This is a genomic window from Cognatiluteimonas weifangensis, assembly GCF_003416885.1.
Lineage (GTDB): Bacteria > Pseudomonadota > Gammaproteobacteria > Xanthomonadales > Xanthomonadaceae > Cognatiluteimonas > Cognatiluteimonas weifangensis.
Genome location: NZ_QVPD01000006.1, coordinates 56662 through 113914 on the forward strand (window position 1 = coordinate 56662; position 57253 = coordinate 113914).

51 protein-coding genes and 1 pseudogene (2 of these 52 running past the window's edge) are annotated in these 57253 nt (G+C 67.0%); 24 read left to right on the forward strand and 28 right to left on the reverse strand.

Features of this window, described 5'->3' with window-relative positions:
• On the reverse strand, positions 1-564 hold the 5' portion of the coding sequence (lptF, locus tag D0Y53_RS07455) for an LPS export ABC transporter permease LptF (RefSeq protein ID WP_117202589.1). 531 nt of this gene lie to the left of the window's left edge; 564 of the gene's 1095 nt are visible here — the first part of the coding sequence; it begins with the start codon at positions 562-564; the stop codon falls past the left edge of the window.
• 187 nt (positions 565-751) lie between these two features.
• On the opposite strand from lptF, the gene D0Y53_RS07460 reads away from it, so the two are divergent.
• The 4 genes from D0Y53_RS07460 to D0Y53_RS07475 all read left to right on the forward strand — a co-directional run bounded on the left by D0Y53_RS07460 (position 752) and on the right by D0Y53_RS07475 (position 7427).
• Positions 752-2248 carry a leucyl aminopeptidase gene (locus D0Y53_RS07460; RefSeq protein ID WP_117202590.1) on the forward strand — a complete coding sequence of 499 codons (1497 nt, stop codon included), beginning with the start codon at positions 752-754 and terminating at the stop codon, positions 2246-2248.
• 3 nt (positions 2249-2251) lie between these two features.
• On the forward strand, positions 2252-2674 hold the full coding sequence (locus D0Y53_RS07465) for a DNA polymerase III subunit chi (RefSeq protein ID WP_117202591.1): 423 nt from the start codon (positions 2252-2254) through the stop codon (positions 2672-2674).
• Positions 2675-2788: 114 nt separating this feature from the next.
• Positions 2789-5773, forward strand: a complete 2985-nt coding sequence (locus D0Y53_RS07470; protein ID WP_117202592.1) for a valine--tRNA ligase — start codon at positions 2789-2791, stop codon at positions 5771-5773.
• 55 nt (positions 5774-5828) lie between these two features.
• Positions 5829-7427: an amidohydrolase gene (locus D0Y53_RS07475; protein ID WP_117202593.1), complete on the forward strand. Its 1599-nt coding sequence runs from the start codon at positions 5829-5831 to the stop codon at positions 7425-7427.
• 9 nt (positions 7428-7436) lie between these two features.
• Here D0Y53_RS07475 and rimI read toward each other — a convergent pair whose 3' ends face one another.
• From rimI to pssA, 3 genes are read right to left on the reverse strand one after another with little or no spacing between them, the layout of a single operon-like run.
• On the reverse strand, positions 7437-7925 hold the full coding sequence (rimI, locus tag D0Y53_RS07480; RefSeq protein WP_117202594.1) for a ribosomal protein S18-alanine N-acetyltransferase: 489 nt from the start codon (positions 7923-7925) through the stop codon (positions 7437-7439).
• Between the two features lie 10 nt (positions 7926-7935).
• Entirely contained in the window at positions 7936-8184 is a 249-nt protein-coding gene (locus D0Y53_RS13195; protein WP_267896055.1) for a hypothetical protein, read from the reverse strand.
• Positions 8185-8189: 5 nt separating this feature from the next.
• Positions 8190-8963, reverse strand: coding sequence for a CDP-diacylglycerol--serine O-phosphatidyltransferase (gene pssA, locus D0Y53_RS07490; protein WP_117202595.1), 774 nt, complete (start codon positions 8961-8963; stop codon positions 8190-8192).
• Between the two features lie 75 nt (positions 8964-9038).
• Here pssA and D0Y53_RS12850 point away from each other — a divergent pair, with 75 nt between their 5' ends.
• The 4 genes and pseudogenes from D0Y53_RS12850 to D0Y53_RS07510 all read left to right on the forward strand — a co-directional run.
• Positions 9039-9461: a DUF4124 domain-containing protein gene (locus D0Y53_RS12850; RefSeq protein ID WP_117202596.1), complete on the forward strand. Its 423-nt coding sequence runs from the start codon at positions 9039-9041 to the stop codon at positions 9459-9461.
• The gene (locus D0Y53_RS12855) at positions 9458-9751 is read left to right on the forward strand and encodes a DUF4124 domain-containing protein (RefSeq protein ID WP_158550606.1); all 294 of its coding nucleotides are present in this window, start codon (positions 9458-9460) and stop codon (positions 9749-9751) included. The genes D0Y53_RS12850 and D0Y53_RS12855 overlap by 4 nt, the downstream gene beginning before the upstream one ends.
• Positions 9752-9866: 115 nt before the next feature.
• Positions 9867-11591 (forward strand): proline--tRNA ligase, encoded by a 1725-nt coding sequence (locus D0Y53_RS07505; protein WP_117202597.1) that lies wholly within the window; start codon positions 9867-9869, stop codon positions 11589-11591.
• A gap of 148 nt (positions 11592-11739) precedes the next feature.
• Positions 11740-12096: pseudogene (locus tag D0Y53_RS07510) on the forward strand (H-NS histone family protein); the annotation flags it as partial.
• A gap of 148 nt (positions 12097-12244) precedes the next feature.
• On the opposite strand, the gene D0Y53_RS07515 reads toward D0Y53_RS07510, so the two are convergent.
• Positions 12245-13504 carry a threonine/serine exporter family protein gene (locus D0Y53_RS07515; RefSeq protein ID WP_386724667.1) on the reverse strand — a complete coding sequence of 420 codons (1260 nt, stop codon included), beginning with the start codon at positions 13502-13504 and terminating at the stop codon, positions 12245-12247.
• A 122-nt stretch (positions 13505-13626) separates the two neighbouring features.
• Here D0Y53_RS07515 and D0Y53_RS07520 point away from each other — a divergent pair, with 122 nt between their 5' ends.
• The 4 genes from D0Y53_RS07520 (at position 13627) to D0Y53_RS07535 (ending at position 17372) form a co-directional block, all read left to right on the forward strand.
• Positions 13627-14751 carry an ABC transporter permease gene (locus D0Y53_RS07520; protein WP_117202600.1) on the forward strand — a complete coding sequence of 375 codons (1125 nt, stop codon included), beginning with the start codon at positions 13627-13629 and terminating at the stop codon, positions 14749-14751.
• Positions 14752-14837: 86 nt separating this feature from the next.
• The gene (locus tag D0Y53_RS07525) at positions 14838-15665 is read left to right on the forward strand and encodes an ABC transporter ATP-binding protein (protein WP_117202601.1); all 828 of its coding nucleotides are present in this window, start codon (positions 14838-14840) and stop codon (positions 15663-15665) included.
• 112 nt (positions 15666-15777) lie between these two features.
• Complete coding sequence (locus tag D0Y53_RS07530; RefSeq protein ID WP_117202602.1) at positions 15778-16704, forward strand: MlaD family protein; 927 nt, start codon at positions 15778-15780, stop codon at positions 16702-16704.
• A 56-nt stretch (positions 16705-16760) separates the two neighbouring features.
• Positions 16761-17372, forward strand: a complete 612-nt coding sequence (locus D0Y53_RS07535) for an ABC-type transport auxiliary lipoprotein family protein (protein ID WP_386724659.1) — start codon at positions 16761-16763, stop codon at positions 17370-17372.
• Positions 17373-17528: 156 nt separating this feature from the next.
• Here D0Y53_RS07535 and D0Y53_RS07540 read toward each other — a convergent pair whose 3' ends face one another.
• Complete coding sequence (locus D0Y53_RS07540) at positions 17529-18119, reverse strand: alpha-ketoglutarate-dependent dioxygenase AlkB family protein (RefSeq protein WP_117202604.1); 591 nt, start codon at positions 18117-18119, stop codon at positions 17529-17531.
• 106 nt (positions 18120-18225) lie between these two features.
• On the opposite strand from D0Y53_RS07540, the gene D0Y53_RS07545 reads away from it, so the two are divergent.
• Positions 18226-19893 (forward strand): electron transfer flavoprotein-ubiquinone oxidoreductase, encoded by a 1668-nt coding sequence (locus D0Y53_RS07545; protein WP_117202676.1) that lies wholly within the window; start codon positions 18226-18228, stop codon positions 19891-19893.
• Positions 19894-20019: 126 nt separating this feature from the next.
• On the opposite strand, the gene D0Y53_RS07550 is transcribed toward D0Y53_RS07545, so the two are convergent.
• The 6 genes from D0Y53_RS07550 to D0Y53_RS07575 all read right to left on the reverse strand — a co-directional run bounded on the left by D0Y53_RS07550 (position 20020) and on the right by D0Y53_RS07575 (position 27551).
• A complete protein-coding gene (locus tag D0Y53_RS07550) occupies positions 20020-20652 on the reverse strand; it encodes a CoA transferase subunit B (protein WP_117202677.1) in 633 nt (210 codons plus the stop codon).
• Positions 20652-21383 (reverse strand): CoA transferase subunit A, encoded by a 732-nt coding sequence (locus D0Y53_RS07555; protein WP_199492025.1) that lies wholly within the window; start codon positions 21381-21383, stop codon positions 20652-20654. Before D0Y53_RS07555 ends, D0Y53_RS07550 begins: the two co-directional genes overlap by 1 nt.
• Before the next feature lie 78 nt (positions 21384-21461).
• Entirely contained in the window at positions 21462-23375 is a 1914-nt protein-coding gene (gene cysN, locus D0Y53_RS07560; RefSeq protein WP_117202606.1) for a sulfate adenylyltransferase subunit CysN, read from the reverse strand.
• Positions 23375-24286, reverse strand: coding sequence for a sulfate adenylyltransferase subunit CysD (gene cysD, locus D0Y53_RS07565; protein WP_117202607.1), 912 nt, complete (start codon positions 24284-24286; stop codon positions 23375-23377). The genes cysN and cysD overlap by 1 nt, the downstream gene beginning before the upstream one ends.
• A gap of 47 nt (positions 24287-24333) precedes the next feature.
• Entirely contained in the window at positions 24334-26112 is a 1779-nt protein-coding gene (locus D0Y53_RS07570) for an SLC13 family permease (protein WP_117202608.1), read from the reverse strand.
• A gap of 26 nt (positions 26113-26138) precedes the next feature.
• A complete protein-coding gene (locus tag D0Y53_RS07575) occupies positions 26139-27551 on the reverse strand; it encodes a mannose-1-phosphate guanylyltransferase/mannose-6-phosphate isomerase (protein WP_117202678.1) in 1413 nt (470 codons plus the stop codon).
• Positions 27552-27672: 121 nt separating this feature from the next.
• Here D0Y53_RS07575 and D0Y53_RS07580 point away from each other — a divergent pair, with 121 nt between their 5' ends.
• The 10 genes from D0Y53_RS07580 to D0Y53_RS12680 all read left to right on the forward strand — a co-directional run bounded on the left by D0Y53_RS07580 (position 27673) and on the right by D0Y53_RS12680 (position 35243).
• Entirely contained in the window at positions 27673-28425 is a 753-nt protein-coding gene (locus D0Y53_RS07580; protein WP_117202609.1) for an electron transfer flavoprotein subunit beta/FixA family protein, read from the forward strand.
• A complete protein-coding gene (locus D0Y53_RS07585; protein ID WP_117202610.1) occupies positions 28425-29363 on the forward strand; it encodes an electron transfer flavoprotein subunit alpha/FixB family protein in 939 nt (312 codons plus the stop codon). Before D0Y53_RS07580 ends, D0Y53_RS07585 begins: the two co-directional genes overlap by 1 nt.
• 34 nt (positions 29364-29397) lie before the next feature.
• Positions 29398-30099 carry a WbqC family protein gene (locus D0Y53_RS07590; protein WP_117202679.1) on the forward strand — a complete coding sequence of 234 codons (702 nt, stop codon included), beginning with the start codon at positions 29398-29400 and terminating at the stop codon, positions 30097-30099.
• The gene (locus D0Y53_RS07595; protein WP_117202611.1) at positions 30096-31028 is read left to right on the forward strand and encodes a glycosyltransferase family 2 protein; all 933 of its coding nucleotides are present in this window, start codon (positions 30096-30098) and stop codon (positions 31026-31028) included. Before D0Y53_RS07590 ends, D0Y53_RS07595 begins: the two co-directional genes overlap by 4 nt.
• Positions 31028-32107 (forward strand): sulfotransferase domain-containing protein, encoded by a 1080-nt coding sequence (locus D0Y53_RS07600; RefSeq protein ID WP_158550607.1) that lies wholly within the window; start codon positions 31028-31030, stop codon positions 32105-32107. Before D0Y53_RS07595 ends, D0Y53_RS07600 begins: the two co-directional genes overlap by 1 nt.
• Positions 32108-32136: 29 nt before the next feature.
• Positions 32137-32505, forward strand: coding sequence for a hypothetical protein (locus D0Y53_RS07605; protein WP_147319038.1), 369 nt, complete (start codon positions 32137-32139; stop codon positions 32503-32505).
• Positions 32502-33050: an acyltransferase gene (locus D0Y53_RS07610; protein WP_117202614.1), complete on the forward strand. Its 549-nt coding sequence runs from the start codon at positions 32502-32504 to the stop codon at positions 33048-33050. The genes D0Y53_RS07605 and D0Y53_RS07610 overlap by 4 nt, the downstream gene beginning before the upstream one ends.
• A complete protein-coding gene (locus tag D0Y53_RS07615) occupies positions 33040-33357 on the forward strand; it encodes a DMT family transporter (RefSeq protein ID WP_117202615.1) in 318 nt (105 codons plus the stop codon). Before D0Y53_RS07610 ends, D0Y53_RS07615 begins: the two co-directional genes overlap by 11 nt.
• Complete coding sequence (gene rffA / locus D0Y53_RS07620; protein ID WP_199492026.1) at positions 33354-34499, forward strand: dTDP-4-amino-4,6-dideoxygalactose transaminase; 1146 nt, start codon at positions 33354-33356, stop codon at positions 34497-34499. The genes D0Y53_RS07615 and rffA overlap by 4 nt, the downstream gene beginning before the upstream one ends.
• Positions 34500-34787: 288 nt before the next feature.
• Entirely contained in the window at positions 34788-35243 is a 456-nt protein-coding gene (locus D0Y53_RS12680) for a hypothetical protein (RefSeq protein ID WP_147319039.1), read from the forward strand.
• Positions 35244-35360: 117 nt separating this feature from the next.
• On the opposite strand, the gene D0Y53_RS07625 is transcribed toward D0Y53_RS12680, so the two are convergent.
• The 14 genes from D0Y53_RS07625 to D0Y53_RS07690 all read right to left on the reverse strand — a co-directional run bounded on the left by D0Y53_RS07625 (position 35361) and on the right by D0Y53_RS07690 (position 53619).
• Positions 35361-37640, reverse strand: coding sequence for a hypothetical protein (locus D0Y53_RS07625; RefSeq protein WP_117202616.1), 2280 nt, complete (start codon positions 37638-37640; stop codon positions 35361-35363).
• A 165-nt stretch (positions 37641-37805) separates the two neighbouring features.
• Positions 37806-38474 (reverse strand): FkbM family methyltransferase, encoded by a 669-nt coding sequence (locus tag D0Y53_RS07630; RefSeq protein WP_147319040.1) that lies wholly within the window; start codon positions 38472-38474, stop codon positions 37806-37808.
• A gap of 40 nt (positions 38475-38514) precedes the next feature.
• Positions 38515-40911: a glycosyltransferase gene (locus D0Y53_RS07635; protein ID WP_147319041.1), complete on the reverse strand. Its 2397-nt coding sequence runs from the start codon at positions 40909-40911 to the stop codon at positions 38515-38517.
• A 16-nt stretch (positions 40912-40927) separates the two neighbouring features.
• Entirely contained in the window at positions 40928-41953 is a 1026-nt protein-coding gene (locus D0Y53_RS07640; RefSeq protein WP_117202619.1) for a glycosyltransferase family 4 protein, read from the reverse strand.
• Between the two features lie 33 nt (positions 41954-41986).
• A complete protein-coding gene (locus D0Y53_RS07645; protein ID WP_117202620.1) occupies positions 41987-42958 on the reverse strand; it encodes a GDP-mannose 4,6-dehydratase in 972 nt (323 codons plus the stop codon).
• Positions 42955-43872 carry a GDP-mannose 4,6-dehydratase gene (locus D0Y53_RS07650; RefSeq protein ID WP_117202621.1) on the reverse strand — a complete coding sequence of 306 codons (918 nt, stop codon included), beginning with the start codon at positions 43870-43872 and terminating at the stop codon, positions 42955-42957. The genes D0Y53_RS07645 and D0Y53_RS07650 overlap by 4 nt, the downstream gene beginning before the upstream one ends.
• On the reverse strand, positions 43869-45716 hold the full coding sequence (locus D0Y53_RS07655) for a methyltransferase domain-containing protein (protein ID WP_147319042.1): 1848 nt from the start codon (positions 45714-45716) through the stop codon (positions 43869-43871). Before D0Y53_RS07655 ends, D0Y53_RS07650 begins: the two co-directional genes overlap by 4 nt.
• Positions 45717-45720: 4 nt before the next feature.
• Positions 45721-47163: a glycosyltransferase family 4 protein gene (locus tag D0Y53_RS07660; RefSeq protein ID WP_117202623.1), complete on the reverse strand. Its 1443-nt coding sequence runs from the start codon at positions 47161-47163 to the stop codon at positions 45721-45723.
• Positions 47160-48410, reverse strand: a complete 1251-nt coding sequence (locus tag D0Y53_RS07665) for an ABC transporter ATP-binding protein (protein WP_117202624.1) — start codon at positions 48408-48410, stop codon at positions 47160-47162. The genes D0Y53_RS07660 and D0Y53_RS07665 overlap by 4 nt, the downstream gene beginning before the upstream one ends.
• Positions 48407-49198 carry an ABC transporter permease gene (locus tag D0Y53_RS07670; protein WP_117202625.1) on the reverse strand — a complete coding sequence of 264 codons (792 nt, stop codon included), beginning with the start codon at positions 49196-49198 and terminating at the stop codon, positions 48407-48409. Before D0Y53_RS07670 ends, D0Y53_RS07665 begins: the two co-directional genes overlap by 4 nt.
• 3 nt (positions 49199-49201) lie before the next feature.
• Positions 49202-50392, reverse strand: coding sequence for a cystathionine gamma-synthase (locus D0Y53_RS07675; RefSeq protein ID WP_117202626.1), 1191 nt, complete (start codon positions 50390-50392; stop codon positions 49202-49204).
• A 59-nt stretch (positions 50393-50451) separates the two neighbouring features.
• Positions 50452-51822, reverse strand: coding sequence for a pyridoxal-phosphate dependent enzyme (locus D0Y53_RS07680; RefSeq protein ID WP_117202627.1), 1371 nt, complete (start codon positions 51820-51822; stop codon positions 50452-50454).
• 157 nt (positions 51823-51979) lie between these two features.
• The gene (locus D0Y53_RS07685) at positions 51980-52195 is read right to left on the reverse strand and encodes an HP1242/YdcH family protein (RefSeq protein ID WP_117202628.1); all 216 of its coding nucleotides are present in this window, start codon (positions 52193-52195) and stop codon (positions 51980-51982) included.
• A 464-nt stretch (positions 52196-52659) separates the two neighbouring features.
• On the reverse strand, positions 52660-53619 hold the full coding sequence (locus D0Y53_RS07690) for a hypothetical protein (protein ID WP_158550609.1): 960 nt from the start codon (positions 53617-53619) through the stop codon (positions 52660-52662).
• A 93-nt stretch (positions 53620-53712) separates the two neighbouring features.
• Between D0Y53_RS07690 and D0Y53_RS07695 the strand changes: the two genes are divergently transcribed.
• Positions 53713-54834 carry a PilT/PilU family type 4a pilus ATPase gene (locus D0Y53_RS07695; RefSeq protein ID WP_117202630.1) on the forward strand — a complete coding sequence of 374 codons (1122 nt, stop codon included), beginning with the start codon at positions 53713-53715 and terminating at the stop codon, positions 54832-54834.
• 862 nt (positions 54835-55696) lie between these two features.
• Here D0Y53_RS07695 and maiA read toward each other — a convergent pair.
• Both maiA and D0Y53_RS07705 read right to left on the reverse strand, forming a co-directional pair.
• Positions 55697-56362, reverse strand: coding sequence for a maleylacetoacetate isomerase (gene maiA / locus D0Y53_RS07700; protein WP_117202631.1), 666 nt, complete (start codon positions 56360-56362; stop codon positions 55697-55699).
• 109 nt (positions 56363-56471) lie between these two features.
• A protein-coding gene (locus D0Y53_RS07705; RefSeq protein WP_117202632.1) for a fumarylacetoacetate hydrolase family protein crosses the window boundary here: on the reverse strand, positions 56472-57253 show its 3' portion. The gene runs 208 nt beyond the window's last position; only the last 782 of its 990 coding nucleotides appear in the window; the start codon falls outside the window, past its right edge; it ends in the stop codon at positions 56472-56474.

Below are 57253 nucleotides of genomic sequence, written 5' to 3' on the forward strand. Positions count from 1 at the left end.
GGTCACGTCGAGGCGGTCGCCGCCCTGCTTGTAGACGAAGATCCGGCTCATGCGGGTGCCGTCGCTGGACATCGCGCCGACGTAGACCACGCCGCCGCCGCCGGGCAGCTCGGTGAAGCGCCCCGGTTCCAGCCCGGCGATCAGCAGGCTGCGGTTGCCCTCGGCGATCATCGCTGCCGAGGTCGCCTTGGCCCACGGCCCCAGCCACAGCGAGCACAACGCGATCGCGCCCACCACCGGCAGCACCAGCAGCAGCAGCGGCCGCAACAGCCGCCGCGGGCCGATCCCGATCGAGGTCAGGATCGGCATCTCGGCGTCGCGGTACAGCCGCCCGACCGCCAGCATCAGGCCCAGCATCAGCCCCAGCGGCAGGATCAGCGGCAGATAGCGGATCGTCTGCAGGCCCAGCTGCGACAGCATCATCGCCGCCGGCACCCGGCCGCTAGCGATCTGCCCGAGCACGTTGGCGAACAGGCCGCCGAGGCTGACCATCAGCAGCACCACCAGCGCCGCGAAGGTGGCCTGGGCGAATTCGCGCAGCAGATAGCGGTCAAGCAGTGGCATCGGGCTCCGGGCGCGGCTTCGGCATCGGGCAGGGTTGCATTAGACTTCCGGGTTCGTTCGACGACGGCGTCAGCCGCGATCCGGCCGGCCCGCACTGGCGCCGGCCGGCGTCGCCGCCGCGACCCGCAAGTCGCGGCGGCGGACGATTGTACGGAAAAGCCCCCGTCCCCCTGCCGGAATCTGTTGCATGACCCTCGAATTCAGCCTGAACCACGACGCTCCCGCCGACGTCCGCACCGACTGCATCGTGGTCGGCGCCTTCGCCGACGCCAGCCTGACGCCGGCCGCGCAGGCGCTCGACGCCGCCAGCGGCGGCCGGCTGCAGGCCCTGCTGGCGCGCGGCGACCTCAGCGGCAAGACCGGCAAGACCGCATTGCTGCACGACCTGCCGGGCGTGGCCGCGCCGCGGGTGCTGGTGGTCGGTCTCGGCGAGCCCGGCAAGTTCGGCGTGCCGCAGTACCTGAAAGCGATCGGCGACGCCGCGCGCGCGCTGAAGACCGGGCCGGTGGCCTCGGCGCTGCTCACCCTGGCGGAAACCGCGGTCCCCGGGCGCGACGCGGCCTGGAACATCCGCCAGGCGGTGATCGCCGCCGACCACGCCTGCTACCGCTACACCGCCACCCTGGGCGCCAAGAACAAGAAGCGCGAGGAAACCGGGCTGCGGACACTGGCGATCCACGCCGCGGCGGGTGCCGCGGCCGACGCGGCGCTGGCGCAGGGCCGGGCGATCGCCGCCGGCGTCGCCTTCGCCCGCGAGCTCGGCAACCTGCCGCCCAACGTCTGCAACCCGGCCTACGTCGCGCAGCAGGGCCGCGAGTTCGCCGCGCGCGCCGGCGGCAAGGTCTCCTGCGAGGTGCTCGACCGCACGCAGATGCAGGCGCTGGGCATGGGCTCGCTGCTGGCCGTGGCCCAGGGCTCGGCCAACGAGCCGCAGCTGGTGGTGATGAAGTACGACGGCGGCGCGCCCGGCGCCAAGCCCTACGTGCTGGTCGGCAAGGGCATCACCTTCGACACCGGCGGCATCAACCTCAAGACCCAGGGCGGGATCGAGGAGATGAAGTACGACATGTGCGGCGCGGCGTCGGTGCTGGGCGCGTTCGTCGCCGCGGTCGGCATGCAGCTGCCGCTCAATCTGGTGTGCGTCGCCGCGGCGGTGGAGAACATGCCCGACGGCGCCAGCTACCGCCCCAGCGACGTGCTCACCTCGATGTCGGGCAAGACCATCGAGGTCGGCAACACCGACGCGGAAGGGCGCCTGATCCTGTGCGACGCGCTGACCTACGCGCAGCGCTTCGAGCCGGCCGCGCTGCTCGACGTGGCGACCCTCACCGGCGCCTGCGTGGTGGCGCTGGGCAAGTACGCCACTGGCCTGATGGGCAAGCACGACGACCTGTGCGCCGAGCTCCTGGCCGCGGGCGAGACCACCTTCGACCGCGCCTGGCGGCTGCCGCTGTGGGACGAATACCAGGGCATGCTCGACTCGACCTTCGCCGACGTCTACAACATCGGCGGCCGCTGGGCCGGCGCGATCACCGCCGGCTGCTTCCTGTCGCGCTTCACCGAGGGCCAGCGCTGGGCGCACCTGGACATCGCCGGCGTCTCCAACGGCGACGGCAAGCTGGGCATGGCCACCGGGCGCCCGGTCGGCCTGCTGGCGCAGTGGCTGCTGGACCGCGCGGCCTAGGGCATGCCGCGCGCCGACTTCTACCTGATCGCCAAGCCGCGCTTCCGCGAGCAGCCGCTGCTGCTGGTGTGCGAGCTGGCGCGCAAGGCCCACCACGCGGGGATGCCGACGCTGGTGCTGGCGCGCGACGCGCAACAGGCCGAGGCGCTGGATGAACTGCTGTGGGAGTTCGATCCCGACGACTACGTCGGCCACCAGCTCGCCGGCGACGAGGACGACGACGCCACCCTGGTGCTGATCGCCGCGCCCGACACCGACACCCCGTTGCGGCCGCTGCTGATCAATTTGCGCGACGCCGCGGTCGAGGGCGCCTTCGAACGCGTGCTGGAAGTGGTGCCGGCCGACGATGCCGCCCGCGGGCCGCTGCGCGAGCGCTGGAAGCAGTACAAGGCGCGCGGTTTCGAAGTGACCAAGCACGACATGTGACGCGAGCGCCGCGGTGCCGGCGAAAGCCGGCGCCCGGCGGCTTCCGGCCGGCAACACCGCAATCGAAGACACCGGATTCCTGCCCGCGCAGGAACGACAGGACCCAAGACCGCCATGACCACCCTCGCCACCGGCTACGACCCCACCGCCTTCGAGGCGCGCCTGTACGCGCACTGGGAGGCCAGCGGCGTGTTCGCGCCGACCGGCAAGGGCGCGCCGTACACGATCCTGCTGCCGCCGCCCAACGTCACCGGCACCCTGCACATGGGCCATGCGTTCCAGCACACGCTGCAGGACGCGCTGATCCGTTACCACCGCATGCGCGGCTACGACACGCTGTGGCAGATGGGCACCGACCACGCCGGCATCGCCACCGAGATGGTGGTCTCGCGCAACCTCGCGCTGGAAGGCAACGGCGAGACCCGCGACTCGCTCGGCCGCGAGCGCTTCATCGGCAAGGTCTGGGAGTGGAAGCAGCACTCCGGCGACACCATCGAGCGGCAGATGCGCCGCCTGGGCACCTCCGGCGACTGGTCGCGCAGCGTGTTCACCATGGACCCGATGGCGGCCGAAGCCGTCGTCGAGGCATTCGTGCGCCTGCACCGGGAAGGCCTGATCTACCGTGGCCAGCGCCTGGTCAACTGGGATCCGGTGCTGCAGACCGCGATCTCGGACCTGGAGGTGGTCAACGAGGAGGAAGACGGCTTCCTGTGGTCGATCCGCTATCCGCTGGCCGACGGCGCCTCGTACGAGCACATCGAGGTGGATGCCGATGGCGTCGAGACCCTGCGTGAAACGCGCGACTACCTGGTGGTCGCCACCACCCGCCCGGAAACCATGCTCGGCGACACCGCGGTGATGGTGCATCCGGACGACCCGCGCTACGCGTCCCTGGTCGGCAAGACCGTGGCCCTGCCCCTGACCGGGCGCACGATCCCGATCATCGCCGACGCCTACGTCGACCGCGCGTTCGGCACCGGCGTGGTCAAGGTGACGCCGGCGCACGACTTCAACGATTACGCGGTGTGGCAGCGGCATGTCTCCACCGGAGTCTTCGACAAGCTTCCCAATCGCGGCTTGATCAACATCTTCACTCCCGACGCCCGTGTCATCGGAAGCAGCGACCCCGACGCCAACAACTACGGAACGGTCGCTGCGACAGCGCAGGAAGCAATGGCGGCCGGCATTGCCGCTGGCACCGTCATCCCATCCATCCCCGACGCCTATCGCGGCCTCGACCGCTACGCCGCGCGCAAGGCGGTGCTCGCCGACCTGGAACGCGCCGAACAGCTGGTCGAAACGAAGACGCACAAGCTGCAGGTGCCGCGCGGCGACCGCACCGGCCAGGTGATCGAGCCGTACCTCACCGACCAATGGTTCGTGAAGATGGACGGCTTCGCCAAGCGCGGCCTCGAACTGGTCGAACAGGGCGCGGTGAAGTTCGTCCCGCCGAACTGGATCAACACCTACCGCCACTGGCTGGAGAACATCCAGGACTGGTGCATCAGCCGCCAGCTGTGGTGGGGCCACCGCATCCCGGCGTGGTACGACGAAGCCGGCAACGTCTATGTCGGCCACGACGAAGCCGAGGTGCGCACCGGGCACGGCCTCGGCGCGGAGGTGGCGCTGACGCAGGACAACGACGTGCTGGAGACCTGGTTCTCCTCCGCGCTGTGGCCGCTCAGCACCATGGGCTGGCCCGACCCGCAACGCATGCGCGAGCGCGGTTACGACCGCTACGTCCCCTCCTCGGTGCTGGTCACCGGCTTCGACATCATCTTCTTCTGGGTCGCGCGGATGATCTTCATGACCGACCACCTCGTCGGCCAGGACCGCCCCGACGCGACCGACGCGCAGCGCGTGCCGTTCCGCGACGTCTACATCACCGGCCTGGTGCGCGACGCGCACGGGCAGAAGATGTCCAAGTCCAAGGGCAACGTGCTCGACCCGATCGACATCATCGACGGCATCGCGCTCGAGGATCTGGTCGCCAAGCGCACCAGCGGGCTGATGCAGCCGAAGATGGCCGAGAAGATCGCCAGGGCCACGCGCAAGGAATTTCCCGACGGCATCCCGGCGTTCGGCGCCGACGCGCTGCGCTTCACCATCGCCGCGCTCGCCGGCCACGGTCGCGACATCAAGTTCGATCTCGGCCGCGCCGAGGGCTACAAGAACTTCTGCAACAAGCTGTGGAACGCGACCCGCTTCGCGCTGATGAACCTCGGCGAGGCGACCTTCACCGGCGCGCCACAGCCGAGAACCGATGCCGAGAAGTGGATTCTTGTGTCGCTGGCAAGAACCGCCTCTGCGGCTGAGGAACATTTCGCCAGCTACCGCTTCGACCTGCTGGCGCAGGCGCTGTACGAATTCACCTGGAACCAGGTCTGCGACTGGTTCCTGGAGCTCGCCAAGCCCGCGCTCAACGGCGATGACGCCGACACAGCGGCCAGCACCCGGCACACCTTGGCCTATGTGCTGGAATCACTACTGCGCCTGCTGCATCCATTGATTCCCTTCGTCACCGAAGAACTGTGGCAAGCGGTGGCACCCAGGCTCGGCAAGTCTGGCAGCATCATGGTCCAGGAATTCCCAACCATGTTCGATGTCAGGGAATACCTGACGGACGAATTTGAGGGGGCCGAGGCCGACATCGAATGGCTCAAGGCCGTGGTCTCCGCCGTGCGCCGCATCCGCAGCGAACTCGGCGTCTCCCCGGCGAAACAGGTGTCGCTGCTGCTGCGCGGCGGCACCGCCGACGATGCCGCGCGTGCTGCCCGCCACGCCGCGCAGCTGCGCTTCCTGTGCCGGCTCGAGCGCATCGAAACCATCGGCGGCGAACCCCCGGCGGCCGCGCCGGCCGTGGTCGGCGAGCTGCAATTGTTCGTGCCGCTGGAGGGGCTGGTCGACCTCGGTGCCGAGCGCGTGCGCCTGGACCGGGAGATCGCCAAGGTCGCGGCCGAGAAGGACAAGAGCGCGGCCAAGCTGGCGAAGTTCGGCGCCAACGTGCCGGCCGCGGTGGTCGAGCAGGAACGCGGGCGCCTCGCGGACTGGAGCGCCAAGCTGGATGCGCTGCAGGCGCAGCGCGCACGCCTGGGCTGACCGTTTCCGCCGATCGAATGCGTAGTCTCCCGTGATCGCCAAGGGGAGTCGCGCCATGCGTCGGTTGTTCGCCTCGTTCCTGCTGTTCGCCTCCGCGCAAGCGGCGTGCGTCGATCTGGTCCTGCACAACGGCAAGCTGTGGACCGGCGACGAGGCGCAGCCCGTGGCCAGCGCCATCGCGATCGACGACGGCCGCATCGTCGCGGTCGGCGACGACGCCCGGATCCTGCAGCTCGCCGGCGCCGATACCCGGCGCATCGACCTGCAGGGCCGCCGCGTGGTCCCCGGCATCAACGACGCGCATACGCATGTCACCGTCGGCCTGGCTTCGCTCGACCTGAAGGTGGACCGCGCCGGCGGCAGCGCCGCGGTGCGGGCGGCCCTTGCCGCGCAACCCCGGGACGGCGATCGCTGGCTCACCGCCGACATCGGCATGGACGTGCTGGCCGATCCGGCGATGCGCCGGCGCCAACTCGATGCGCTGCACCCCACTCGTCCGGTGCTGCTCACCGGCTGGACCGGCCACGGCGCACTGCTGAACAGCGCCGCGCTGCAGGCCCTGGGCCTGTCGCCGGCGCGGGTGCCGCCGGGCGGCTGGCTCGGCCGCGACGCCGCCGGCGATGCCGACGGCCGGGTCTACGAATACGCGCAATGGTCGCCGCGCACGCAGCTCCCGCCGCGCCCGCAACGGCTGCGCCAGGTGATTGCCGACGAGACCGCCATGCTGCTCAAGCTGGGCGTCACCAGCATCCAGAACATGGCGATCGGCACCTCGATCCCGGACTTCATCGCCGCCTGGCGCGACAGCGGCACGCCGCTGCGGGTGCGGGTGATCCGCACGCCGCTGGCGACCGCGCCCGGGCAGCCACCGGCGGACCTCGAGCTGCCGCGCGTCGACCCCGCGCACCCGGCGATCACCGTCTCCGGCACCAAGTGGATCCTCGACGGCACGCCGATGGAACACGGCGCGGCGATGCGCCACGCCTACGCCGACGGCAGCCACGGGCGATTGAATTTCAGCCAGGCGGAGATCGCGGCGTTGCTCAGCGAAATCTTCGCCCGCGGCGACCAGCCGCTGCTGCACGTCTCCGGCGACGCCACGCTTGCCGCCGTGCTCGACGCCATGCAGGCGGTCGCCGCGCCCGCGGCGTGGCAGGCGCTGCGGCCGCGGATCGAGCATGGCGAGGGCCTGGCGCCCGACCTGATGCTGCGCGCCCGCGCCTTCGGCATCGTGCTGGTGCAGAACCCCTCGCACTTCATGCTGCCCGCAGCCGAGAGCGCGTACATGCAGGCGCATGCGCTGCAACCGCTGGCCGCGGTCGCGGCCGCCGGCATCCCGCTGGCGCTGGGCAGCGATGGCCCGCCCAGTCCGTGGCTCAACATGCTGTTCGCCAGCCATCCGGTCTCGCGTCCGGACCAGACGCTCAGCCGCGAACAGGTCCTGCGCGCCTACACCGCGGGCAGCGCGTTCGCGGAATTCGCGGAAGGCCACAAGGGCCGGCTCGCGCCCGGCTATGCCGCGGACCTCGCGGTGCTGTCGCAGGACGTGCTCGACCCGTCGCTGCCGGCCGACGCCCTGCCCGCCACCACCAGCCTGCTGACCCTGGTCGCCGGCGCAGTGGCCTGGCGCGACCCGGGCTTCGCGACCGATTAGGCCCGCGCGTCAGGCCTCCTGGTCCAGCAGCTCCAGCGCCATGACGATCGCGTCCTCGCGCCCGCCGATGGCGGGGTAATAGCGCGGGCGGCGGCCGATCTCGTTGAAACCCTCGGCGTGGTACAGGGCGATCGCGACCGCATTGGAGGGCCGCACCTCCAGGAACACGCGCTGCGCGCCGTGCGCGCGCGCCAGCTGCAGCAGCGCGCGCAGCAGGCGGCGGCCGTGGCCTTCGCCCTGCACTTCCGGGGCGACGCAGACGTTGAGCACGTGCGCCTCGTCGGCGGCGATGCTGAGCACCGCGTAGCCGATCAGTTCGCCGTCGCGCTGCAGCACCCAGGCCGGATACCCCGCATGCAGGCAGTCGCGGAAGATGCCGCGGGTCCACGGGAACGGATACGCGCGCTGCTCCACCGCCAGCACCGCGTCCAGGTCGTCCTCGCGCATCGGCCGCAGCGTGGCCGGAACGGAGGCGGCATCGGCGGCGAGCGCGTTCATGCCGCCGTGCCTAGGCGCGCGTCCGCCGCAGGTGCCGCAACTGCGGCCACAGCGCGCGCTTGGCCCCGGCATCGCCGCGCAACGCCGCCGGCGCCGGCCAGCCGCGCGCCAGCTGCGCCGCATCGTCCGCAGCGCGGTCGCGGCCGGCGGCGCGCAGCAGCGCGTCCAGCAGCGGATCGTCGGGCAGCGCCGGGTCCGGCACCACGTAGGGCGTGTGGCCGAGGGCCTGCAACAGTTCGCGCTGGAACGGGTCCCACATCGGCCTCACCCCGCCTTGGACCGACGCCGCCGCAGCCACAGTGCCGGCCCGGACAGCGCATACAGCACGCTGGCCGCGAGCAGCACCCGTGGCGGGTCCAGCACCAGCGCGATCAGCACCACCAGCGCGATCACGATCGCGACGAACGGCACCCGCTCGGCCCGCGGCCCGTGGCCGCCGCCCTTGAAGCTGGGATAGCGGATGCGGCTGACCATCAGCAGCGCCGCGACCACGGTCACGGCGATCGCGACGTAGCGCAGGTCGCGGCCCTGCAGCTGCAGGTCGTGGCAGGTCCACACGAAACTCGCCAGCAACCCGGCCGCGGCCGGGCTGGCCAGGCCGATGAACCAGCGCTTGTCGACCTGCGCCACCTGCGCGTTGAAGCGCGCCAGGCGCAGCGCGGCGCAGGCCGCGTACAGGAACGCCGCCAGCCAGCCGAGCCTGCCCGCGGTGACGCCGTCGAGCTTCATCCAGACCAGCGCCCAGTAATACAGCACCAGCGCCGGCGCCATGCCGAAACTGACCAGGTCGGCGAGCGAGTCGTACTGCACGCCGAACTCGCTCTGGGTATTGGTCAGGCGCGCGACGCGGCCGTCGATGCCGTCCAGGACCGCGGCGATGAAGATCGCCACGCAGGCCGCCCCGAAACGCCCCTGCGAGGCGGCGATGATGGCGAAGAAGCCCGCGAACAGCCCGCCCGTGGTGAACAGGTTCGGCAGCAGATAGATGCCGCGGCCGCGCGGGCGCGGCGGGCCGGGGCTGTCGACGGGCTCGTCCATGGCGCGAGTTTAGCGGGCTTGCGCCGCCTGCGGCGCGGTGCTGCAATCGCCGCACGCCGTCGCGAGGAGTCCGCCATGATCGTCCGCCTGCCGACGCTCGCCTGCCTGCTGGTGGCCGGCACCGCCCTGGCCCAGTCCGGCGGGCTCTACCAGTGGAAGGACGCCCGCGGCGTCACCCATTATTCCGACGCGCCGCCATCCAGCGGCCAATATCAGGCGCGCCGGATCGTGCAGCACGACGCCCCGCCGGCGCCCGCCGCGTCCGCCGCATCTGCCGCGGACAAGCCGGCCACCACCACCCAGGCCGATGCCAACTGCAGCCTGGCCCGCAGCAACCTGGAAAAACTCCAGGCCGGCGGCGCCATCGGCCTGGATGCCGACGGCGACGGCCAGCCCGACGCCCCGCTGAGCGAGGAGGCGCGCGACCAGCAGTTGCGCCTGGCCGAGGCCAACATCCGGGCGTTCTGCGCGCCGCAGGCCGCCCGCGCCACGCCGTGAGGGCGGGCTGGGCCGTCGTCGCCGGACTCGCGCTGGGCATCGGCCTGGCGTGGTGGCTGGCGCGCGATACCCCGCAACAGGCGCAGGCCAAGCGCGAGCGCGCCGCCCAGGCCGCCGCCGCCAACGCCGAGGACGCGCGCCCGGCGCTGTATCGCTGGCGCGACGCCGCCGGCGTGCTGCAGATCACCGAGCAGCCGCCGCAGGGCAAGGACGCCGGGCGCAAGTACGAGCGCATCGACCCGCAACCGCGCCCGGGCATCGAAGTCCACGGCGACCGCGACGCGCGGTAAGCGGGCGGGTCCGCGCGCCGCGGCCGGCGTCGCAGTGACGTCGCCACCGCAGCCGCCGGCATCGCGATGCGGATCTGCGGCAAAATGGCCGCTTCCCCGTCCCGAAAGCCTCCCGATGCGCCTGTCGCAGTTCCATCTCCGCACCGTCAAGGAAACCCCCGCCGACGCCGAGATCGTCAGCCATCAGCTGATGCTCAAGGCCGGCATGCTGCGCAAGCTCGCCGCCGGGCTCTACACCTGGTCGCCGCTGGGCCTGCGCGTGCTGCGCAAGGTCGAGGCGGTGGTGCGCGAGGAGATGGACCGCGCCGGCGCGATCGAGCTGCTGATGCCCACGATCCAGCCGCAGGAGCTGTGGGAGGAAACCGGACGCTGGCAGAAATTCGGCGGCCAGTTGCTGAAGATCCGCGATCGCAAGGAAGCCGGCTACTGCTACGGCCCCACCGCCGAGGAAGTGATCACCGACTTCGCCCGCCACGAACTGGCCAGCTACAAGCAGCTGCCGGTCAACTTCTACAACATCCAGAGCAAGTTCCGCGACGAGATCCGGCCGCGCTTCGGGGTGATGCGCGCGCGCGAGTTCCTGATGAAGGACGCTTATTCCTTCCACCTGGACGAGGCCTCGCTCGCCGCCGAGTACCGGAACATGTACGCCACCTACGGCCGCATCTTCACCCGGCTGGGACTGAAGTTCCGCGCGGTCGCCGCCGACACCGGCGCGATCGGCGGCAGCGCCTCGCACGAGTTCCACGTGCTGGCGGACTCGGGCGAGGACGCGATCGCCTACGCGGTCGACGCGCAGGGCGCCGACGCCTCCGACTACGCGGCCAACGTGGAACTGGCCGAGGCGCTGGCGCCGGGCGCGCGTCCGGGCGCGACCGAGGCCATGCGCAAGGTCGCCACGCCCGTGCAGAAGACCTGCGAGGACGTCGCCGCGCTGCTCGGCATCGCGCTCGCGCGCACGGTCAAGTCGGTGGCATTGATGGGCGATGCCGACACCGGCTTCGTGCTGGCGCTGGTGCGCGGCGACCACATGGTCAACGAGATCAAGCTGGCCAAGCTGCCGGGCCTGGGCGAATACCGCCTCGCCACCGAGGCCGAAATCCTCGAGCACCTGGGCAGCGAGCCCGGCTTTCTCGGGCCGCTGGCGCCGAGGCGGCCGATCACCGTCATCGCCGACCGCAGCGTCGCCGCGCTCGCCGACTTCGTGGTCGGCGCCAACGAACCGGGCTTCCACCTGGCCGGGGTCAACTGGGGCCGCGACCTGCCCGAGCCGGCGCTCGTCGCCGACATCCGCAACGTGGTCGAAGGCGATCCGTCGCCCGACGGCAAGGGCCGGCTCGCACTGGCGCGCGGCATCGAGGTCGGCCACGTGTTCGCGCTCGGCGACAAGTATTCCAGGGCGATGGACTGCACCGTGCTCGACGCCGACGGCCGCGCCGTGCATCCGCTGATGGGCTGCTACGGCATCGGCGTCTCGCGCATCGTCGCCGCGGCGATCGAGCAGAACCACGACGCCGCCGGCATCCTCTGGCCGGCGGCGATGGCGCCGTGGCAGGTGGCGGTGTGCGTGATCAACCCCAAGGCCGACGCCGCCGTCGCCGCGGCCGCCGAGGCGCTGTATCGCGAACTGCAGGCCGCCGGCATCGACACCGTGCTCGACGACCGCGGCCTGCGCCCGGGGGCGATGTTCGCCGACATCGAACTGATCGGCATTCCGCACCGGGTGGTGGTGTCCGCCCGCGGCCTGGACGCGGGAACGTTCGAATATCGCGCGCGCGGTGCGGGCGACGCGGAGAATCTCGACCGCGCCGGGCTGCTGGCGCGGTTGTCCAGCGGCTGAAAATATCCCGGCGATATTCTCCGGATCCGTGCGCCAGATTATCCGCGCGCGCGCACCGGCTTGGACCGGCCCGCCATCGCGATTATGATCGGACCCTCGTTGCGCGCGGTTTGCCGCGCGCCGATCCCCCATCGAACCCGGAGTCAACATGGCCATCGATCTCAATCGCCTGTCCACCAAGGAACTCGACGCGCTGATCAACCAGGCGAAAAAGCGCAAGGCCACGCTGGGCAAGCGCAAGCCCGCCGCCAGCGTGCGCAAGAAACTCGCCGCCCTGGCCAAGGCCGAGGGGTACACGATCGCCGAACTGTTCGGCGCTGCCGGCACCGCGCCGAAAGCACGCAAGGCCGCCGCGCCCCGCAAGGCCCGCAAGCTCGGCAAGGTGGCGCCGAAATACCGCAACCCCGCCAACGCCAAGGAAACCTGGACCGGCCGCGGCAAGCAGCCGCGCTGGCTGGCAGCGGAAACCGCCAAGGGCCGCAAGCTCGAGGACTTCCTGATCGCGTAATCCAGGGCATCCATGGCTTTCCTTCTCCCCGCGCATTTGCGGGGAGAAGGTGCCGAAGGCGGAGGGGGGTTCCTTTACCCCGGTATTGTCGAATGCATCGCGTCCGTTGCGCGGGCGCAAGCCGGTGCGACGCACGGACCCGGCATCACAGGTTCCGCCGCGTCGGCAGCAGCAGGTTGCCGAACAGCAGCCCCGCAATCAGCGCCAGCAGGATATTGAGGACCGCCAGCGCGGCGCTTTGCCCGAGCGCCGCGTCCTGCTGCTGCACCAGGGTCATCACCCCGCGCAGGCTGGCGCTGCCGGGCACCAGCATCAGGATCCCCGGCACCCGCACCAGCGCGCCGGGACGCCGCACCCAGCGCGCGTAGCCGTTGCCGGCCGCGGTCAGCAGCAACGCCGACAGGAAAATCCCGACCGGGCTGCCCCAGGCCGCGTCGCCCAGGCGCGAGACCAGATACCCGGCGACCGCCGCCAGCATCACCAGCGGATAATCGCGGCGCGCACTGCGGAACAGCAGCGCGAACGAGAATGCCGCGACCACCAGCGCGCCCCACTCCACCGCGTCCGGCTGCGGCCGCCACGCCCGCACCTGCGGCTCCAGCCCGGCCAGATGCGCCAGCGCCAGCGCGATCGCGCTGCCCACGGTCAGCTGCATCACCGTTGCCAGCGCGCCGGCGAAACGCGCGGTGCCCGAGACCAGGTGCTGGCTGGTGAGCTCGTTGACCGCATTGGTCAGGCTCATGCCCGGGACCAGCACGATCAGCGCGGCGATGATCACGGTATTGAGGTTGAGCGGGGCCAGCCACGTCGCCACCAGGATCGCGACGAAACCCGCGATCAGCGCCGACAGCGCTTCCCCGGCCTCGCGCAGCTGCGGCCGGCCGCGCGCCAGCAGCCAGAACAGGCCGATCAGCACGCCGGCACTGCCCGCGGTGGCGATGTCCAGCCACGGCAGCCGCAGCAGCCCGGCGATCGCCGCCGCCGCCAGGCCGAAGCCGAACACCTGCGCGGCGTCGCCGCGCCGGGTCGGCGGGCGTTCCAGCGCGCGCAGCGCGGCGTGGCCGGCGCCGATGTCCAGACGTCCGGCCATCACTTCCTCGGCGATGCGGTCGACCTCGCACAGCTTGGCCAGGTCGGTGTCGCCCGGCGGCATGCGGATCACGCGGGTGATGTCGCTCAGCCCCGGCGGCCGTCCGGGATCGCTGAAGGTCAGGATCAGCCCGGTGGGGTTGGACATCGGCTCGCATTCCAGCCGCAGCGCCGAGGCCACCGCGTTGAGCGCGCCTTCCAGCCGCTGCGCGGTGGTGCCGTAGGCGTGCAGGTGCCCGGCCAGCTCGACCACGAACGCGACCCGCGCGGCATAGTCGCCCCCGAGGGGGGATGGGGCTGCGGGCACGACTGGCACGGGCGATCGGGACATGGCCGAAGCATCGCATGCGCCGCGCGCCGTGCGCACCCGCGGCGGCGGCGCGGCACGGCGCGAATCTGTATCCTCGTGCCCGCAGCAGGGACCGGACTGCCGATCGCATGAGCCCCGCCCACAGCACCGAGCCGAGCATCGCCGTCGACCGCGTGGAAGGCGACGGCGTCCGCCTGCGGCTGCTCGGCGACTGGACGCTGGAACACGCGACCGCGCTCGGCGCGGCCCTGCGCGACGCGCCGGCGACGGCGCGGGCGGTCGATGCCACCGCGGTCGACCGGCTGGACTCGATCGGGGTGCTGCAGTTGCTGCGCCATGCGCGGCGCTGTCACCTGGATTTCGCCGCCTTCGCCTTCCGCCCCGACCACCACGCCCTGGTCGCCGCGATCGAGGACGTCGCCGACGAGCGCCCCAGGCGCAAGCGCGAATACGGCGTCGCCGCCGCGCTGGCGCGCCTGGGCTTCGCGGTGGCCGACAACTGGCGCGAGATCGTCGCCCTGGTCAGCTTCGGCGGCGAAAGCCTGGTCAAGCTGCTGCGGATGCTGCGGCAGCCGCGCCGCTTCCGCCCGGTCGCGACCGTGGCCCACATGGAGCAGGTCGGGCTGGACGCGGTGCCGCTGGTGGCGCTGCTGTCGTTCCTGGTCGGGGCCGTGATCGCGTTCCTGGGCGCCAACATCCTCGCCGACTTCGGCGCCACCATCTACGTGGTGGAGCTGGTCAACATCGCCTTCCTGCGCGAGTTCGGCGTGCTGCTGACCTCGATCGTGCTCGCCGGCCGCACCGCCAGTGCGTTCACCGCACAGATCGGCGCCATGGTCGGCCGCGAGGAGGTCGACGCGATGCGCACGCTCGGTCTGGACCCGGTCGACGTGCTGGTGATCCCGCGGCTGCTGGCGCTGCTGTTGACGCTGCCGCTGCTGAGCTTCATCGCCGACCTGGCCGGCCTGCTCGGCGGCATGACGGTGGGCGCCTACGGCCTGGACATCCCGCCGCCGGCCTACTTCGCGCGGATGCAGGACACGATGCAGCTGCGGCATTTCCTGGTGGGGATGTCCAAGGCGCCGGTGTTCGCAGTGGTGATCGCGCTGATCGGCTGCCTGGAAGGACTGCAGGTCAAGGGCACGGCGCAGTCGGTCGGCGAGCGCACCACGTCCAGCGTGGTGCAGACGATTTCGCTGGTGATCGTGCTCGACGCGATCGCCGCGATCTGGTTCATGCAGATGGACTGGTGAAGGCGGTGACGGGTGATGGGTGATCGGTCATTTGCACAAGCGGGCTTTGCCCACGGCATTCCGCGGAACGGGGGCGCTTCGCCTTGATGGCTCGCCAAGCGCCAGTCACCAATCCCGGCGAGGGCGACGCCATCGTGCGCGTACGCGGGCTGGTCAACCGCTTCGGCGCCCAGGTCGTGCATCAGGACCTGGACCTGGACCTGCGCCGCGGCGAGATCCTCGGTGTGGTCGGCGGCTCGGGCAGCGGCAAGTCGGTGCTGATGCGCTCGATCATCGGCCTGCGCACGCCCAACGCCGGCGAGATCGAGGTGCTGGGCGTGGATGCGCGCTCCGAGGAACCCGCAGACCGGTCGCGGATCGAGCGCAGCACCGGGGTGCTGTTCCAGGACGGTGCGCTGTTCTCCTCGCTCACCGTCGGCGAGAACGTGCAGGTCCCGCTGAAGGAACACCATCCGGAGTTGCCCGAGTCGCTGCGCTACGAGCTGGCGCTGCTCAAGGTCAAGCTCGCCGGCCTGCCCGCCGACGCGATCGACAAGCTGCCCTCGCAGCTGTCCGGCGGCATGCGCAAGCGCGCCGGCCTGGCGCGGGCGCTGGCGCTGGACCCGCCGCTGCTGTTTCTGGACGAGCCCACGGCCGGGCTGGATCCGATCGGCGCGGCCGCCTTCGACCACCTGATCCGCACCCTGCAGCAGGCGCTGGGCCTGACCGTGTTCCTGATCACCCACGACCTGGACACCCTGTACGCGATCTGCGACCGGGTGGCGGTGCTGGCCGAACGCAGGATCCTGGCGGTGGCGCCGCTGGCGGAACTGGAACGGTTGCCGCATCCCTGGGTGCAGGAATACTTCAACGGCCCGCGCGGCCGCGCCGCACGCCGCGCCGGGGCGCGGACCCCGGGGGACGCGTCCGCATGAGCGCCGCCGCGTCCGCCGCCGCCCGCCTGCAGGCTGCCGGCGACTTCGCTATAACGGGGCCTGTCACGCACCGCCGCTGCTGCTCCCCGTTCCCCGCGCCCGGGTCCCGCTGATGGAAACCAAAGCCAACTACGTCCTGATCGGCGTCTTCACCCTGGCCACTGCGGCATTCCTGCTGCTGTTCGGGCTGTGGGCCGCCAAGTACTCCTCCGAGCGCGACTGGCAGGCGTACCGGGTGATCTTCAGCGAGCCGGTCACCGGCCTGACCGAAGGCAGTTCGGTGCAGTACAACGGCATCGCCGTGGGTACCGTGGAAACCCTGGCGCTGGCGCCCAACGATCCGCGCCGTGTGATCGCCCGGCTCAAGATCCGGGCCGACATCCCGGTCAAGATCGACACCCGCGCCAAGCTCTCGATCACCAGCCTCACCGGCGTGCCGTTCATCCAGCTCACCGGCGGCAGCCCGGGCGCGCCGGCGCTCGCCCGCGGCGAGCGCGACGAGGTCCCGCTGATCCAGACCGAGGCCTCGGCCCTGCAGAACATCGCCGACACCGCCAACCGCCTGGTCGCGCGCATGGACCAGGTGCTGAGCGAGGAGAACGTCGCGCGCATCGCCGCCACGCTGCAGCACATCGAGTCGCTGACCGGGACCCTCGCCGGCCAGCGCGAGGACCTGCGCGCGCTGGTGGTCAACGCGCGGCAGTCCAGCGCGCAACTGGCCAGGACCCTCGCCACCACCAACCGGGTGGTCGAGGACGTGGATCGCGAACTGGTCGCCAAGCTGCCCGGGCTGATCGCCAAGCTCGACGGCACCCTGACCCGGCTCGACGCCGCGGCCGGCGGCGCCGACGCGATCCTCAACGAGAACCGCGCCGCGATCCACAGCTTCGCCAACGACGGCCTGGCACAACTGGGGCCGACCCTGGCCGAGTTGCACCTGCTGATCCGCGACCTGCGCCGCATCAGCGACGGCCTCCAGGGCAGCCCGGCGCGCTACCTCATGGGCCGCGACGCCCCCAGGGAGTTCGAACCGAAATGAAATCGCGGATCGGGATACCGCCATCGCGATGGGCAACGCGGGCCGCCACGCTGGCCGTGGCCGCGCTGCTCGCCGGCTGCGCGCTCGTCGGCGGCAACCGCGCGCCGACGACGATCTACGCGCCCGACCCGCGGGTGCCCGCAGACGCGGACTGGCCGCAGGTGGCGTGGCAGCTCACGATCGCCCGCCCGGAGGCTGCGCGCATGCTCGACAGCACGCGCATCGTGGTGCGGCCGACGCCGGGCGAACTGCAGGTCTACAAGGGCGCGGCCTGGGCGCGGCCCCCGGGCGAGCAGCTGCAGGACACCCTGCTGCACACGCTGCAGGATTCGCAACGCATCCGTGCGGTCGCGCGCCAGGGCAGCGGCCTGGCCGCCGATTACCGACTGGAGCTGGAGCTGCGCCGCTACGAGGCCGACTACGCCGGCAACCCGGTGCCGGTCGCGACCATCGAGGTCGCCGCCCGGCTGCTGGACACCGGCGATCGGCAGGTGGTCGCCACCCGCACCTTCCTGCAGGCGGTGCCGGCCGCCGGCACCGACACCGCGCGGGTAGCCCAGGCCTTCGGCCAGGCGCTGGCCGCGATCGGCCACGACCTGGCCGGCTGGACCCTGGCCAGCGGCCAGGCGCACGCACGCCGCCACCCGCAGCCGTCCGCGGCCCCGTAGCCGCGTCCGCACCTGCGCACGCGAGCGCGCGCCGCGCCAACCGCGGCCTCGCCCCGCGGCGGCCCGACGCAACGGCATCGCAGCGCGGACCCTGGCCCGGTACCGTGGAGGCGCGGCGACCGCCCGGCATCCGGCCGGCGGCGGTCGCGGCCCCGCTCACGGATCGAGGATCCGGCGGAACGTCAGGTTGAGCCGCGGCCCGAGCGGGCGCGCGGTGCGCGGCAAGGCATGGCGGTAGTGGCGCTGGGTGTCGCCGGCCATCAGCAGCAGGCTGCCGTGCGGCAAGTCCAGCGCGAGCCTGCACGCCGGATCGCGGCGCTGCTTGAGCACGAAGCGCCGCGTCGCGCCCAGGCTCAGCGACGCGATCACCGGCTGCGGCCCCAGGGCCGGCTCGTCGTCGCTGTGCCAGCCCATGCTGTCGCGACCGTCGCGGTACAGGTTGGCCAGCACGCTGTTGAAGGCCACGCCCAGTTCCGCCTGCAGCCGCGCGCGCAGCGGCTGCAACGCCGGCGGCCACGGTCGTGGCTGGAAGCGGGCGCCCGAGTAGGTGTAGACGGCGTCCGGATCGCCGATCCAGCAGCTCAACCGCGGCGCCGCCAGCTCGCGCCCGAACAGGCGCAGCCGGTGCACCTCCCACAAGATCGCGGCGGACAGCGCCTGCCACAGCGCATCCGCCTGCGCCGGCGCCAGCCAGGCGGGATCCAGCGCCAGTTCGGCACCGGGCAGCGGCAGCGGTTGCAGCGACATGGCCCTACGCTAGCGCGCCGGTGCCCGCCGGGGTGAATGCCGGCCCCACGATTTGCCGCCCCCGCCACAAACACCGAAAATCCCCGGCATGACCCAGGAGATCGCAATGCCGCAGCCCGACGAGGATCGCTCCGAGGACAGCCGCCCGGTCGCGATCGAGCGCGACGCCATGGAGTACGACGTGGTCACCGTGGGCGCCGGCCCGGCCGGACTGGCGTTCGCCATCCGGCTCAAGCAGCTGGCGCCGCAGCTGTCGGTGTGCGTGATCGAGAAAGGCGCCACCGTCGGCGCGCACATCCTCTCCGGCGCGGTGATCGAGCCCGGGCCGCTGGACGCGCTGCTGCCCGGCTGGCGCGACGCCCCGCCGCCGGTCTGCGTGCCCGCCGGCGCGGACGAGTTCTGGCTGCTGTCCAAGACCGGCGGCCGCCGGCTGCCGGTGCCGCCGGGGATGAAGAACCACGGCAACTTCATCGTCAGCCTCGGCGCGCTGTGCGCCTGGCTGGCGCCGCAGGCCGAGGCGCTGGGAGTGGAGATCTATCCCGGCTTCGCCGCCGCCGCACCGCTGCACGACGACAGCGGCCGCGTCGTCGGCGTGCGCATCGGCGACATGGGCGTGGCCAAGGACGGTTCGCACAAGCCCGGCTACACGCCCGGCATCGACATCCGCGCCAGGCTCACGGTGCTGGCCGAAGGCGCCCGCGGCAGCCTGACCAAGCAGCTGGTCAAGCGCTTCGCGCTGGATGCCGACAGCGACCCGCAGGGCTACTCGATCGGGATCAAGGAGCTGTGGCAGCTGCCGGCCGGGCGCACGACGCCGGGCAAGATCGTGCACAGCCTCGGCTGGCCCGCCGACAGCCGCACCTACGGCGGCGGCTTCCTCTACCACCTGGACGGCGACCGCGTCGCGCTGGGCTACGTCAGCGGGCTCGACTACCACGACCCGAACTACCAGCCGTGGGAAGCGTTCCAGCAATGGAAGAACCATCCCCTGTTCGCGCCGCTGCTGGAAGGCGGCAGCATCCTTTCGGCCGGCGCGCGCGCCATCGTCACCGGCGGCTGGCAGTCGCTGCCCAAGGTCGAGATGCCCGGCGCGCTGCTGATCGGCGACGGCGCCGGCCTGCTCAACGTGCCCAAGATCAAGGGCACCCACCAGGCGATCCGCTCCGGCATGCTTGCCGCCGAGCATCTGGCCGCGCAGGCCGCTTCCGGCAGCCTGGACAGCGCCGGGTTCGACGCCAGGCTGCGCGCCTCGGCGGCGATGAAGGAGCTGCGCCGGGTCCGCAACGTCAAGCCCGGCTTCAAGCGCGGGCTGTGGTTCGGCCTGGCCAACGCCGCCTGGGAAACCGTCACCGCCGGCCTGTCGCCGTGGACCCTGAAGGTGACGCCGGACTGGTCCGCGCTCGACAAGCTCGGCGCGCACGAGCAGCCCAAGCGCGACTACGCGACGCGCACGCTGCCGCCGCGCGACCGCCTGCAGGGCGTCTACTACGCCGCCACCGCCCACGACGAGGACCAACCGGTGCACCTGGTGGTGCACGACACCAGCATTTGCGTCGACCGCTGCGTGGTCGAGTACGGCAACCCCTGCACCAACTTCTGCCCCGCCGGCGTCTACGAAATGGTCGACGACGCCAGCCAGCCGCACGGCCTGCGCCTGCAGGTCAACTCCGCCAACTGCGTGCACTGCAAGACCTGCGACATCAAGGACCCCTACGAGGTCATCACCTGGGTCGCACCGGAAGGCGGCTCGGGGCCGAATTACCAGAATCTGTAGGCGCCCGCCGCCTCACCCCACCCGTGGCTCCTGCTGTACGGTTACAGCGTTTCGGGCCAGCGCTGCTGCTGGCCAGGTTCCCCCAGGAACGCATGTCGCGACGATGGCGAGCCGCCAAGTTGTGACTCAGGCGGCGGTAAAGTCGCAGCCGGTGCTTGCGCGCACCTGCGCCAGGGTCACGCCCGGCGCCAGTTCGACCAGGGTCAGGCCCTCCGGCGTCACGTCGAACACCGCCAGGTCGGTGATGATCCGGTCGACCACGCCGACCCCGGTCAGCGGCAGCGTGCATTCGCGCAGGATCTTGTGGCTGCCGTCCTTGGCCACGTGTTCCATCAGCACCACCACGCGCTGCACGCCGGCGACCAGATCCATCGCCCCGCCCATGCCCTTGACCATCTTGCCTGGCACCATCCAGTTGGCGAGGTCGCCCGTGTCGGTGACCTGCATCGCGCCGAGGATCGCCAGGTCGATGTGGCCGCCGCGGATCATCGCGAACGAGTCGTGGCTGCCGAAATAGCTGGCTCCGGCGCGCGCGGTCACGGTCTGCTTGCCGGCGTTGATCAGGTCGGCGTCGAGTTCGGCGTCGGTCGGGAACGGACCGATGCCGAGCAGGCCGTTCTCCGACTGCAACCACACGTCCACGCCCTCGGGGATGTAGTTGGCCACCAGCGTCGGCAGGCCGATGCCGAGGTTGACGTAGGCGCCGTCGCTGAGTTCCTGCGCGGCGCGCTGCGCCATCTGCTCGCGGGTCCAGGCCATCATTTCACCTCCTGGCGCACGGTGCGCTGCTCGATGCGCTTCTCCGGATGCGGGTTGTGGACGATGCGGTCGACGTAGATGCCGGGCAGGTGCACCTGGTCGGGGTCGATCGCGCCGAGCGCGACGATCTCCTCGACCTCGGCGATGCAGACCTTGCCGGCCATCGCGCAGGCCGGGTTGAAGTTGCGCGCAGTCTTGCGGAACAGCAGGTTGCCGGCCGGGTCGGCCTTCCACGCCTTGACCAGCGCCACGTCGGCGGTGAGCGCGGTTTCCATCACGTACATGCGACCGTTGAACTCGCGCGTTTCCTTGCCCTGCGCGACCACGGTGCCGTAGCCGGTGGCGGTGTAGAACGCCGGGATCCCGGCGCCGCCGGCGCGCAGGCGCTCGGCCAGGGTGCCCTGCGGGTTGAATTCGAGTTCCAGCTCGCCGGCCAGAAACTGGCGCTCGAACTCCTTGTTCTCGCCCACGTAGGACGAAATCATCTTGCGGATCTGGCGCGTGCCCAGCAGCTGGCCGAGGCCGAAACCGTCGACCCCGGCGTTGTTGGAGATCACGGTCAGGCCCTTGACCCCGGAGTCGCGCAGCGCCGCGATCAGCGCCTCGGGAATGCCGCACAGGCCGAAGCCGCCGACCGCGAGGGTCTGGCCGTCGGCGACGACGCCACGCAGGGCGTCGTGCGCATCCGTGAAGAGCCTGCCGGCAGAGCGGCCCGCTTGTCCTGTACCCATGGTCGAATCCCCGATGACGAATGCCGCCAGTTTAACGCGGCCCCCGCTGCCGGTCGTTCGTACCTTCGGGCAAGGCCGTCATGGCGCGGTGAGCAACGCCACCAGGCGGTCGGCGAGCGCCTGCGGCTGCGCCGCCGTGGTGTCCAGGGTGACTTCGGCCCGTTCCGGCACCTCGTACGGCGAATCGATGCCGGTGAAGTTGCGGATCTCCCCGGCCCGGGCCCTGGCGTAGAGGCCCTTGACATCGCGCTGCTCGGCGACCTCCAGCGGGGTGTCGACGAACACCTCCAGGAACTCGCCCTCGCCGAACAACTCCCGCGCCATCCGCCGTTCGGCGCGGAACGGCGAGATGAAGCTGACCAGCACGATCAGCCCGGCGTCGACCATCAGCCTGGCCACCTCGGCGACGCGACGGATGTTCTCGACCCGGTCCTCGGCGGTGAACCCCAGGTCCTTGTTGAGGCCGTGGCGGACGTTGTCGCCGTCCAGCAGGTAGGTGTGCCGGCCCAGCGCCAGCAGTTTCTTTTCCACCAGGTTGGCGATGGTCGACTTGCCCGAGCCCGACAGGCCGGTGAACCACAGGCAACGCGGGGTCTGGTGCTTGATCTGCGCGCGCGCGGCCTTGTTCACCTCCAGGTGCTGCCAGTGGATGTTGCCGGCGCGGCGCAGGGCGAAGGCCAGGGTGCCGGCGGCAACGGTGGCGTTGGACTGCCGGTCGATCAGGATGAAGGCGCCGAGCTCGTGGTTGTCGGCATAGGCCTCGAACGGCACCGGCTGGTCCAGGTATAGGTTGCAGTAGGCGACCTCGTTCAGCACCAGGTGCTTGGCGGCCAGTTCCTCCTGGGTGTTGACGTCGACCTTGTGCTTGATCTCGGTGACCTGCGCGCCGACGGTGCGGGTGCCGATCCTGAGCCAGTACGGGCGCCCGGGCAGCAACGGCTGCTCGCCTAGCCACAGCAGGTGCGCGGCGAACTGGTCGGCGATCTCGGGCGGGCTGGCGGCGGCAGCGAGGACGTCGCCGCGGCTGGCGTCGATCTCGTCGGCGAGCGTGAGCGTGACCGCCTGGCCGGCCGCGGCCCGCGGCAGGTCGCCGCCGGCGGTGACGATGCGCGCGATCCGCGAGCGCTGCCCGGACGGCAGCACCGCGATCTCGTCGCCGGGCGCGATCGCGCCGGCGGCGATGGTGCCGGCGAAGCCGCGGAAATCCTGGTCCGGGCGGCAGACCCATTGCACCGGCATGCGGAAGCCGAGGCTGCCGTTGGCGCCGCTGCGCTCGATGCGAACGGTTTCCAGATGCTGCAGCAGGGTTTCGCCCGTGTACCACGGCATCGCCGCCGAGCGCTGCAGCATGTTGTCGCCCTTCAGCGCCGACAGCGGGATGCAGGTGACGTGCGGGATGCCGAGCGTCGCCGCCAGCTCGCGGTAACCGGCGACGATGTCGTTGAAGACGGTTTCGTCGTAATCCACCAGGTCCATCTTGTTGACCGCCAGCAGCACGTGGCGGATACCCAGCAGGGACACGATGTAGCTGTGGCGCCGGGTCTGGGTCAGCAGGCCCTTGCGCGCGTCGACCAGCATCACCGCGAGCTCGGCGGTGGAGGCGCCGGTAGCCATGTTGCGGGTGTACTGCTCGTGGCCGGGGCAGTCGGCGACGATGAACTTGCGCTTGTCGGTGTCGAAGAAACGGTAGGCGACGTCGATGGTGATGCCCTGCTCGCGCTCGGCGGCGAGGCCGTCGACCAGCAGCGCGAAGTCGATCTCGCCGTTCTGGGTGCCGAAGCGCTTGCTGTCGCTTTCCAGCGCGCTGACCTGGTCGTCCAGCAGCAGCCGGGTGTCGTGCAGCAGGCGCCCGATCAGGGTGCTCTTGCCGTCGTCGACGCTGCCGCAGGTGATGAAGCGCAGCAGGCTCTTGCCTTCGTGCCGGCGCAGGTAGTCGGCGACCTGGGCGTGGGCGCCGCCCGGCGCAACGGGGGCCTCGTGGGAGATGGCCATCAGAAGTAGCCCTCCTGCTTCTTCTTCTCCATCGACGCCGACGGGTCGTGGTCGATCACCCGGCCCTGGCGCTCGGAAGTGGTGGCCACCAGCATCTCGGCGATGACCTTCTCCAGGGTGTCGGCACCGGACTCGATCGCGCCGGTGAGCGGATAGCAGCCCAGGGTGCGGAAGCGCACCATCTTCAGCATCGGCGTCTCGCCCGGGTGCAGCGGCAGGCGCTCGTCGTCGACCATGATCAGGGCGCCCTCGCGCTCCACCACCGGGCGCTGCGCCGCCAGGTACAGCGACGGCACCGGGATGCGCTCGCGGTAGATGTACAGCCACACGTCGAGCTCGGTCCAGTTGGAGATCGGGAACACGCGCACCGACTCGCCCTTGTGGATGCGGGCGTTGTACAGGTCCCACAGCTCCGGGCGCTGGTGCTTCGGGTCCCAGCGGTGGCGGGCGTTGCGGAAACTGAAGATGCGCTCCTTGGCGCGCGATTTTTCCTCGTCGCGGCGGGCGCCGCCGATCGCGGCGTCGAAGCCCCAGTGGTCCAGCGCCTGCTTCAGCGCCTGGGTCTTCATCACGTCGGTGTGCACGGTGGCGCCGTGGGTGATCGGGTTGATGCCCTGGGCGAGGCCGTCGGGATTGGTCCAGGTACGCAGTTCGACCCCGGTCTCGGCCGCGCGCCGATCGCGGAAGGCGATCATTTCGCGGAACTTCCAGGTGGTGTCCACGTGCAGCAGCGGAATCGGCGGTCGCGCCGGGTAAAACGCCTTCAGCAGCAGGTGCAGCAGCACCGAGCTGTCCTTGCCCACCGAGTACAGCATGACGGGGTTGTCGAACTCCGCCGCGACCTCGCGCAGGATGTGAATGCTCTCGGTTTCCAAGCGGTCGAGGTGGGACAGCGCGTGCGGCTCAGGCATCTTCACGACAAGTCCTTCGGGAATCGGGATTCTAGCTCGGGCGCGGCTCAAAATGCCCAGAACCGGGGGATCGCCCACAGCACCGCGACGCCCACCACCAGCGACAGCGGCAGGCCCACGCGCACGTAGTCGGTGAAGCGGTAGCCGCCGGGGCCGTAAACCATCAGGTTGGTCTGGTAGCCGATCGGGGTGATGAAACCGGCCGAGGCGCCCATCATGATCGCGATCACGAACGGCATCGGCTGCACCCCGAGCTGCGTCGCCGCCGCTACCGCGATCGGGAACATCAGCACCGCGGCCGCGTTGTTGGTGACCAGTTCGGTGAAGGCGACCGCGGCCACGTACACCAGCACCAGGGTCCAGAACGGGTCCGCGCCCGCCCAGGCCATGAGCTGCGCCGCGACCAGCGCGGCGACGCCGCTGCGCTCCAGCGCCGCGCCCAGCGCGAACGAGCAGGCGATGACCACGATCAGGCGCAGGTCCAGGCTGCGGCGCAGTTCCGCCAGGCGCACGCAGCCGGCCAGCAGCGCCAGCACCGCCGCCGCCACTGCCGACAGCAGAATGTCGATCCCGAACACGGTGTTGGCCAGGATCATCGCCCCGACCAGCGCCAGCACGGTCAGCGCGCGCGGCCGGTGCACGCGGGCGGCGCCGTCGATTTCGCTGGCCATCAGGAAGTCGGCGCCGCCGCCGTGGCGGCGCAGGAAACCGGCGTCGGTCTCCACCAGCAGGGTGTCGCCGGCCTGCAGCACCGCGTCGCCCGGCTTGACCCGCAGACGCTCGCCGCGCCGCGCCACCGCGATCACCGCCGCGTTGTAGCGGCTGCGGAACGCCGACTCGACCAGGGTCTTGCCGACCGCCGGCGAATACGGCGACAGCACCACTTCCACCAAGGTGCGCTGGCCGCCGGCATCGTCGATCTTGAACAGTTGCTCGGTGGCCGGGCGCAGGCCGGGCAGGCGCCGCAGCTCGCGCACGGCGTCGGTGACGCCGACGAACACCAGGCGGTCGCCGCCCTGCAACCGCACCTCCGGGGCCACCGCGACGTGCACGTCGCCATCGCGCACCAGCTCGACCAGGAAGGATCCCGCCAGCCGCCGCAACCGCGCCTGGCCGATGCTAATGCCGGCGACCGGGCCGGCCGCCTCGACCAGCATCTCCACCACGTACTCGCGGGTATCGGCAGCCTGCTGCAGCGCCGAGCGGCGCTCGGGCAGCAGCCAGCGCCCCAAGGTGAGCAGGTACGCGCCGCCGGCCACGGCGGCGACCGCGCCCACCGCCAGCGGATCGAACATGCGCAGCGCCGGCATCCCGCCGTGCTGGTGCACCAGCCCGGCGACGATCAGGTTGGTGCTGGTGCCCAGCAGCGTGCACATGCCGCCGAGGATGGTGGCGTAGTTCATCGGCAGCAGCAGCCTGGACGGGGCGATGCCGCTGCGCCGGCTCCAGTGCTCGATCGCCGAGGTCAGCATCGCCACGATCGGGGTGTTGTTGATGAACGCGGACAACGGCGAAGCGATGCCGACCAGCCGCGCCTGCGCGGCGAATGCCCCGCGCGGCCGCCCCAGCACCCAGTCGCCGATCCAGCGGATCGCGCCGGTGGACTTGAGCGCGGCCACCAGCACGAACAGCACCGCCACGGTCAGCACACCCGGGTTCCAGAACCCCGCCAGCGCCTGCGTCGGCGCCAGCACGCCGGTGCCCATCAGCACCAGCGCGGCGCCGGCCAGCACCTTGTCCGGGGTGAAGCGCTCCCACAGCAGCAGGCCCAGGGTCGCCACCACCACCGCGATCGTCAGCCATCCTTGCCAGTCGAGTGCTGCCATGCGTCGGGAAATCGTCCGACCAACCGTCAGGAACGGCCGTAGACGTCCTCCAACCGGACGATATCGTCTTCACCGAGGTAGCTACCCGACTGCACTTCGATCAGTTCGACCGGCTCACTGCCCTTGTTGCGCAGGCGGTGCACGCTGCCCAGGGGGATGAAGGTGCTTTCGTTCTCGTGCAGATCGAATACCTTGTCGTCGCAGGTAACCTCGGCCACGCCCGATACCACCACCCAGTGCTCGGCCCGCTTGTGGTGTTTTTGCAGGCTCAACGCGGCACCGGGCTTGACCGCGATGCGCTTGACCTGAAAACGTTCGCCGGCATCGATGGAATCGTAGTTGCCCCACGGCCGGTAGACCTTGCGGTGGAACGCGTGCTCCTGGCGTCCCGATTGCCTGATGCGGTCGACGATCTGCTTCACGTCCTGGACCCGGTCCTTGCGCGCAACCAGGGTCGCGTCCGCGGTATCCACGATCACCACGTCCTCGATGCCGATGGTGGCGATCATCCTGCGTGCCGACGCACGCACCAGGTTGTTGCGGCTGTCCAGCGATATCACGTCGCCCTCGTGGCGATTGCCGTCGCCGTCGTGCTCCGCGGCCGCCCACAGCGCGGACCAGGAACCGATATCGCTCCAGCCGCAGCTGACCGGCACCACCGCGGCACGACTGGTCTTCTCCATCACTGCATAGTCGATCGAGTCGCTCGGGCTGGTCGCGAACGCGTCCTTGTCGATGCGGATGAAGTCGAGGTCGCCCTTGGCATCTTCGCAAGCCTCGCGTGCCGCCTCGAGGATCGCCGGCGCGTGCACCCCGAGCTCATCGAGGAAGCGCTGCGCCCGGAACATGAACATGCCCGAGTTCCAGGAATAGTCCCCGGCGGCCAGGTACGAAGCAGCCATCGCCTGGTCGGGCTTCTCCACGAACCGCCGCACCTGGTAGCCAGCGCCGTTGATCGCTTCGCCGCGCTGGATATAGCCGTAGCCGGTCTCGGGATGCTCCGGCGCGATGCCGAAGGTGACCAGCCAGCCCTCGTCGGCCAGCCGCGCCGCTTCCTGGACCGCCTGACGGAAGGAGTCTTCGTTGTCGATCAAGTGGTCGGCGGGAAGCACCAGCATGGCGGCATCGGGATCGCGCGCGACCAAGTGCAGCGCGGCCAAGGCGATTGCCGGGGCGGTATTCCGCGCCACCGGTTCGAGCAGGATGCCGCCGTGACCGGAACCAAGTTCCTGCAGCTGCTCCCCGACCATGAAGCGATGGTCCTCGCTGCAGACCACGATCGGCGCCTGGACATCCGGCAACCGGCCCGCGCGGAGGGCGGTTTCCTGGAACAGCGAGCGGTCGCCGACCAGCGCCAGGAACTGCTTGGGTTGGTTATGGCGGGACAGCGGCCAGAGCCGCGATCCGCTGCCGCCGCTGAGAATGACGGGGTGAAGCATCCTGGCCTCGAGGGTGGTTTCGAACGCCAAAGGATAGCCGAATGCGCGGCGCTTCCCTCCGGTTCGCTAGAATTGGCAGGTGGGCCGGATGGTCCGGGCATTGGATGAGGAACCCCCAACGATGAAGATCCTGGTCGCCTACAAACGCGTGGTGGACGCCAACGTCCGCATCCAGGTCAGGCCGGACGGCTCCGGCGTGGTCACCGACGGCGTCAAGCTCTCGGCCAACCCGTTCGACGAGATCGCCCTGGAAGAAGCCCTGCGCCTGCGCGATCGGGGCATCGCCACCGAGGTGGTGGTCGCCACGATCGCCCCCGCCGACGCCCAGGCGCACCTGCGCAACGGCTTGGCGATGGGCGCCAACCGCGCCATCCACGTCGTCGTCGAGCCCGGCCGCGAAGTGCAGCCGCTGACCGCCGCCCGCGCCCTGCTGAAGCTGGTCGAGCGCGAGCAACCGGATCTGGTGATCCTGGGCAAGCAGGCGATCGACGACGACGCCAGCCAGACCGGGCAGATGCTGGCCACGCTGTGGGGTCGCCCGCAGGCCACCTTCGCCTCGAAGCTCGAGGTCGCGGGTGGCAAGGCCACGGTGACCCGCGAGGTGGACGCCGGCCTGGAAACCCTGGAAGTAGACCTGCCCGCGGTCGTCACCACCGACCTGCGCCTCAACGAGCCCCGCTTCATCAAGCTGCCGGACATCATGAAGGCGAAGAGCAAGCCGATGGAGTCCATCCCGTTCGCGGACCTGGGCGTCGAGGCCGGCAAGGGCCTGGAGACCACCGCCTACGCGCCGCCACCCAAGCGCAGCCGCGGGGTGATGGTGAAGGATGCGGCCGAACTGGTTGCCGCGCTCAAGCAGAAGGGGTTGCTGTGATGTCGAAAGTACTCGTCGTTGCCGAACACCTGGACGGCAAGCTTAATGCGTCGACCGCCAAGTGCGTGTCGGCCGCGCAGGCGTTGTCGCCGGAATCCATCGACATCGTGGTGCTGGCGGCCGATGCCGCCGGTGTCGCCGCCGAGGCCGGGAAGATCTCCGGTGTGGCGCGCGTGCTCGCCGTGTCCAACCCTGCGAACGAGCGCGCCATCGCCCAGGTGCTGGCACCGCAGGTCGGGAAGCTGGCCGAGGGCTACAGCCATGTGTTCGGTCCCTCGACCACCTTCGGCAAGGACCTGATGCCCTGCGTAGCCGCGCTGCTGGGAGTGCCGCAGGTGTCCGACCTGATGGCCGTCGAGGGCAGCCACGAATTCAAGCGGCCGATCTATGCCGGCAATGCGATCGTGACCGTGAAGGCAACTGCCGACCATGTGGTTGTCGCCACGGTGCGTACGGCCTCGTGGCCGGAAGCAGCCCAGGGCGGCAGCGCCGCGGTCGAGGCGGTAACGGTGGGCGCGGCACTACCGACCCATACGCGCTTCGTCGGCCTGGCCGCCGGCAAGTCCGACCGCCCCGACCTGCAGAGCGCCAAGCGGGTCGTTTCCGGCGGCCGCGGCGTCGGCTCGAAGGAGAACTTCGAGATCATCTACAAGCTGGCCGACAGGCTGGGGGCCGCGGTTGGGGCCTCACGCGCAGCGGTGGACGCCGGTTACGTGCCCAACGAACTGCAGGTCGGCCAGACCGGCAAGATCATCGCCCCGGAGCTTTACGTGGCAGTCGGCATCAGCGGCGCGATCCAGCACCTGACCGGCATCAAGGATGCCGGTACGATCGTGGCGATCAACAAGGATGCGGATGCACCGATTTTCGAGGTGGCGGATATCGGACTGGTGGGGGATCTGTTCAACGTGCTTCCCGAGCTGGAGTCAGCCCTTTGAGCGAGCGGCCACCGGTCGCCGGCGGAGCAGGATGATGAAGCGCGTCGCCATCCTCCAATCCAACTATGTCCCATGGAAGGGCTATTTCGACATCATCGCAAGCGTCGACGAGTTCATCGTATACGACTGCGTGCAATACACGAAAAACGACTGGCGCAATCGAAACCAGATCAAGACTGCGCAGGGGAAGGCATGGCTCACGGTTCCGGTCCGGCAACATTCGCTGGAACAGGTAGTCGACCAGACACCCATTGCCGACACCAGGGCGTTTCGCAAGCACTGGACGACCTTCCAGCAAAGCTACGCGCGTGCCGAATGCATCCGGTACTGCACGGACGCGTTGTCGCACCTGTTCCTCGGGAGTGTGCCGACCGACAACCTGAGCGCCGCCAATCTCCATTTCATACGCGGCCTCTGCGCTGAGCTCGGAATCACGACGACCATCCGCTCTGCCAGGAACTACAACCTAGAAGGTGACCGGAACGAGCGGTTGGTCAGCCTCTGCCGGCAGGCAGGTGCTACGACCTACCTTTCCGGACCGGCCGCGCGCTCCTACCTCGACGCAGCACGCTTCAGCGCAGCCGGCATCGCGGTGGAGTGGATGAGTTACGAGTACCCGGAGTACCCGCAGCCGCACCCGCCGTTCGATCATTTCGTGAGCATCCTCGACCTCATTGCGTGTACCGGAAGCGAGGCCCGCCTGCACCTCGCCCATAGCCGAAAATCCCGGCCATGACTCCGTCGATCAGCGTTGTCATCCCCGTGTTTCGAAGCCGCACTTTGCTGCCGCATCTGTACGACCGGCTGGCATCGGTGCTCGACGGAACAAATGCGGGTTGGGAACTCATCCTTGTCGATGACGCCAGCAACGACGGCACTTTCGAAGCAATGCTGGCGCTGCACGAAAAGGATCATCGCGTGCGGGTCGTCCGGTTCGCGCGGAACATGGGGCAGCACCATGCTACGCTCCATGGCATCAAGCGCAGCAAGGGCGATTACGTCCTGACGCTGGACGACGATCTGCAGAACCCCCCCGAGGAGATCCCGGCGTTCCTTGCGAAGGTCGATGAGGGGTACGATCTGGTGATCGGCAAGATCACGGGCGACAAGGCGCACTCGCTGTCGCGCAACATCGCCAGTCGAACCGTACAGTTCCTGGTCGGCAAGATCCTCGGGAAGCCGAAATCACTGTCGCTGTCGAGCTACCGCTGCATGAGCCGCCGCGCGGCAGAGGCCATGGGCAGCTATTCGGGAGCGCATGTCTACATGCCGGCCCTCATGCTCGGATCCGTACCCGCCGACCGCATCTGCAACATTCCGGTCGCACACCACCCCAGGCTTGAAGGACACAGCCAGTACACGCCCCGCAAGCTGCTGAAGCTCTTTTCGTACCTGCTGGTCAATCACTCATCGATTCCCCTGAGGTTCATGACCATCTGGGGAACCCTGATCAGCGTTGCCAGCCTGGGTTACGCCGGCTTCGTCCTCGTGGACGTGCTGGCCAACGGCTCGGCGGTGACCGGATGGCCGACCCTGGTCATCCTGATTTCGTTCATGTCCGGAACCATTCTGATGTCCATGGGCATCCTCGGCGAGTACATCGGCCGGCTCATCTCGGAGAACGCGCGATCCGGGCAGTCGCCGGTATTCGAGGAATACCCCTGATGGACCAGGTCTTCGTCACCGGAATGCTCAGATCCGGCACGTCGCTTGTGCAGACGCTCCTGACCAACCTTCCCGGGACCTTCGTCGCCTATCAGCCGTTCCACCGGTTTTACGTAGACGTGAAGCGGTCGTTCCTCGTCGAGCATGGATTCGACGCGATGCTGCCACTGGACGACGGCACGAGAGCCGTCGCCGAGCGCGAGCAGTTCACGCAGTGGCTGGCCATGCGCGTGTTCTCGGCCACGGAGGCCGAAACATTGGTGGCAACGAGCACTGGCGGGAAAGGCGGCAGCATGCCGGATTGGATTCCCGAACCGACCGGCGCCGGGACCTTCTTCCAGATCCGAAGCGAACTCCACAGGTCGCTGGCCCGGCATTTCCAGCGGACGAACCCGGCCGTCACCGGCTCGAAGGAGATCCTCTGCGAGGAGTTCATCCCCTCGCTGCTCGACGCCGGCGTCCGATGCGTACTGGTACTGCGGGACCCGCGGGGAGTGATTGCATCGGCGAACAACGGCCGCTATCAGGCCTCCGTCGGCGACCAGTACCCGATAATGATGCTGCTCCGCCTCTGGAGGAAGACAGCTGGATACTGGCTACAGTATCGAGACCATCCCCTCGTGACCGCCGTCCGCTACGAGGATGTAGCATCGGATCCGCGAGCGGCGACAACTAGGTTTGCCGGATTCCTTGGCGTCGACGAGTTCGATCCGACCCCCGGCGCACCGTTGCTCGACCATGCAGGGCAACCGTGGATGGGGAACTCATCCTACGGCGATAAACCCGCCGTCGACCGCAACTCGACGGAAAGCTGGCGTGATGTCTTGTCAGTAAGCGACCAGCGCTTCATCGCCGCTTGCTCACGGTGGGAAATGCAGCAGGTTGGATACCTTCCACCCGGAGACATAAACCAGAAAGACATCGAAAGATATTGCGAGAACACTTCAGGTGTTCGCGAGTTCTATCTTTCACGACACCGGCTAGATGACCGGATACGGGAACAGGAATTGCAACGCTACGAACGATTGTCGAATGTCAGCTCTACGCAGACGATTGATTCTTTCGGCCTCCACAGCTAAAAACCGATCTGCCGCGGAATTCCTCGGACATGCCTGAAAACAGACCAGCTCCGCGCGCGGCTCTAATGGTGCTAATTGCGCTGAACGTCGCCCTGCAGCTGAGTAGTGCACTCCTGTTGAAGATTTCTCCCGCATTCGAGCGGGAGACAACATTCACGGTTTTGGCAATTCTGCTTGCGGTCCTTGCCCTGAACGTTTTGCGATTCCTGTCCTGGGGTGCACTTCACAGGCGCTACCCCTTGAGCCTTGCGTATCCGGCCTCCGCTCTCTTCTTCCCGGGAATACTCGCTATGGCCTGGCTGTTCGACGAACCCGTCGGACCTTTGCAATTGGCGGGTACGATGATCATCTTGGCTGGGGTTGCCCTCCTCCTGGCCCCGGATAAGGAAAGATCATGACTGCTCCCCCGCGCGGATGGCATGCGAAGTTATTGGCCAATCATATTTATCTCTACTTTCTCAACGCTTATTTTGGCCTGCTTGCTCTCTTACCGGAGCCCATTCGCGGGCTGGGATATCGACTCGTACTCGCACGCCAGGGAGTGGGCGTCTACTACGACGCCAAGGTCTATATCAAGTTTCCCTGGCTCGTTGAAGTGGGAGATTACGTGAGCTTCAATCGTGGCATCGAGATATATCCCAGCCACGCGACCAATCATCGGGTCGTGATCGGAAGCAATGTCCGAATCGGTCCGAACGCGCGGTTTCTGGCTGCGGGTCACGATGTCGATGATCCGGACTTCCGAGAAACAGGCGGCGAAATCAGAATCGGAGATAATTGCTGGATAGGCGCCAGCGCGGTCATTCTTCCCGGGGTAACCGTGGGTAACGGAGCGGTAGTCGCTGCCGGTAGCCTGGTGTCCCGGGATATTCCCGCAATGGCAGTCGCCGCCGGGATACCCGCACGCATCATCCGCCAAAGGCGTTTCAACGATGCTCGGTGATCTGGCCCTTATTGGGGCAATCGTCGCCACCACGGTGGCTCAGATCAGCTACAAGAAGAGAAGCATCGGTGGTTCGCGAGAGTACCTCATCGCCGCGATCGCTTTTTTTGCCGTTACGCCTGCGCTTACATATATCGCGGTCAAGATATTGGGTGTTGGTATCACCTACATGAGCACTAGCGTTACGTACATACTCGTTAGCATCGCTGGATGGGTCATCTTCGGGGAAACCATCAAGCGACGAAAGGTCCTGGCTTTGTCGCTTATCGCGACCGGAATCGCAACCTATTCACTGGGAACCTTATGACCATCAGAATTCCATTCAACAAGCCGTACATGACCGGCAGGGAACTGGAGTACATCTCCAAGGCCCATTCCAACGGTCACCTTTCCGGCGATGGTGAGTTCACGCGTCGATGCCATGACTGGCTCAAGGAACAGACCGGGTGCGCCCGGACACTTCTGACGCATTCGTGCACCGGCGCCCTCGAGATGAGCGCGATGCTCGTCGGAGTCGGCCCGGGGGACGAAGTGATCATGCCGTCCTTCACCTTCGTATCCACGGCAAATGCGTTCGTGCTCCGCGGCGCGGTACCGGTATTCGTGGATGTCCGGCCCGATACGCTCAACATCGATGAGTCCCTGATCGAAGCCGCGATCACCCCGCGAACGAAGGCGATTTGCGTCGTCCATTACGCGGGCGTTTCCTGCGAGATGGACGTCATCATGGCGCTGGCACGCAAGCATGGGTTGCATGTTATCGAGGATGCGGCCCAGGGAATTCTCTCCACCTACCGGGGCCGCCCCCTTGGCGCCATCGGAACACTGGGAGCGTTGAGCTTTCACGAGACCAAGAACGTGATTTCCGGAGAAGGCGGTGCGCTGTTGATCAACGATCCGGCTTTGTCGGAGCGCGCCGAAATCATTCGCGAAAAGGGCACCAACCGCAGCAAGTTCTTCCGCGGACAGGTGGACAAGTACACCTGGGTGGACATGGGGTCATCGTACCTGCCGGGCGAGATCATCGCCGCGTTCCTCACGGCGCAACTGGAGCAGGCCCACGAGATCACTGCGCGGCGCCTGGCCATCTGGGACCGGTACCACGAATGGGCCGCCCCGTTTGAAAGCGATGGCCTGTTGCGGAGGCCGGTGGTGCCGATGGAATGCGTCCACAACGCGCATATGTACTACCTGTTGCTCCCCTCGCTTTCGGCACGGACGAAATTCATAGAGTCGCTGAGAGACAAGGGCATCGGCTCCGTGTTTCACTACATTCCGTTGCACAGTGCGCCCGCTGGCCGCCAGTTCGGCCGAACTCACGGAAACGCACTGCCGATCACCGACGACCTCAGCGATCGCCTGGCTCGCCTCCCGCTTTGGGTGGGGTTGGAGGATGTGATGGACGAAGTGTTGGACGCAGCATCATCGGCACTTGTGGCAGCACGTTGACGCGTGGCCGAGTACCGTCGTGGCACCCCTGCCGATCCTACAGCCCTGGATCGGATCTTTCAGTCTCTGGGCCACAGAGGCATAATATATTAACCAATACTGGAGTTTCCCATGCGAGTCTGCCGTCCGCTATGCCTTGCAATATGTATGTCCTCTCTGGTCGCTCTGGGCGCGTGCAGCGGTGCCCCGGACTCCACACCGGCCGACGGTAACGGGCCCGTGGCTGCGTCTGAGACCGATGCACCTCCTGTTGCCCCTGAGATTAACGAAGCCCTTGTCCCGGAGCAGGTGAGCGTCTCGCTGAGTCTTGCAGGCAAACCGGTTTACCTTGAAGATGAAGACGCCTTGCTGCTGGGCATAACGATCGCCAACAACGGCCAAACCGACCTGATCGGAAGCGGCAGTAAGCCGGTGAATCTCGGGGCTTCTCTGTTGGGCCCTGACGGCGCGGGTACACCGCCCGGCGTACGTGATTTTGTAAGGGTGCCGCTGCCGTTGATCGCCAGGGGCACCGAGAAGACCGTGCGCATGAAGCTGCCGGCCAAGTCCCTGAATGGCCAGACGGTTCAAGTCCAACTGGTGCAGGAAGGCGTGGCCTGGTTTGATGCGTTCGGCCAAGCCCCGCTCAAGCTCGACGCCTATTCGCCATGCAACAATGCCTCCGGCGCACTTTGCAACAGTTCTGGCGAAACGGTAAGTGCCGCCAACGCCTCCGTCGAGCAGGCACCGCAAGAGCGACAGTAAGCGCATACCCACGCATCAGTTCACCCCCCCCCCCCCGGATCTGCCAGTCGGCGATCCGGGGATTGGTGTACTTCCGCCCACTATCGCTTGGACCATTCCAACCTGCGAGTGGATTTATCAGTCGACGTCGAGGGATGCGAACATGAATCCCAGGCGCCGGGGGTCGGGCTGATCCGGCTCGAACCGGGCAGAACTGAAGTCCACGGTCGCCAACTCGCCATCGAAATCGGGGAAGTAGTAGGCAACGGTGGTTTTGTCGATCCGCTCTGTCCTGGCGGGTCGATAGGACCCATTCAATGTGACCGTGGGTACGTTCCCCGCGGGGAAACCGCCGCGCAAGACCAGCCTCGTGATCCGCCTCTTTCCCACGCAACCGGAAAACGCTATCCGGGCATCGGGCTGCGTCCACCTGAAATAGTTCTGCTCGAGATCGTAGAATCCCGTCGCTTCATGGCCCGACAGATTCCCGTTTGCCCTGATCACGCTGTCCACAAGGTGCACGCCGTAATCACCATTGATCCGGAAGCTCAATTTCCGGCTATCCCCCGGTGGCACCGTCGATTTTTTCGCCTCCAGCGTTACCCGGGTTTCGCCAGCGCCCAGAATGATTTGCTCGCACACTCGCCTGGGCGTCTGGGCTGCGACGTCTATCGAGTTCGACGTGTCTCCATGGGCCACCTTCAGCTGGTCGTCGAACAGCGACGTTGCGGTGAAGGACAGGATCGCCTTCTTGCCGGCCAATTGCTCCCTGTTGAAGACATGGAATATCGCATTGCCATCCGTCCAGTTATATGACTTGCCATCGCCGTACATTTCCCGGTCATAGGTGACGTCCAGCACGACGCCAAGCTCTGGTGGGGTCGTGCTGACCGGGTTGACTCGGTGGTTCGAGACCTCCACCAGCTGGATTTCGCCTGCTGCAACACCGTATTCCATGGCAAGCTCGGAAAGCTCTTCATACCGTGGAGTCGGCACATACTGGTTGTAACCGGTTTTGACTTTCGCTCTCGCGGGATCAGGATTGGGGATAACTTCCGAAACCAGGACGTATGTTCTGTTGTTGCCCTTCGACCTCCAGGTGTTGATGGTCTTGTCGAAATATCCAAGCGCTCCGGTCCGGGCGTAGATGTTGTCGCCGACGATTGCAACGAGACCGTATTCTTCCGACTGCGTCGCCAGTTCGACCGCCCTGAAATCGTCCCTGAAGCTTCCGATTCTGGCAGCCGAGTCATGCCGCATCTGCCGATATTCGGCCGCGCCCAGGTATTGATAAACCCCCAGGACGCAAATGACGGCGAACAGCAGAAAGGTACGGATTGAAAACCAGGTGTTGTCGGGCACTAGCGACTTGGCCGCGACGGCAAGCAGCATGATGAACCCTGCGTAAGGGATATACAGGAAGTAAGGGTTCGGAAACGCTTGCCGCGCACTCAGCGAATAGATGCCGGTCATTCCAAGCAGGAGGAATGAGGACAACAGCAACTCCGGCAGGGATACAAGTCGCTTCTTCCAGCCGTAAGCCAGGCCCGTCAGCACAAGGACGATAAAAATGCTGTTCATCCAACGGCTGTCGCCAAGCAGGCTGAGCAGGTTCTGCGACAGGTTGCTCAGGACATGGATGGCGTCCAACTTGATGGTGGTGCCGACATAAGCCGAATCCGGCGCAAACGAGATGATTACGAGGTTGACGGCGATGGGGATGCTCAATGCCATGACATAAACCGCGGCGGCTCGAACGTCCTTTCGCGCCATGTAGTGTGCGATCGCCAGGGGTGGCAGGATCACAACCGCACCGTAGTTTCCAATGGCAACGACCGCATAGGCTGCATAAATCCCGATTACGGCCCAGCGTGGAAGGGCGATGCGGTCGGAAGCGACAAGGCATAGCGCCAGGAATATCGTAAGCAGGTTTACGGACGACGATCCTATCCACAGCGAAAGCGCGTAAGTCCCGGAGTCCAGGTTGAGCGCGAGTGCAAACAGGCTCGAGAACATGATCGCGGGGACTGCACCGACGCGTAGAACGCGCACCAGAACCAGGAACAGGAGAAATGAATTCAGCGCGTGGGCAATGAGGTTCAGGATCAGATGGGCGCCGACATTCTCCGATACCAGATTGACCTGGAGCAGGCGCGCAATCGGCAGTACTCCCGGGAACCGGTGCGATGTTTCCCACTGCTGCCGGTATTGATCCTCCACGGATTCCGCTGCCTCGGCCATGCCCTCCGGTGTCAGCAAGCCCCCATCCACGTAACTTGCCCCGATGATCCAGGCATCATCCATGTGATAGTCGTAGCTGGCGAAGCGGTAGTTCGCAGCGAACGCCAGCCCCAGGAAGAACGTCAGGAGCAGAAGGCCCCATCGGCTTCTCATAGGGTGCAGCACCGAAATGTTCATGAGCGCCCGTTCCGATTTCATGGATGTCTCTGTGACTGGGAGATCTGTGAGGCCGAGCATCGGGACGGGCCCGAAACACCGCCCTCCACGGGAGAGCAGCAAGCCTCCCGCGCAGTCGCGTTCAATTGACGAAGCGCCGACCTGTGCAGCGGCTCACCGCACCTGTCAATCCATCTCCGGTACAGCCAGGTAATCCCACACTTCCTGCCGGCGGGAACTTTCTGCAAACTCGGTCGCCCCGAGAGGGGTTCTGTTTATGTCCATGACCTGGTAGCCAATCCCGGTCAGGAATGCATGGACCGCCAGCGGATCCACGTTGTATGCCGCGTACGAATTGGCTCCGAACTCGAAGCTTATGAAGGGGCGCCACTTCCGAAGGATGCGCTCGGCACCGCGCAACACTCCCCACTCCCCTCCCTCCGTGTCGATTTTTATATATCGTACCGGCAACGAGTTGTCGATGACGTCGTCCAGCCTCCGGACCTCGACCTTCGTCCGTTCCACCCGGGTCTCCGAATCGAATATGCGTTCCTTCAGCCCGGAATACTCCAGTGCATCCACGGCAATCACGAACTCCGCCGTCTCATCCTTCTGCCCGAGAGCCAGGGCCTGGACGCTTACATTCGCGATGCGCTCCTCTGCCAGTGTCTGCCGCAGCTTCTCCGCCATAACCTGGAGGGGCTCGAACGCATAGACGTGGCCCTGGGCCCCGATGCGCCTGGACATGGGAATGGTGTGGCGGCCGCGATGAGCGCCAACGTCGATGCAGATTGAACCATCCTGCAAGATTTCCTGATAGAACCCTTCGAGAAGTCCTTCGAAATCAGTAGGCACGTGCACTCTCCGATTAGTCCCAATCCCGACCGCAACCGATCTACCTGCGCGCCCGATCCGTAACGCCAATCTCTGCCAACACCTGGTCGCCCAGCACGTCCCACGAAAACCTGCGTTCCACGTGCCGCCGAGCCGCGCGGGCCTTTGCCTGCCGCTCGGCCGGGTTGGCCACCAAGGCTTGGGACAACGCGCCTTCAAACCCTTCACCCGTATACAGCCAGGCCATGGAGGTGTCGATGTCCGAGCCTCTCGCGCCGAATTCGGAGGTGACGACTCCTACGCCTGACGCCATGTAGTCCAGCAACTTCAGGTTGCTGCCCCCGCCGGACCGCATCGGATTCAGCGCGACCGTCGCCATGCCAAGCAGCACGTCCTTTTCTTCATCGTCGACCACCCCGACGAGATGCACATTTGCGGGCAGTTGACGCGACTCGATTGCCTTGCAGGCGCTTCCGATAATGATGAAGTCGACTTGTTCAAAGTGGTCGGCGACGGCAATTACATCTTCGACCGCCTCCAGGTTGGGGCCATGCCAGCTCGCCAGCATCACCGCAACCGGTCGATGTTCCATTCCCATGCGATGGCGCAACGCCGCGCGGTCCCTTTCCTCGACGAAGGTGATCGATTCAAGATCCGCCCCGTTCGGCAACATCAGAAAACGGGCGTCGTCCACCCCGTAGGTCTGCTTCAGCCTGTCCCGATCCGGCTCCGACACGGCAATCACACGAGCGGCGCGTCGACACATTTCCGCTTCGACTTCCTCTACCACCGCTACCATCCTGCGGCCCTCTTCGGTAGCGGGCAGCATGGTTGATTTCATGGAAGCTTCGTGGTTATGCGCCTCGTACCACAACTCGGGCAGTTGCAGGCCATCGAGTACAGGCAGGGTGTATGGATGCTCGAGGATGCACAGGTCGGCGTCCTCGAGCGCTTCCGCGCACGCGTCGCGATAAGAGCCGGCAAGTTCAGGCTTCATCGCGAAAATCACGTCGGTTACCGGGGTCCAGTCCAATGCACGCGATGCCTCCACTTCATATTGCGCATGCTTTCTCGATCTGGGAACACGCACTTCGTACATGCCTTCGGCGATCAATTGCCTGGATGGGCTGTCCTCCGGGCCAACGGAAGACACCACTGTAAGGTCATGGACCCGTGCTATGCGTCGCCACAGGTGGTAAATCCGGCACTGTCCTCCACCCACGGGAGGATAAATGGGGAACGTACTCAGGACCACGACTTTCTTTCGCTTGGTGGACGCAGCCATCTCAACCATCTTGTCATCCATTGGCAATAGACTCGCTACGGCCTTTTCCCAGGTTACGCTCGCAATATCCCGGCTGCCCTGCTCGCCCAATGCCACGCATAGTTCGCGGTCTCGGGCCAGCTGTTCGATGCAACGGGCCAATGATTCAGGGCTTGGATCCGCCACCAGGCCATTCTCGCCATGGCGGATGAATTCCAGCGGCCCTCCGGCGTCGGAGGTGGTAACAACCGGCTTGCCGCTACGCATTGCCTCCATGGTGATGTACCCGAGATCCTCGTCATAGGGCGTGAACAGTACGGCTCTTGCGCCCGAATAGAGTTCGCTTAACCGCTGGTTGTCGACGTATCCCAGAAATTCGATGCGCGGATCACCTTTCGCCAATGCACGCAAGCGTGCGTCTTCGGGACCGGTCCCGGCGATTTTCAACCTGGCATTGACATTCCCGACCATCCGGAACGCACGCACGATGAGATCGATCCGCTTGGGGGCATCCAGGCGGCTGGCGGTGAAGAAGTACTCATAAGGACCGTTGTCGCGCGTCTCCAGGCCGGAAGGTGGATAAGCGACCACGGCGGACACGTCCTGTGGAAAGTAGTCGCTGCGGGTAGCCACCACTTTCGAGATCGCGGCATGGCGTGCGATGGCACCTTTCCTCAGGGCATACGCATCAAGGTAGTGGACGATCTCGCGCGTCAGTGGTCCCGGAAACTGGAACCCGGGCCTGCATTCCGGATCCTCGCGCAGTTCGAATACCGAACTGAAAAACTCGCTCAACTGCTGGGGGTTCTCGAGCGGATCCCGCATGCGTCGGCGCAGTTCGAGCAGCCTTGCCGGCAATGCGGCCGGCGGATCCACGGGAAGGCCGAAAAGGTGATAGGTGTCGTAGAGACCACGCAGGCAATGGAGCATGTAGCAGACATGGTTGGGATGGCTGACCATCCATGCCGGATACTTCGTCGAAATAACCAGGTCGAAACGCGAAACATCGAGCTCGGAAAAAGCCCGGTAGCTTTCCATCAACGCCCAGAAATCCCCTTCCGGCGAGGCAAGCGTGACCAGCGTGGCCTCATGGGAGGTTCCACGATTGAGATGGTCGAGCAAACCCGCGTACAGGTTCTCGGCCCCACCCCTCACCGCCGGAACCGAGCTCGGAGCGACGACACCGATTCTCACGAACTTCTTCCCGTTTTCATTTCAAAAGACGCTCGACAACAGGATCCCAGGATATGTCCATGTCGTCATAGGCAGCACGGCCGGCCTGGCCATGCGCTGTCGCCAGTGCTTCCGATCGGCCGTAGCGATCAATCGCTTGTGCTATCACGTCCGCCACCGGCTCGACTACCTGTCCTGTTTCCCCGTGAACCACGAATTCCAGGGGCCCGCCGGAATCGGTGCATGTGATGACGGGTTTTGACGCGAGCATGCTCTCCAGGGTTACGTATCCGTAGTCCTCGTCGTATGGTCCGAAGAAAATGGCCCTTGCCTTGGCGTAGTAGGAGCGCATTTCCCGGTCGCACACGTAGCCCAGCAAGCGTACTTTCGACTCGATCCCGAGCTCTGAAATTCGCCTGTTGAGAGCGGCTGCAGCCCCACCCTCGCCGGCAATGAGAGCCACCATGGGCGAGCGCGTTTTCGCCATCGCTTCCACAAGCAGCATCTGTCGCTTCAACGGCTCGAGCCGGGAGGGGCTGAAAATGAACGGCAGCGACTCTTCACAACGGAACTGCTCCGCCGAAAACGGCGGGTGGTATATCGGCGCGGATGAAACGCCATTGTATTGCTGGAGCCGGGCACTCACCCTCTTGGCGATGGTGAATCTCCGGGGGATTCGCAGCAGGGCATCCGTGTCTTGCTGGATCACTCGTTTGCGAACGGCCTTGTCCTTGCCGCTGGCTCCTTTTTCGTCCCAGAGTTCGTAGTACGCACGGTGCTGGTGCAGGAGCCATAGGACGGAGTCAGGATGCTGCGCATAGAAGCAGGGAAACTTGAGGTGGATGACCTTGTCGACGTTCCCGGCACAGAACGAGGCAAGGTTGATTCGTCCCCACCAATCGGCGCTCTCCTCGATCGCGCTGGCCGGCGAGAAGCGAAATGGCGCCGTAAGTATGTCGGCTCGGTGTCCTTGCCGTTTGATGGCCGCGAGCAGGCCTTGCGCGAGGATCTCCCCCCCTCCCCTGACGAACGGAACCTGCACGCTGGTAATCAGGATGTTCATGCGCAGTTCGGGATTTGCTCTCGCAAGCTACCCTCAGCCCCGCAAGCGCCGGAGATCCGCATCGACCATCATGGTGATCAATTCTTCGAGTGTCGTCTTGGCGACCCAGCCCAGCTTCGCCTTGGCCTTGGCCGGGTTGCCCAACAGCAAGTCCACCTCCGCCGGCCGGAAGAACTTCGGGTCGATCACCAGGTGGTCTTCCATCGTGAGTCCCACGTGATTAAAAGCGATCCTGCACATGTCGCGAACGGTCGTGGTAGTACCGGTCGCCACCACATAATCGTCTCCCGCAGGCTGTTGGGTCATCAGCCACATCGCCTCTACATAGTCGCCGGCGAAGCCCCAATCCCGCTTGGCGTCGATATTTCCAAGGCGCAACTCGTTCGACTGCCCCAACTTGATCCTCGCGACTGCGTCGGTCACTTTCCGCGTGACGAAATCGATGCCGCGCAGCGGTGATTCATGGTTGAACAGGATGCCGCTCGATGCGTGCAGTTTGAAGCTTTCCCGATAGTTAACCGTGGCCCAGTGCGCCATCATCTTGGCAACCCCGTAAGGGCTGCGCGGGTAGAATGGAGTCGTTTCATCCTGCCTGTCGGCCTGGACCAGGCCGAACATTTCGCTGGTCGATGCCTGATAGAAGTGCGCGTCCGGGTTGACGATTCGTACGGCCTCCAGGACGTTGAAGGCGCCGACCCCGGTAACCTGAGCGGTCAGGATCGGCTGGCTCCAAGAGCTTCCCACGAAGCTCTGTGCCCCGAGGTTGTAAACCTCCACTGCCCTGGAAGTCTCCATGGCACGCACCAACGATGAGAGGTCGGTCAGATCGCCGTCAAGCAATTCGACCTCCTGGGCCACGCCCAGCTCCCGTAGACGCCACAACGTATCGGTGCTGCGCCGCGCCAGCAGGCCAAAGACCCGGTAGCCCTTTTCCAGCAGCAGCTTCGAAAGATACGCACCATCCTGACCGGTAATTCCGGTGATCAATGCCGCCTTCTGACTCATATGCGATTCCCTGCTTCTTCCAAGATGTCGTTGAGGGTGGATTCCATCGTTATGGACGGTTCCCATCCCGTATGCTTGCGCAACAAGGCGGCATCCGCTGCCATCCTGCGCTGTTCGGAAGGACGCATTCTCGTCGGGTCCTGCCGAATCTCCACCGATAGGCCGCGCAGCGCGCACATTGCCTGCAGCAGATCCCGTACGCGATACTCCCGCCCCGTTCCGATCACGTAAGTAGTCCCCGGCTCACCACGATCGAGCATCGCTGCATATGCGTTGACCACGTCCCGCACGTCAGTGAAGTCGCGGGTCGAGTCGATGTCGCCAGCATCGATCACGGGGGGTTGCTTCCCCGCGGCGATCGCCACGACCTGGCGGGCAAGAGCCGGCAGTACGAAGCGCGAGTCCTGGCCCGGGCCTGCATGGTTGAAGGGACGGGCTATCATGACGTCCAGGCCTTCGGCCCGGCGCCATTGCAAGCACAGCTGCTCCGCCGCGACCTTGCTGACACCATATGGACTTCGTGGTTCCGGAATACGCGATTCGTCGACCGGCAGCTGATCTTCGGGCACTCTCCCGTAAACGTCGCCACTGCTGACGAAGAGCATGCGCCCCGCGAAATTCGCGGCGCGCAACGCCAGCAGCAAATTCAGCGTACCGCCAAGGTTGATGGCGAACGTCTCGTGTGGATCCTCGAACGAACGCGGGACGAAGCTTTGCGCCGCCAGGTGCAGCACCGCGTCGGGACGGGTTTCCGTGATGGTCCGATGCACGTCCGGAACATTTCGAATGTCCCAATCCCTCGGCGGCGCGAAGATATCCCACCCCGCAAACGATCCACCCTCGTCGCTTGACTGGCGTACATGGCGACCGACGAAACCCCCGGCTCCCGTCACCAACAGGCGACGTTTCTTCATGCCACTCCTCGCCGCGCAACGATCGAATAATCGGGAGCAACAGCAAGCTGGGAAAGCAGCGCGTTGATCGATTCGGCGCCCGGAATTTCGTCAGCCAGCAGCGGCGGCGCACCGAGGTCGCGCGCGATCGTCCAGCGCTCGATCCGCACATGGTGGAATCCCCTTGCCTCCACGATCCAGCGAAACGCCTCCGGCGGCAGCGGGTTGCGATGAGTCGGATCCATGTAGAAGTAATGGGTAGCCACCTGGATGTTTTCTGGATTGGGGGTTTCCAGCGCCAGCAGGCCGCCCGGCTTCAACAACCGCCGACTCTGGTCGAGCAGTTCGATCAGGACCTCGAATGGCAGATGTTCCGCGATGTGCATTCCCGTTATGGCGCCCACCGAACCATCCGGTAGCGAGCGCATGATTTCGATGACATCACCCTCGATCACATCCAGTCCGCGCCCCGCGCACAGATCGATGAACACGCGATTGCTGTCTACACCACGCCCTGCCAGGCCGTGCTCGCGCAGCACTTCGAGCCATTCCCCACGCCCACAGCCCAGGTCCAGTACCGGAGCATCCGCGGTTCCCGCCCCGGCTTCCTGGACAAAGGCGACATATGGTTCTGCCCTGACGCGAACCATCTCGCGGCTACCCCTGAACTTGTCTTCGAATGCCGCATACAACGGATCCAGCGCCCGTGCGCTTTCCAGCTCCCTGGCGTGCTGCGCCAACCTTTCCTGTTCGACCAGCGCCGCGGATCGGAGTTGCTCCAGCATTCCTTGCTGCTGCTCCAGCATTCCTTGCTGTTGCTGCTGCATTCCTTGCAGTTGCTCCCGCAGTGTCCGGATTCCATCTTCGAACCCGGCTACGACCTCCAGTTGCGCAGTTGTTGCGGTCTGTTGCTTCACCAGTTTGTCGATGGCCTTTTGGGCGTCTCCCAGCGCTCCGGATATAGGCCGCAGGGTTTCGATCTGGGATTGCAAAGATTCCATGCGCGTCGCCGCGGCTTCTTCCGCCTCGGCTTGCTTTTCCCGGATTCGAGCCAGATGCGACCCCGCTTCCGCATTGGCTTGTTCAAGCTCTTGCAGTCGCCGGGCCAGCAGCGCTTCCAGGGAGGCCAGCCCTTCCGACGACTTCAACGCATGTCGTGCCTGAACCGCGTCAGCTTCTTCGAACCGCGACTGCAGCTGCATGGACAACTCGTTGACCAGGTTCCCGAGTCCATGCGCTTCGCGCGATGCGGAGGCTTCGTACACTTGTTGGCGTCGCGTAAAGGTTCCCAGGCGCAGCAGTGCGTGCAGCCACGCAACGACAGGCCCGATCAATGGCATGTGCCGCAACTTCTGCAGCAAGTACGGGGCCAGCAGGCCATCCACGTGCACAGATCTTGCCTTGCCCTCGGGGGACCACCGGAGCGTACCCAGCACCTCTACTTTGGATGCGACGCCGGCGCGGAGCAGCTCCAGATAATGTGACGCGCCTTTCGCATCCGGCTCGCGTCGCAAAAGCGCGCGATAGGCTGTGGTGACGAACGTCTCGTCAGCCGCGGCAAGCAGCTCGGGCAGGGTGAATTCGCTCTTCGAGGTATCTGTCAAAGCCGCGCTTTTCCATCTCGCCAACGCCCCCTTCGGCTGCGGGAACGCTACAACAGATCCCGTGCCGTCAGTATCGGCATTCAGGGATGCGTTCTTGCCCTTCCTCGCCGCCGTCTCGACCCGGACGCGACGCATGATCTCTGCAGAATCAAGTGGTGACTGTCCAGGCATGGCAGGGTGCATATCCGAACCGTCTCGGACCCGTGAGATGAGTGTGTCGATATTTGGCAGTGGTCGATCGAATCCGTCAGTTTCGTTCATCACATCAGGACTCGATGGACGGGCCGCTCATTCTAGCCGCATGGGACCAGATTGCTTCCACGGTGTCGCCCCATGACGACAGATCCCCTGCCGAAGGCGGGGAAGGCCAAGACGAGGCATCCACGCTGAATTCACGCAAGGCAGCCTCGAGGTCGCCAGGGCTCGCAAAGTAACGAGCATCGGCCCCTGCCACCTCCCGAAACACTGGCAGATCGCGCAGCAACAGGCGGCACCCCGCGGCGGCGGCTTCAATGACAGGCAATCCGAAGCCCTCCCCTTCCGAAGCAGCGACGAGCAACGAACTGGACCGGTAAAGACCTTGAAGGGTTCGGTCGTCGGCTTGCTCGAGCCATTCAAGCCTGTCGCAGCCGCTTGAGATTTTGCGGATGCGGCTGAGCAGGCCATCCACCTTCCAGCCCGGGTGACCAACGATGACAAGCCGGAGGTCGCGGCCATCGGCCCATAGCCGGTCGAATGCCTTGAGGACATCCGCATGCCCCTTCCTCGGCTCGATTGTGCCGACCATCAACACCTGTCGGGGACAACGCCGGGACGCGACCTGGTCCGGAATGGCCATGCGCAGCCCGTCACACCCCATGGGCACGACGATGGTCTGCGGGATGCGCCTGGCGTCGGACGACAGTGCCCGGACAAACGCCTCGCGAGTGGACTTCGAAATGCAGACGGCAAGATCCGCAAACTCGGCGACCACCTCCAGCCAGCGCCGGAGGTCCCGGGAAACCGGTTCCGGAAACCAGTCCGGCCGTTCGACCGGCAGTACGTCGTACACCACGGGAAGAATACGCACCCCGGTCTGGCGCAGTGCGGCCCAGGCGGACCCCAGCACCGCCGCGAACTCGCGGCAAAGATCAAGTCCGAGGAACGCATCCCCGTGTCGCGGGGAAAGAACACCTTCCCCCCCGAGGGATTCCGGTGGCAGCCCGAGAAAACGCTCCAGGAAACGATGCGCGGGATAGTACCGCCCGTCGTTCCGCAGGCACACTGGGACCGGGACGAAGGGTATCTCCATATCGGCGTACATTGCACCCAGTACCCGACGAGTTACGCGTTGGATCCCCGCCCCGAGGTCTTCGAGATCAAGGGCAGTGACATCCACGTAAAGGCGCGGGCCGCTTCCCGTCATTATCCGGGACAGGATGCGATCCAGCGGAGCATGCAACTCGCCAAGAACAATCGTGCCGACACCCCCTGGCACGGGAGGCCGCAACTCCGGTCGCGATGGCTGCGACGAGGCCGGCTGCAAACGATCGGCAAGTCGATTGGCCGCCCGTAACGGCGCAGTTATCTTCCAACTGCGACTGCCGCGCAGGAGCGCCAGCTCTTTCTCAAGCGCATCCGACCTGGCCGTCTCCTCCACGTAGGCCAGCCACGCATCCAGGGCGGACTCATCTACCGAGACGCGTCGACGAACCTTCGCCGTCCTCATGCCGATCCTGTCAACCGTCCTGTTGCCTGACGCGTGATTTCGATTCGCGCAGGAATATGCGCAAGCCCGACAAACACGGGATGGTCCACGTTGGCCACCGTGAACACGAGTGCGAGATCCTTCCACTGGTAGTTCCGGACCAGATGGGTTTCGGTACTCGACAACGCAACGGATACCGAATAGCTCCCCGTCCCCAGGTTGGCGGGGAAGCAGACATTGAATTCGATAGCCTCGCCTTCCTCGACATCCTCGAGCGCTTGCCCGGTGTGATGGGTATTGGTGCCGTAGATCGGCTGGCCGAGCCTGTCGCGGATCATGTATCCGAATACGAGGCGATCGACCGGGCTGATCGCCCGGACCTTAGCCCGAAGAGAAACAGGGCGCCCGACCTCGACATATTCCACGGGCTGGCCCTGCGCATCGAGGATGTCGAGTTGCTCGAACACCGCTTCGCCCGACCCTGATTCAGTTCCGACGGAGCCGTCTGCCTCCTTGGTCCGGACCCCGCTGTTTTCCTTTTCGGCAATCAGTGCGTTGTAGTAATCGAATACCTCCTGCGGCAAGCCATCAAGCATCAGGCGCCCTTTGTCCAACAGGATGGCCCGGTCGCATAGTGCTTGAACAACCGTGGGATCGTGAGAGACGATCAACAACGTGGTGCCGGTATCACGAAACTGCTGGATCCGCTGGAAGCATTTGTGGACGAAATAGGCGTCACCGACCGCAAGCGCCTCGTCCACGATCAGCACATCCGGCCGGATCGCGGTTGCGACACTGAAGGCGACGCGCATCTGCATGCCGCTCGAATAGGTGCGCATCGACTGATCGAAGTAATCGCCTATCTCCGCGAACGCTTCGATCTCGGGAATCAGGCGGTCGATCTCCTCGCCTCCGACCCCCATTAGACCGGCTGCATGACGCGCATTCTCACGCCCGGTCAGTTCCGGGTTGAAGCCCAGTCCAAGCTCCAGGAGTGCGGATACCCGTCCATTGGTGGACACCCTGCCTTCGTTCGGCAGCGTTGTCCCGGCAATCATCTTGAGGAGGGTGCTCTTGCCGGCACCGTTCTGGCCGATGACACCAACCGCCTCGCCCGCCGCTACCTTGAAACTGATATGGCGCAGTACCCATCGCTCCGAGAGCGGGTCTATGCGGGCCCCGAACCAACGTGCAAAACGCTGTATTTCACTCGCGTATTCGCGGTAGACCTTGCCGGCGTTCTCGATTACGAGCGAGTCCGGACTCATAGCGCGTCCACCAGTTCAGCCGACGCCCGTCGAAAAACAAACAACGAAACGGCCAGCAGCACGCATGCCATCACGGTGGGAATCCACAGGCTTGCCGATGGCGCTCGACCGTATACCAGCACATCCTGGTACGCACCGATCAACGGGACAACGGGATTGAACAGCAGTGCTGCCTTGAAGTGCTCCGGAACGATACTGCTCGGATAGACGATGGGAGTGACCCAGAACCACAGCTGCAACACCACCGCCATTACCTGGCCAATATCACGTGCGAAAACGTTCAGCGTCCCCAGCAGCAGCCCGAGGCCGGTGGCGAATGCCGCAGTGAGCAGGATCAGCGGGGCCAGCCAGAGCCACTCGACGCTGGGAAGGAACCCGATAACGGGAAAAATGATCAACGTCGCAACCAGCAGGGCGGCATTGCTCACCATTGCCGCCCCCCCCACTACCAGCGGCAATGTGATGCGCGGGAACTGGATCTTTTTCAGCAGTGATGCCTGATCGATGAAAACCGTCAGGCAGCGCTGGACTATCTCGGCAAAGAAATTCCAGCAGAGCAAGCCCGCCAGAAGGTATGCCGCATACCCATATTTGCTGTCCACGCCCTGCAACCGCGCGGCCAGGACACTGGAAAGGATCGTGGCGAAGATCAATACCTGGGCCAAGGGCTGCAATACAATCCACGCGGTGCCGAATCGGCTGCGCGCAAGCCGGGACTTGAATTCGCCCTTTATCGAGGAGCCCACGAACCCCCGGTATCGCCACCCTGCCCTGATCAATGCTGGCATCGGCTATTCCATCCCCAGCGCAGAAACCAGGTCCGCCCGCAAATCCTCCACACTCTCCACGCCGACACTCAACCGCACCAGCGAGTCGGTGATCCCCAGTTGCGCGCGCCGCTCCGGCGGGATCGAGGCGTGGGTCATTACCGCCGGGTGGTTGACCAGGCTTTCCACGCCGCCGAGCGATTCGGCCAGGGTGAACAGCTCGGTGCGCTCGCAGAAGCGCTTCGCCGCCTCGAAGCCGCCCTTCAGGCAGATCGAGAGCATGCCGCCGAAACCGTCCATCTGCCGCTTGGCGAGCGCGTGGTGCGGATGCGAGGCCAGGCCCGGGTAGATCACCTTCTCGATCGCCGGGTGGGCCTGCAGGTATTCGGCCAGCGCCTGCGCGTTCTCGCAATGCGCTTTCATGCGCAGGTGCAGGGTCTTGGCACCGCGCAGGGCGAGGAAACTGTCGAACGGGCCCTGCACCGCGCCGACCGAGTTCTGCAGGAAGGCGAGCTGCTCGGCCAGTTCGGTGTCGTCGCCGACCACGACCATGCCGCCGACCATGTCGGAGTGGCCGTTGAGGTACTTGGTCGCCGAGTGCATCACCAGGTCGGCGCCGTGCTCGAGCGGGCGCTGCAGCGCCGGCGAGGCGAAGGTGTTGTCGACCACCATGCGCAGGCCGTGCTTGCGCGCGATCGCGGAGATCGCGGCGAGGTCGACGATTTTCAGCAGCGGGTTGGTCGGAGTCTCGACCCACACCAGCTTCGTCTTCGGCGTGATCGCGGCCTCGAACGCGGCCGGGTCGGTGAGGTCGACGAAGCTGAAGTCCAGGCCCGCGCTGCGCCGGCGCACGCGCTCGAACAGGCGGTAGCTGCCGCCATAGATGTCGTCCATGGCGACGACGTGGTCGCCGCTGTCCAGCAGCTCCAGGATGGTCGAGGTCGCCGCCAGCCCGGAGGCGAAGGCGAAGCCGCGACGGCCGCCTTCCAGCGCCGCCACGCAACGCTCCCAGGCGAAGCGGGTCGGGTTGTGGGTGCGCGAGTACTCGAAGCCCTGGTGCACGCCGGGGCTGGACTGGGCGTAGGTGCTGGTGGCGTAGATCGGCACCATCACCGCGCCGGTCGACGGGTCGGGCGCCTGGCCACCGTGGATGGCGCGGGTCCCCAGACCCCAGTGCGCCGCGGCGGAAGGGGCGTTGCCGTGCTTGTCGTTCATGTCCGAAGGCCGTGGAATCCAGCCGTCGATTCTAGCATCGGGCCGGCCGCCGCCCCGGTCTATTGCACCCGCCGGCGCAGGTAGTTGAGCAGGTCGATGCGGGTGATCAGGCCCAGGAACCGGCCGCCGTCGGTGACGATCGCGACGTGGCCGCGGTCGAACACCGGCAGCAGCGCCTCCAGCGGCGAGCTCACGTCCAGCCGGTCGAGCTTGCTGACCATTGCAGTGGACACCGGGTCGCGGAAGCGGGCCTCGTCGCCGTACACGTGCAGCAGCACGTCGGACTCGTCGACGATGCCGACCAGCTCGTCGCCGTCCAGCACCGGCAGCTGCGAGACGTCGTACAGCTTCATCCGCTGCCAGGCGGTCAGCAGCAGGTCGCCGGGGCCGACCACCACCGTGTCGCGCTGGGCGAACGGGCGCAGGATCAGGTCGCGCAGGTCGCCGTGCTGCTCGCGCTCCAGGAAGCCGTTGTCCAGCATCCAGTAGTCGTTGTACATCTTCGACAGGTACTTGTTGCCGGTGTCGCAGACGAAGGTCAGCACGGTCTTGGGCGTGGTCTGCTCGCGGCAGTAGCGCAGCGCCGCGGCCAGCAGGGTGCCGGTGGAGGAGCCGCCGAGGATGCCTTCCCTGGCCAGCAGCTCGCGCGCGGTCAGGAAGCTCTCCTTGTCGCTGATCGCGTAGGCCTTGTGCACGCGGGTGAAGTCGGAGATCGGCGGCAGGAAATCCTCGCCGATGCCCTCGACCATCCAGCTCGCGGATTTTTCGCTCAGGGTGCCGTCGTTGATGTATTCGGCCAGGATCGAACCGACCGGATCGGCGAGGATCAGCTCGGTGTCCGGCGACTCCTTCGCGAAGCAGCGCGACAGCCCGGTCATGGTGCCGGAGCTGCCGCAGCCGAACACGATCGCGTCGAGCGGGCCGTCGAGCTGGCGCAGGATCTCCGGCCCGGTACCGAATTCGTGCGCGGCCGGGTTGTCGGGGTTGCCGAATTGGTTGATGAAGTAGGCGCCCGGGGTCTCGCGTGCGATCCGCGCGGCCATGTCCTGGTAGTAGTCGGGGTGGCCCTTGGCGACGTCGCTGCGCGTCAGCACCACCTGCGCGCCCATCGCCTTGAGGTTGAAGATCTTCTCCCGGCTCATCTTGTCCGGGACCACCAGGATCAGCCGGTAGCCCTTCTGCTGCGCGACCAGCGCCAGGCCGATGCCGGTGTTGCCGGCAGTGCCCTCGACCAGGATGGCGCCGGGGCGGATGTCGCCGCGGCGTTCGGCGGCCTCGATCATCGACAGGCCGATGCGGTCCTTGATCGAGCCGCCGGGATTCTGGCTTTCCAGCTTCAGGTACAGCGTGCACAGGCCGGTATCCAGGCGCTGCGCCTGCACGATCGGCGTGTCGCCGACCAGTTCGAGAACGGATTGATGGATCGGCATGCGGGACTCGCGTCGCGGCGGAACCGCAATTATGCCGCGCGGGCCGTGGGACGGCCCGGGCCGCGCGGCACGGCAGCGGGCTGCCGTGCGGCGCGGCACAACCGCGGGTGGCGGCGGCCGACGAGGAAAGGCCGCCGCCACCCGCGCCGGAACCCGATCAGTTTCGGAGCGTGGCGTAGAGGCGGGTCAGGCGATCCTTGGCCGCGAGCTTCTGCCGCTTCATCTGCGCCAAGGTGGTGTCGTCGACCGCCAGCACCCCGAGTTCGGCGTCCAGCACCTGCTTGTCGAGCTGCTTGTGGCGCTGGTAGAGCTGCTTGAACTCGGGATGGAGCATCAGTGCCTCGACGTCCGCCTGCGATTGCCCTTCGAACATGGAATCCTCCTACTTCGGCGCGCGGGAAGAAGGCCGGCTGCGGTGCCCGACGGCCCGCGGCCCGGCGGTTGCTGCCGGCTCCGGATACGGAAACGCCCCGGCCGGACGGCACGGGGCGTTGCGATGGAACCGGCAGGCCAGATCCGCGACCAGGACGCCTCCCTCGGGAGTATCCGCGGGCCTCTGGCTCGCGGCGGCGTGCTCCCGGTCATCGAAGGCATCGGTCATGGCATGGCTCGGTGACCAGAGGGGCGGATCGGAAACCGCACCCTCTGGAGTTCCGACCCTACTCCTCCTGCCGGAGTCCGGCAAGCCTGCGGTGGCGATGCCGTGACGCTTGCCCGACCGACTGGCAACTTGTTGATTTTGCGTACTTTCCCCGTGGCCGGAGAGCAATGGAAAACGGAAATCCCGGGCACGCCAGCGGGGGTGCCCGCAGCTTCCTGGCGGGCGCCCGCCGAGGCTCAGCGCGGTGTCTTCGCGTCCCCGGCGTCCCCGGCCGCAGCCGCGGCGGCCTTCTGTGCGGCCATCAGTTCGGCTTCCTGCCGCGCCAGCTCGGCCGCCCGCTTGCGCGCGGCCTTGAGCTTGGCGGCCTGCGCCCCGCCGACGTCGATGATCACGGCCTCGGCTTGCTGCCGGGCCGCGGCCTCGGCTTCGGCGGCGGCGCGCAGGCGCTGCGCCTCCTCGGCCTGGATCTGGGCCTGGATCCGCAGGCGTTCGGCTTCCTGGCGCGCGCGCTCGGCCTCGCGGCGGCTGGCTTCCACCAGCAGCTCGCTGCGGGTGCGGTCCAGGCGCTCGATGGCGCGCTCCAGCAGTTCCCCGTGCGCGGCCAGCTCGGCGGTCGACACCCGCCGCGCGGCCAGTACCAGCGCGGCCGCCTGCTGGCTGCGGCGCGCGGCGGCCAGCGCCTCCAGCGCCTGGTGCGCCTGCAGCCGCTGGTAGGCGGCCAGCCCGGCCAGGCGCGGATCGGCTTCCAGCGCCTGCAACCGCGCCGCCGGCGCGTCGTCCTCGGCGGCCGTGACCGCCGTCACGTCGCCGGGCAGCGCATCGGCCGGCTCGTCGGCGAGCTGCAGCTGCCGGCGCAGGCCGGCGATCTCGTCGCGCCGCTGCGCGTACTCCTGGCGCAGCGTTTCGGTGTGGCTTTGCGTGTAGGCAAGTTCGCCCGCCGCCGCCGCGGCGACGGCCAGCGTGCGCGCCTCGCCCTGCCGGCTCGCGGCCAGCGCCGCCTGCGCCTGCGTCAGCTCCACCCGCGCCGTGGCGAGGATGTCGGCGGCGTACTGGTCGGCATCGGCGGCGTCGGCCCGCGCGAGCGCCTGTTGCGCGGCGGCCAGCTCCGCGGTCGGCGGCGGCAAGGTGGCGCAGCCGCCCAGGGCGAGCAGCGCGGCCAGCAGCGGGAAACGGATTTGTGCGAAGCTTGCGTTCATTGGGGGTGCCGGGGCGAAGGGGCGTCGCGCGGCCATTTTTCATCAGCCAGTGCGTTGTCGCAACGATAGCGCGTCGTCTACGAGGGTCCGTGAATGGATATCGGCTATTTCCTGAAGCTGATGGTGGAGAAGAACGCCTCCGACATGTTCCTGACCACCGGCGCGCCGGTGTACATCAAGGTCGAGGGCAAGCTCTACCCGCTCGGCAACACCGGGCTGCCCACGGGCATGGTCAAGAAGATCGCCTACTCGCTGATGGACGAGGGCCAGGTGCCGGTGTTCGAACGCGACCTGGAACTGAACATGGCGCTGGCGCTGCAGGATTCCGGGCGCTTCCGCGTCAACGTGTTCAAGCAGCGCGGCGAGGTCGGCATGGTGATCCGCGCGATCCGCAGCGTGATCCCCTCGATCGAGGAGCTGCAGCTGCCGCAGGTGCTCAAGGAAATCATCATGGCCCCGCGCGGGCTGGTGCTGCTGGTGGGTTCGACCGGTTCGGGCAAGTCGACCACGCTGGCGTCGATGATCGACCATCGCAACAGCACCACCTCCGGCCACGTCCTCACCATCGAGGATCCGATCGAATACCTGCACAAGCACAAGAAGTCGATCGTCAACCAGCGCGAGGTCGGCCTGGACACCCACGCCTTCCACAACGCGCTGAAGAACGCGATGCGCGAGGCGCCGGACGTGATCCTGATCGGCGAGATCCGCGATGCCGAGACCATGGAGGCCGCGATCGCCTTCGCCGAAACCGGCCACCTGTGCCTGGCGACGCTGCACTCCAACAACGCCGACCAGACCATCGAGCGCATCCTCAACTTCTTCCCCGAGGGCGCGCACAAGAACATCCTGATGAACCTGGCGCTGAACCTGAAGGCGGTGGTGTCGCAGCGCCTGGTGGTGGGCATGGACGGCCGCCGCCTGCCCGCGGCCGAGGTCCTGATCAACACACCGATGATCCGCGACCTGCTGCGCCGCGGCCAGGTGCACGAGATCAAGCAGGCGATGGAGGAGTCGTTGGAAGCGGGCATGGAGAGCTTCGACCAGTGCCTGTTCCGGCTGCACAAGGAAGGCAAGATCGAGAAGGAAGAAGCGCTCAAGGCGGCCGACTCGCGCGACGGCCTGGCGCTGAAGTTCCGCCTGTCCGAAGGCAGCAGCGGCGAGCACGATCCCTACGCCGACGTGTTCGAGACCGGGGCAGGCGGCCGGGCTTGAAAAAGTTTCATCTCCCGGGGGAAACCCCTGCGGAGAAAGTCGACGGCCCGACTTGTGGCGGACACGCCGTCATTCCGTTCCGGAGGCTCGGCGGAAACCTCTGCGAGGGAAGCCGGTGGCCCGGCCTGTGCGGGATACACGGTTAGTCCATCCTTCATGCGCGGAAACATCTGCGGGGAAGCCGGCGCCCAGTCGGTGCAAGACACGCCGTGAGTCCATCCCCGCGCGCGGAAGCTTCTGCGAGGGAAGCCGGCGGCCCAACCCTTGCAGGACGCGCCGCGAATACATGCTTCAGGTGCGGAAATATCCGCGGGGGAAGCCGGTGGCCCGGCCTGTGCGGGACACGCCGTGAATACGTCCCTGTAGGCTCCTCGGCGGCATCCATGCCGCCGACGGTCCCGCACAGGCCGGGCCACCGGCTTCCGGGCAAGTGAGTCGGCGCGCGTAGAAACAACCAGCCGAAGCGACGAACCTCCAGTCTCGCGCAGTCGCCGGCCGGCGGGCTGGGGGTGCGGAGAGTGGACCATGGAGGGCCCACGACCCGACTTAAAGACAGGAGGTCGTCAGGAGGGCGCAGCACCCCCAGCCCGCCGGGCGGCGACTCCTGCCGAAGCCGATCCACCGAAGCCAGGCCATGACTCGCGCCCCAACTTCAATGACAGGAGTCGTCAGGAGGGCGCAGCACCCCCAGCCCGCCGGGCGGCGACTCCGTCCGAAGCCGATCTCACGAGGTCAGCCAGGACTCGAAGTCAGGCCAGGCGCGGCGTGCGACACGACTTGAAGACAGGACACACTGTCAAGAAGACGCAGCACCCCAAGCCCGCAGGGCGGTCACTCCGTCCGAAGCCGATCTCCGTCCCCTTCAAGCCTGGTTGGGCGCGTCCGGCTGCCGCTCCGGACGCGCGGCATCGAACGCCGGCAGCGCCAGGCAGGCCTGTTCGATCCGGACGATGGTCGGGTACGGCGTCAGGTCGATGCCGTAGCGGCGCGCGTTGTATACCTGCGGCACCAGGCAGCAGTCGGCGATGGTGGGGACGTTGCCGTCGCAGAACGCGCCGGTCGAGGGATGGTCCTGCAGCAGCGCCTCGAACGCGGCGAAGCCTTCGCCGATCCAGTGCCGCACCCAGACGTCGCGCTCGGCCTGCGGCACGCCCCAGTCGCGCTCGAAATACTGCAGCACGCGCAGGTTGTTGAGCGGATGGATTTCGCAGGCGACCACTTGCGCCAGCGCGCGCACGCGCTGGCGGTCGCGCGCGGTCGCCGGCAGCAGCGCCGGCGTCGGCCACATCTCGTCGAGGTACTCCAGGATCGCCAGCGACTGCCGCAAGGTGCGCTGGCCGTGCTGCAGCACCGGCACCAGCTGCTGCGGGTTGGTGGCGCGGTAGCTGTCCGCATGCTGCTCGCCGCCGCCGCGCAGCAGGTGCACCGGCATGATCTCGTAGGCCAGGCCCTTGAGGTTCAGGCCGATGCGCACCCGGTAGGCGGCGCTGGAACGCCAGTAGGAATACAGGCACAACCGATCGATCACGAGACCGCTCCCCCTGCGGCAGCCGGAGCCAACCGCGATCCGCGCACCTTAGCGTGCGCGGCGCCGGCAAGGAATACCGCCGGTCGCGCGGGCAGGCGCGCCGATGCCGTCAGGGCGCCGGCTGGCGCTCGATCCGCTGCTCGATGGCGCCGAAGATGCTGCGGCCCTCGCGGTCCAGCATCTCGATCCGGACGCGGTCGCCGAAGGCCATGAACGGGGTCTGCGGCTTGCCGGTCGCCAGCGCTTCCACGGTGCGCTTCTCGGCGAAGCAGGAGGCGCCCAGGCTGGTGTCCTCGTTGGCGATGGTGCCGGAACCCACGATCGTGCCGGCCGACAACGGCCGGGTCTTCGCCGCATGCGCCACCAGCTGGGCGAAGTCGAACTGCATGTCGACCCCGGCCTCGGGCGCGCCGAACCATTGCCCGTTGACGTGGGTGAGCAGCGGCAGATGCAGCTTGTTGCCGCGCCAGGCGTCGCCGAGCTCGTCGGGGGTCACGAACACCGGCGACAGGGTCGAGCGCGGCTTGGACTGCAGGAAGCCGAAGCCCTTGGCCAGCTCGCCCGGGATCAGATTGCGCAGGGAGACATCGTTGACCAGACCGACCAGCTGGATGTGCTCGGCGGCCTGCGCCGGCGTCACCGCCATCGGCACGTCGTCGGTGACCACCACGATCTCGGCTTCCAGGTCGATGCCGTAGGCCTCGTCGACCACCCGCACCGGGTCGCGCGGGCCGTTGAAGCCGGCGCTGGTGGCCTGGTACATCAGCGGATCGGTGTAGAAGCTTTCCGGCACCTCGGCGCCGCGCGCGCGGCGCACCCGCGCCACGTGCGGCAGGTAGGCGCTGCCGTCGACGAACTCGTAGGCGCGCGGCAGCGGCGCGGCGAGCGCGA

Bases quoted from the DNA above. Each gene is read 5' to 3' on its own strand.
- D0Y53_RS07555 (WP_199492025.1), bottom strand. From the start codon at position 21,383: ATGGGTACAGGACAAGCGGGCCGCTCTGCCGGCAGGCTCTTCACGGAT.
- D0Y53_RS07525 (WP_117202601.1), top strand. From the start codon at position 14,838: ATGGCTCGCCAAGCGCCAGTCACCAATCCCGGCGAGGGCGACGCCATC.
- D0Y53_RS07550 (WP_117202677.1), bottom strand. From the start codon at position 20,652: ATGGCCTGGACCCGCGAGCAGATGGCGCAGCGCGCCGCGCAGGAACTC.
- D0Y53_RS07470 (WP_117202592.1), top strand. From the start codon at position 2,789: ATGACCACCCTCGCCACCGGCTACGACCCCACCGCCTTCGAGGCGCGC.
- D0Y53_RS07650 (WP_117202621.1), bottom strand. From the start codon at position 43,872: ATGAAGAAACGTCGCCTGTTGGTGACGGGAGCCGGGGGTTTCGTCGGT.
- D0Y53_RS12850 (WP_117202596.1), top strand. From the start codon at position 9,039: ATGATCGTCCGCCTGCCGACGCTCGCCTGCCTGCTGGTGGCCGGCACC.
- D0Y53_RS07685 (WP_117202628.1), bottom strand. From the start codon at position 52,195: ATGTTCGAAGGGCAATCGCAGGCGGACGTCGAGGCACTGATGCTCCAT.
- D0Y53_RS07570 (WP_117202608.1), bottom strand. From the start codon at position 26,112: ATGGCAGCACTCGACTGGCAAGGATGGCTGACGATCGCGGTGGTGGTG.
- D0Y53_RS07590 (WP_117202679.1), top strand. From the start codon at position 29,398: ATGAAGCGCGTCGCCATCCTCCAATCCAACTATGTCCCATGGAAGGGC.
- D0Y53_RS07665 (WP_117202624.1), bottom strand. From the start codon at position 48,410: ATGAGTCCGGACTCGCTCGTAATCGAGAACGCCGGCAAGGTCTACCGC.
- D0Y53_RS07465 (WP_117202591.1), top strand. From the start codon at position 2,252: ATGCCGCGCGCCGACTTCTACCTGATCGCCAAGCCGCGCTTCCGCGAG.
- D0Y53_RS07660 (WP_117202623.1), bottom strand. From the start codon at position 47,163: ATGAGGACGGCGAAGGTTCGTCGACGCGTCTCGGTAGATGAGTCCGCC.
- D0Y53_RS07600 (WP_158550607.1), top strand. From the start codon at position 31,028: ATGGACCAGGTCTTCGTCACCGGAATGCTCAGATCCGGCACGTCGCTT.
- D0Y53_RS07645 (WP_117202620.1), bottom strand. From the start codon at position 42,958: ATGAGTCAGAAGGCGGCATTGATCACCGGAATTACCGGTCAGGATGGT.
- D0Y53_RS07475 (WP_117202593.1), top strand. From the start codon at position 5,829: ATGCGTCGGTTGTTCGCCTCGTTCCTGCTGTTCGCCTCCGCGCAAGCG.
- rimI (WP_117202594.1), bottom strand. From the start codon at position 7,925: ATGAACGCGCTCGCCGCCGATGCCGCCTCCGTTCCGGCCACGCTGCGG.
- D0Y53_RS07520 (WP_117202600.1), top strand. From the start codon at position 13,627: ATGAGCCCCGCCCACAGCACCGAGCCGAGCATCGCCGTCGACCGCGTG.
- rffA (WP_199492026.1), top strand. From the start codon at position 33,354: ATGACCATCAGAATTCCATTCAACAAGCCGTACATGACCGGCAGGGAA.
- cysN (WP_117202606.1), bottom strand. From the start codon at position 23,375: ATGGCCATCTCCCACGAGGCCCCCGTTGCGCCGGGCGGCGCCCACGCC.
- D0Y53_RS07605 (WP_147319038.1), top strand. From the start codon at position 32,137: ATGCCTGAAAACAGACCAGCTCCGCGCGCGGCTCTAATGGTGCTAATT.
- D0Y53_RS07625 (WP_117202616.1), bottom strand. From the start codon at position 37,640: ATGAACATTTCGGTGCTGCACCCTATGAGAAGCCGATGGGGCCTTCTG.
- D0Y53_RS07655 (WP_147319042.1), bottom strand. From the start codon at position 45,716: ATGAACGAAACTGACGGATTCGATCGACCACTGCCAAATATCGACACA.
- D0Y53_RS07580 (WP_117202609.1), top strand. From the start codon at position 27,673: ATGAAGATCCTGGTCGCCTACAAACGCGTGGTGGACGCCAACGTCCGC.
- D0Y53_RS07615 (WP_117202615.1), top strand. From the start codon at position 33,040: ATGCTCGGTGATCTGGCCCTTATTGGGGCAATCGTCGCCACCACGGTG.
- D0Y53_RS07585 (WP_117202610.1), top strand. From the start codon at position 28,425: ATGTCGAAAGTACTCGTCGTTGCCGAACACCTGGACGGCAAGCTTAAT.
- D0Y53_RS07595 (WP_117202611.1), top strand. From the start codon at position 30,096: ATGACTCCGTCGATCAGCGTTGTCATCCCCGTGTTTCGAAGCCGCACT.
- D0Y53_RS07695 (WP_117202630.1), top strand. From the start codon at position 53,713: ATGGATATCGGCTATTTCCTGAAGCTGATGGTGGAGAAGAACGCCTCC.
- D0Y53_RS07575 (WP_117202678.1), bottom strand. From the start codon at position 27,551: ATGCTTCACCCCGTCATTCTCAGCGGCGGCAGCGGATCGCGGCTCTGG.
- D0Y53_RS13195 (WP_267896055.1), bottom strand. From the start codon at position 8,184: ATGTGGGACCCGTTCCAGCGCGAACTGTTGCAGGCCCTCGGCCACACG.
- D0Y53_RS07545 (WP_117202676.1), top strand. From the start codon at position 18,226: ATGCCGCAGCCCGACGAGGATCGCTCCGAGGACAGCCGCCCGGTCGCG.
- D0Y53_RS07540 (WP_117202604.1), bottom strand. From the start codon at position 18,119: ATGTCGCTGCAACCGCTGCCGCTGCCCGGTGCCGAACTGGCGCTGGAT.
- D0Y53_RS07675 (WP_117202626.1), bottom strand. From the start codon at position 50,392: ATGAACGACAAGCACGGCAACGCCCCTTCCGCCGCGGCGCACTGGGGT.
- D0Y53_RS07680 (WP_117202627.1), bottom strand. From the start codon at position 51,822: ATGCCGATCCATCAATCCGTTCTCGAACTGGTCGGCGACACGCCGATC.
- cysD (WP_117202607.1), bottom strand. From the start codon at position 24,286: ATGCCTGAGCCGCACGCGCTGTCCCACCTCGACCGCTTGGAAACCGAG.
- pssA (WP_117202595.1), bottom strand. From the start codon at position 8,963: ATGGACGAGCCCGTCGACAGCCCCGGCCCGCCGCGCCCGCGCGGCCGC.
- D0Y53_RS07670 (WP_117202625.1), bottom strand. From the start codon at position 49,198: ATGCCAGCATTGATCAGGGCAGGGTGGCGATACCGGGGGTTCGTGGGC.
- D0Y53_RS07530 (WP_117202602.1), top strand. From the start codon at position 15,778: ATGGAAACCAAAGCCAACTACGTCCTGATCGGCGTCTTCACCCTGGCC.
- D0Y53_RS07610 (WP_117202614.1), top strand. From the start codon at position 32,502: ATGACTGCTCCCCCGCGCGGATGGCATGCGAAGTTATTGGCCAATCAT.
- D0Y53_RS07690 (WP_158550609.1), bottom strand. From the start codon at position 53,619: ATGAACGCAAGCTTCGCACAAATCCGTTTCCCGCTGCTGGCCGCGCTG.
- D0Y53_RS07505 (WP_117202597.1), top strand. From the start codon at position 9,867: ATGCGCCTGTCGCAGTTCCATCTCCGCACCGTCAAGGAAACCCCCGCC.
- D0Y53_RS07460 (WP_117202590.1), top strand. From the start codon at position 752: ATGACCCTCGAATTCAGCCTGAACCACGACGCTCCCGCCGACGTCCGC.
- D0Y53_RS07640 (WP_117202619.1), bottom strand. From the start codon at position 41,953: ATGAACATCCTGATTACCAGCGTGCAGGTTCCGTTCGTCAGGGGAGGG.